This window comes from Vibrio sp. ER1A, assembly GCF_000733315.1.
GTDB classification, from domain to species: domain Bacteria; phylum Pseudomonadota; class Gammaproteobacteria; order Enterobacterales; family Vibrionaceae; genus Vibrio; species Vibrio mediterranei.
Map to the genome: position 1 here is coordinate 87,448 of NZ_JPJA01000084.1, position 57,671 is coordinate 145,118.

55 protein-coding genes are annotated in these 57,671 nt (G+C 43.8%); 32 read left to right on the top strand and 23 right to left on the bottom strand.

Annotated elements, in window-relative coordinates:
* The first annotated feature begins 330 nt into the window (after positions 1-330).
* Positions 331-504: a hypothetical protein gene (locus tag HW45_RS29530; protein ID WP_006075229.1), complete on the top strand. Its 174-nt coding sequence runs from the start codon at positions 331-333 to the stop codon at positions 502-504.
* A 32-nt stretch (positions 505-536) separates the two neighbouring features.
* Here HW45_RS29530 and cueR read toward each other — a convergent pair whose 3' ends face one another.
* Complete coding sequence (gene cueR / locus HW45_RS05315) at positions 537-947, bottom strand: Cu(I)-responsive transcriptional regulator (RefSeq protein WP_038225402.1); 411 nt, start codon at positions 945-947, stop codon at positions 537-539.
* 175 nt (positions 948-1,122) lie between these two features.
* On the opposite strand from cueR, the gene HW45_RS05320 reads away from it, so the two are divergent.
* Positions 1,123-1,752 (top strand): YccT family protein, encoded by a 630-nt coding sequence (locus tag HW45_RS05320; RefSeq protein WP_038225403.1) that lies wholly within the window; start codon positions 1,123-1,125, stop codon positions 1,750-1,752.
* Between the two features lie 198 nt (positions 1,753-1,950).
* On the opposite strand, the gene HW45_RS05325 is transcribed toward HW45_RS05320, so the two are convergent.
* The 3 genes from HW45_RS05325 to zipA form a co-directional block, all read right to left on the bottom strand.
* Positions 1,951-3,084, bottom strand: a complete 1,134-nt coding sequence (locus HW45_RS05325; protein WP_038225404.1) for a porin — start codon at positions 3,082-3,084, stop codon at positions 1,951-1,953.
* Positions 3,085-3,567: 483 nt separating this feature from the next.
* Positions 3,568-5,571: an NAD-dependent DNA ligase LigA gene (gene ligA / locus HW45_RS05330; protein WP_038225405.1), complete on the bottom strand. Its 2,004-nt coding sequence runs from the start codon at positions 5,569-5,571 to the stop codon at positions 3,568-3,570.
* A gap of 67 nt (positions 5,572-5,638) precedes the next feature.
* Positions 5,639-6,637, bottom strand: a complete 999-nt coding sequence (zipA, locus tag HW45_RS05335; protein ID WP_038225406.1) for a cell division protein ZipA — start codon at positions 6,635-6,637, stop codon at positions 5,639-5,641.
* Positions 6,638-6,819: 182 nt separating this feature from the next.
* Between zipA and cysZ the strand changes: the two genes are divergently transcribed.
* On the top strand, positions 6,820-7,557 hold the full coding sequence (gene cysZ / locus HW45_RS05340; RefSeq protein ID WP_038225407.1) for a sulfate transporter CysZ: 738 nt from the start codon (positions 6,820-6,822) through the stop codon (positions 7,555-7,557).
* Positions 7,558-7,634: 77 nt separating this feature from the next.
* Here cysZ and HW45_RS05345 read toward each other — a convergent pair whose 3' ends face one another.
* Positions 7,635-8,105 (bottom strand): zinc ribbon-containing protein, encoded by a 471-nt coding sequence (locus tag HW45_RS05345; protein ID WP_006075222.1) that lies wholly within the window; start codon positions 8,103-8,105, stop codon positions 7,635-7,637.
* Positions 8,106-8,288: 183 nt separating this feature from the next.
* On the opposite strand from HW45_RS05345, the gene leuS reads away from it, so the two are divergent.
* The 13 genes from leuS to HW45_RS05410 all read left to right on the top strand — a co-directional run bounded on the left by leuS (position 8,289) and on the right by HW45_RS05410 (position 21,246).
* On the top strand, positions 8,289-10,862 hold the full coding sequence (leuS, locus tag HW45_RS05350) for a leucine--tRNA ligase (protein ID WP_038225408.1): 2,574 nt from the start codon (positions 8,289-8,291) through the stop codon (positions 10,860-10,862).
* A gap of 135 nt (positions 10,863-10,997) precedes the next feature.
* Positions 10,998-11,570 (top strand): LPS-assembly lipoprotein LptE, encoded by a 573-nt coding sequence (locus tag HW45_RS05355; protein ID WP_038225409.1) that lies wholly within the window; start codon positions 10,998-11,000, stop codon positions 11,568-11,570.
* A gap of 12 nt (positions 11,571-11,582) precedes the next feature.
* A complete protein-coding gene (gene holA / locus HW45_RS05360; RefSeq protein WP_038225410.1) occupies positions 11,583-12,602 on the top strand; it encodes a DNA polymerase III subunit delta in 1,020 nt (339 codons plus the stop codon).
* A gap of 69 nt (positions 12,603-12,671) precedes the next feature.
* Positions 12,672-12,989 (top strand): ribosome silencing factor, encoded by a 318-nt coding sequence (gene rsfS / locus HW45_RS05365; protein WP_006075611.1) that lies wholly within the window; start codon positions 12,672-12,674, stop codon positions 12,987-12,989.
* A gap of 4 nt (positions 12,990-12,993) precedes the next feature.
* Complete coding sequence (gene rlmH / locus HW45_RS05370; protein ID WP_006075610.1) at positions 12,994-13,464, top strand: 23S rRNA (pseudouridine(1915)-N(3))-methyltransferase RlmH; 471 nt, start codon at positions 12,994-12,996, stop codon at positions 13,462-13,464.
* 11 nt (positions 13,465-13,475) lie between these two features.
* On the top strand, positions 13,476-15,359 hold the full coding sequence (gene mrdA, locus HW45_RS05375; RefSeq protein WP_038225411.1) for a penicillin-binding protein 2: 1,884 nt from the start codon (positions 13,476-13,478) through the stop codon (positions 15,357-15,359).
* The gene (gene rodA / locus HW45_RS05380; RefSeq protein WP_038225412.1) at positions 15,356-16,477 is read left to right on the top strand and encodes a rod shape-determining protein RodA; all 1,122 of its coding nucleotides are present in this window, start codon (positions 15,356-15,358) and stop codon (positions 16,475-16,477) included. The genes mrdA and rodA overlap by 4 nt, the downstream gene beginning before the upstream one ends.
* On the top strand, positions 16,477-17,277 hold the full coding sequence (locus HW45_RS05385) for a septal ring lytic transglycosylase RlpA family protein (protein ID WP_038225413.1): 801 nt from the start codon (positions 16,477-16,479) through the stop codon (positions 17,275-17,277). Before rodA ends, HW45_RS05385 begins: the two co-directional genes overlap by 1 nt.
* Before the next feature lie 100 nt (positions 17,278-17,377).
* Entirely contained in the window at positions 17,378-18,556 is a 1,179-nt protein-coding gene (locus HW45_RS05390; protein ID WP_031493182.1) for a serine hydrolase, read from the top strand.
* Between the two features lie 142 nt (positions 18,557-18,698).
* Complete coding sequence (gene ybeD, locus HW45_RS05395) at positions 18,699-18,977, top strand: DUF493 family protein YbeD (RefSeq protein ID WP_031493181.1); 279 nt, start codon at positions 18,699-18,701, stop codon at positions 18,975-18,977.
* Between the two features lie 175 nt (positions 18,978-19,152).
* The gene (gene lipB, locus HW45_RS05400) at positions 19,153-19,794 is read left to right on the top strand and encodes a lipoyl(octanoyl) transferase LipB (protein ID WP_031493180.1); all 642 of its coding nucleotides are present in this window, start codon (positions 19,153-19,155) and stop codon (positions 19,792-19,794) included.
* A 4-nt stretch (positions 19,795-19,798) separates the two neighbouring features.
* Positions 19,799-20,764 (top strand): lipoyl synthase, encoded by a 966-nt coding sequence (lipA, locus tag HW45_RS05405; RefSeq protein ID WP_038225414.1) that lies wholly within the window; start codon positions 19,799-19,801, stop codon positions 20,762-20,764.
* A gap of 152 nt (positions 20,765-20,916) precedes the next feature.
* The gene (locus HW45_RS05410) at positions 20,917-21,246 is read left to right on the top strand and encodes a hypothetical protein (RefSeq protein ID WP_038225415.1); all 330 of its coding nucleotides are present in this window, start codon (positions 20,917-20,919) and stop codon (positions 21,244-21,246) included.
* 80 nt (positions 21,247-21,326) lie between these two features.
* Here HW45_RS05410 and glyA read toward each other — a convergent pair whose 3' ends face one another.
* Entirely contained in the window at positions 21,327-22,577 is a 1,251-nt protein-coding gene (gene glyA, locus HW45_RS05415; protein WP_038225416.1) for a serine hydroxymethyltransferase, read from the bottom strand.
* 348 nt (positions 22,578-22,925) lie between these two features.
* Between glyA and HW45_RS05420 the strand changes: the two genes are divergently transcribed.
* Positions 22,926-23,525 carry a YitT family protein gene (locus HW45_RS05420; RefSeq protein WP_006075748.1) on the top strand — a complete coding sequence of 200 codons (600 nt, stop codon included), beginning with the start codon at positions 22,926-22,928 and terminating at the stop codon, positions 23,523-23,525.
* Between the two features lie 48 nt (positions 23,526-23,573).
* On the opposite strand, the gene treC is transcribed toward HW45_RS05420, so the two are convergent.
* The 5 genes from treC to gmhB form a co-directional block, all read right to left on the bottom strand.
* Complete coding sequence (treC, locus tag HW45_RS05425; RefSeq protein ID WP_038225418.1) at positions 23,574-25,256, bottom strand: alpha,alpha-phosphotrehalase; 1,683 nt, start codon at positions 25,254-25,256, stop codon at positions 23,574-23,576.
* 76 nt (positions 25,257-25,332) lie between these two features.
* On the bottom strand, positions 25,333-26,757 hold the full coding sequence (gene treB, locus HW45_RS05430; RefSeq protein WP_038225419.1) for a PTS trehalose transporter subunit IIBC: 1,425 nt from the start codon (positions 26,755-26,757) through the stop codon (positions 25,333-25,335).
* Between the two features lie 233 nt (positions 26,758-26,990).
* The gene (treR, locus tag HW45_RS05435) at positions 26,991-27,935 is read right to left on the bottom strand and encodes a trehalose operon repressor TreR (protein WP_038225420.1); all 945 of its coding nucleotides are present in this window, start codon (positions 27,933-27,935) and stop codon (positions 26,991-26,993) included.
* Positions 27,935-28,303, bottom strand: a complete 369-nt coding sequence (locus HW45_RS28320) for an MliC family protein (protein WP_051867818.1) — start codon at positions 28,301-28,303, stop codon at positions 27,935-27,937. Before HW45_RS28320 ends, treR begins: the two co-directional genes overlap by 1 nt.
* A gap of 37 nt (positions 28,304-28,340) precedes the next feature.
* Positions 28,341-28,892, bottom strand: a complete 552-nt coding sequence (gene gmhB / locus HW45_RS05445) for a D-glycero-beta-D-manno-heptose 1,7-bisphosphate 7-phosphatase (protein WP_038225421.1) — start codon at positions 28,890-28,892, stop codon at positions 28,341-28,343.
* Positions 28,893-29,091: 199 nt separating this feature from the next.
* Here gmhB and metN point away from each other — a divergent pair, with 199 nt between their 5' ends.
* The 3 genes from metN to HW45_RS05460 are packed head-to-tail and all read left to right on the top strand — an operon-like array spanning position 29,092 to position 31,636.
* Positions 29,092-30,126, top strand: a complete 1,035-nt coding sequence (gene metN, locus HW45_RS05450) for a methionine ABC transporter ATP-binding protein MetN (RefSeq protein ID WP_038225422.1) — start codon at positions 29,092-29,094, stop codon at positions 30,124-30,126.
* Positions 30,116-30,793: a methionine ABC transporter permease gene (locus HW45_RS05455; protein WP_038225423.1), complete on the top strand. Its 678-nt coding sequence runs from the start codon at positions 30,116-30,118 to the stop codon at positions 30,791-30,793. Before metN ends, HW45_RS05455 begins: the two co-directional genes overlap by 11 nt.
* Before the next feature lie 33 nt (positions 30,794-30,826).
* Positions 30,827-31,636, top strand: a complete 810-nt coding sequence (locus HW45_RS05460; RefSeq protein ID WP_038225424.1) for a MetQ/NlpA family lipoprotein — start codon at positions 30,827-30,829, stop codon at positions 31,634-31,636.
* A gap of 86 nt (positions 31,637-31,722) precedes the next feature.
* Here the strand turns inward: HW45_RS05460 and HW45_RS05465 are convergent, their stop codons facing one another.
* Entirely contained in the window at positions 31,723-32,499 is a 777-nt protein-coding gene (locus HW45_RS05465) for a Zn-ribbon-containing protein (RefSeq protein ID WP_038225425.1), read from the bottom strand.
* Between the two features lie 2 nt (positions 32,500-32,501).
* On the bottom strand, positions 32,502-33,047 hold the full coding sequence (gene syd, locus HW45_RS05470) for a SecY-interacting protein (protein WP_038225426.1): 546 nt from the start codon (positions 33,045-33,047) through the stop codon (positions 32,502-32,504).
* Positions 33,048-33,157: 110 nt separating this feature from the next.
* Between syd and queF the strand changes: the two genes are divergently transcribed.
* The 5 genes from queF (at position 33,158) to xni (ending at position 40,469) form a co-directional block, all read left to right on the top strand.
* Positions 33,158-34,003, top strand: coding sequence for an NADPH-dependent 7-cyano-7-deazaguanine reductase QueF (gene queF / locus HW45_RS05475; RefSeq protein WP_006075398.1), 846 nt, complete (start codon positions 33,158-33,160; stop codon positions 34,001-34,003).
* A 30-nt stretch (positions 34,004-34,033) separates the two neighbouring features.
* Entirely contained in the window at positions 34,034-36,298 is a 2,265-nt protein-coding gene (locus tag HW45_RS05480; RefSeq protein ID WP_038225427.1) for a tetratricopeptide repeat protein, read from the top strand.
* Positions 36,299-36,402: 104 nt separating this feature from the next.
* Entirely contained in the window at positions 36,403-37,971 is a 1,569-nt protein-coding gene (locus HW45_RS05485; RefSeq protein ID WP_038225428.1) for a GGDEF domain-containing protein, read from the top strand.
* A 290-nt stretch (positions 37,972-38,261) separates the two neighbouring features.
* Positions 38,262-39,623: a nucleotide 5'-monophosphate nucleosidase PpnN gene (gene ppnN / locus HW45_RS05490; RefSeq protein WP_038225429.1), complete on the top strand. Its 1,362-nt coding sequence runs from the start codon at positions 38,262-38,264 to the stop codon at positions 39,621-39,623.
* Between the two features lie 63 nt (positions 39,624-39,686).
* Positions 39,687-40,469, top strand: coding sequence for a flap endonuclease Xni (gene xni, locus HW45_RS05495; protein WP_038225430.1), 783 nt, complete (start codon positions 39,687-39,689; stop codon positions 40,467-40,469).
* 14 nt (positions 40,470-40,483) lie between these two features.
* On the opposite strand, the gene rlmM is transcribed toward xni, so the two are convergent.
* The 6 genes from rlmM to seqA all read right to left on the bottom strand — a co-directional run bounded on the left by rlmM (position 40,484) and on the right by seqA (position 46,174).
* Positions 40,484-41,575: a 23S rRNA (cytidine(2498)-2'-O)-methyltransferase RlmM gene (gene rlmM / locus HW45_RS05500; protein WP_038225431.1), complete on the bottom strand. Its 1,092-nt coding sequence runs from the start codon at positions 41,573-41,575 to the stop codon at positions 40,484-40,486.
* Positions 41,572-41,988, bottom strand: a complete 417-nt coding sequence (locus HW45_RS05505; RefSeq protein WP_038225432.1) for a DUF423 domain-containing protein — start codon at positions 41,986-41,988, stop codon at positions 41,572-41,574. Before HW45_RS05505 ends, rlmM begins: the two co-directional genes overlap by 4 nt.
* Positions 41,981-42,604 (bottom strand): alpha/beta family hydrolase, encoded by a 624-nt coding sequence (locus tag HW45_RS05510; protein WP_038225433.1) that lies wholly within the window; start codon positions 42,602-42,604, stop codon positions 41,981-41,983. Before HW45_RS05510 ends, HW45_RS05505 begins: the two co-directional genes overlap by 8 nt.
* Positions 42,597-43,505 carry a transcriptional regulator GcvA gene (locus tag HW45_RS05515; protein ID WP_038225434.1) on the bottom strand — a complete coding sequence of 303 codons (909 nt, stop codon included), beginning with the start codon at positions 43,503-43,505 and terminating at the stop codon, positions 42,597-42,599. The genes HW45_RS05510 and HW45_RS05515 overlap by 8 nt, the downstream gene beginning before the upstream one ends.
* A 400-nt stretch (positions 43,506-43,905) precedes the next feature.
* Entirely contained in the window at positions 43,906-45,552 is a 1,647-nt protein-coding gene (gene pgm, locus HW45_RS05520) for a phosphoglucomutase (alpha-D-glucose-1,6-bisphosphate-dependent) (RefSeq protein WP_038225435.1), read from the bottom strand.
* Positions 45,553-45,643: 91 nt separating this feature from the next.
* Positions 45,644-46,174, bottom strand: a complete 531-nt coding sequence (gene seqA / locus HW45_RS05525; protein ID WP_038225436.1) for a replication initiation negative regulator SeqA — start codon at positions 46,172-46,174, stop codon at positions 45,644-45,646.
* 93 nt (positions 46,175-46,267) lie between these two features.
* On the opposite strand from seqA, the gene HW45_RS05530 reads away from it, so the two are divergent.
* The 3 genes from HW45_RS05530 to fldA all read left to right on the top strand — a co-directional run bounded on the left by HW45_RS05530 (position 46,268) and on the right by fldA (position 47,928).
* A complete protein-coding gene (locus tag HW45_RS05530; protein ID WP_038225575.1) occupies positions 46,268-47,026 on the top strand; it encodes an alpha/beta fold hydrolase in 759 nt (252 codons plus the stop codon).
* A 98-nt stretch (positions 47,027-47,124) separates the two neighbouring features.
* Positions 47,125-47,346, top strand: coding sequence for a DUF2788 domain-containing protein (locus tag HW45_RS05535; protein ID WP_006075772.1), 222 nt, complete (start codon positions 47,125-47,127; stop codon positions 47,344-47,346).
* Between the two features lie 48 nt (positions 47,347-47,394).
* Positions 47,395-47,928: a flavodoxin FldA gene (gene fldA, locus HW45_RS05540; protein ID WP_006075773.1), complete on the top strand. Its 534-nt coding sequence runs from the start codon at positions 47,395-47,397 to the stop codon at positions 47,926-47,928.
* Between the two features lie 48 nt (positions 47,929-47,976).
* Here the strand turns inward: fldA and HW45_RS05545 are convergent, their stop codons facing one another.
* Together HW45_RS05545 and HW45_RS05550 are read right to left on the bottom strand one after the other, a co-directional pair.
* The gene (locus HW45_RS05545) at positions 47,977-48,384 is read right to left on the bottom strand and encodes a hypothetical protein (protein WP_038225437.1); all 408 of its coding nucleotides are present in this window, start codon (positions 48,382-48,384) and stop codon (positions 47,977-47,979) included.
* A 74-nt stretch (positions 48,385-48,458) separates the two neighbouring features.
* The gene (locus HW45_RS05550) at positions 48,459-48,971 is read right to left on the bottom strand and encodes a DUF4442 domain-containing protein (protein ID WP_038225438.1); all 513 of its coding nucleotides are present in this window, start codon (positions 48,969-48,971) and stop codon (positions 48,459-48,461) included.
* 191 nt (positions 48,972-49,162) lie between these two features.
* Between HW45_RS05550 and fcrX the strand changes: the two genes are divergently transcribed.
* Positions 49,163-49,609 (top strand): ferric iron uptake transcriptional regulator FcrX, encoded by a 447-nt coding sequence (fcrX, locus tag HW45_RS05555; protein WP_006071894.1) that lies wholly within the window; start codon positions 49,163-49,165, stop codon positions 49,607-49,609.
* Positions 49,610-49,700: 91 nt separating this feature from the next.
* On the opposite strand, the gene glnS is transcribed toward fcrX, so the two are convergent.
* Positions 49,701-51,368: a glutamine--tRNA ligase gene (gene glnS, locus HW45_RS05560; RefSeq protein WP_006071895.1), complete on the bottom strand. Its 1,668-nt coding sequence runs from the start codon at positions 51,366-51,368 to the stop codon at positions 49,701-49,703.
* 203 nt (positions 51,369-51,571) lie between these two features.
* Positions 51,572-53,140 (bottom strand): N-acetylglucosamine-specific PTS transporter subunit IIBC, encoded by a 1,569-nt coding sequence (nagE, locus tag HW45_RS05565; RefSeq protein ID WP_038222489.1) that lies wholly within the window; start codon positions 53,138-53,140, stop codon positions 51,572-51,574.
* Positions 53,141-53,606: 466 nt separating this feature from the next.
* Between nagE and nagA the strand changes: the two genes are divergently transcribed.
* The 3 genes from nagA (at position 53,607) to HW45_RS05580 (ending at position 57,642) form a co-directional block, all read left to right on the top strand.
* Positions 53,607-54,743 (top strand): N-acetylglucosamine-6-phosphate deacetylase, encoded by a 1,137-nt coding sequence (gene nagA, locus HW45_RS05570; protein ID WP_038225440.1) that lies wholly within the window; start codon positions 53,607-53,609, stop codon positions 54,741-54,743.
* A 2-nt stretch (positions 54,744-54,745) separates the two neighbouring features.
* A complete protein-coding gene (gene nagC / locus HW45_RS05575; RefSeq protein WP_006071900.1) occupies positions 54,746-55,960 on the top strand; it encodes a DNA-binding transcriptional regulator NagC in 1,215 nt (404 codons plus the stop codon).
* 101 nt (positions 55,961-56,061) lie between these two features.
* Positions 56,062-57,642: a cation:proton antiporter family protein gene (locus HW45_RS05580; RefSeq protein ID WP_038225443.1), complete on the top strand. Its 1,581-nt coding sequence runs from the start codon at positions 56,062-56,064 to the stop codon at positions 57,640-57,642.
* Positions 57,643-57,671 lie beyond the last annotated feature (29 nt).

The following is a 57,671-nucleotide window of genomic DNA, read 5'->3' on the forward strand; positions in this document are numbered from 1 at the left end:
GATAACACGTCACCGTAAATCAGACTCCCTTAGATCCCTTAATTACCAACTAGTTAACTGTCATTCTCATAGATTATTCTAGAAACTAAGTAAGTTATTTTAAGTAGTTGAGTGGTATTTCTCCATAATACATGACAAAGCTATAGATTATTTTTGCTTTCCAAATCATACGCTTATTAATTTAATGTAATTAATAAGTTCCACTTTTTTGGAATTAAAAATTTTTTAATTCTTACTCTTTTTTTTGATCTTTATTCTCTCTTGTTCATACTTAGGATTATCTCGAAGTGTGAGATGCCTCCAAATTTTAAATAATTGAAAGGGATCATTATGAAAATTTTCTCAGCACTAATCTTCGGCATCATGCTGACGCTTGCTCCAATCACCCATGCCTCAAACAGTTCAGCGTTAGGTCCGTATGTCGACTGCCAACTAAGTGATGGCTCTCAAACCTATACTCCTATTGAGCGTTGCGAACGTTTGGGTGGCCAAAAGCGCTTTTGATATAGCGGCCCCCTGGCTGCATAGTACAAATATTAGGTTTGGACTTTTGTATTGCAGCCTTGCATCAAATCATCGACGATTGGACATGCCGAATTAGTGTCTCCCGGGCACTGAGAAAGCCAGACTTCCAGTTGCTGTTCGATAGCTTGCAACTCTGAAATTTTACGTTTAACTTCCACAAGTTTTTCGCTGGTTCGACGTTTAACTTCAGCACTCGTCCTGTCCGTTTTGAAGGCTAGCGACACCATATCGCGACACTCATCGAGCGTGAAACCGACTCGTTTGGCCTTAGCAACGACACTTAATTCATCAACGTGCTTTGCAGAATAGATACGATAGCCATTATCGCTTCTCAACGGTGACGAGATAATTTTCTTTTCTTCATACAGCCGAATTGATTTCGTTGTTAGACCGGTCTTTTTAGCAACTTCACTGATGTTCATATCGAACTCCACTTAAGCAAACCTACACAATTATTCAAATGATAAGTGACTCGCAATTTTCTGTACAGACGCTTTCTGCTTTCATAACAACGCTATTATTCGCGATGTAAAAAAACTAAGATGAAACAGACCCTACAAGAGAATTGCCATATTGGCAAAGTACTAAGGAGTGGTAATGAGATTAACAAAAACACTACTTGCGAGTCTAATTTTGGCACCATCACTAGCCTACTCGTCAGTGACCATTGACGTGCCCTCAGGCATCCAACTGCTCACCGTTAATGGTAAAGATGCTGGCTACTCAAACTTTGGTTTCGATAGTAAAGACAACATCGTTCTGGATAACGGTGTAAACCAACTGGTTTTCAGGATTTCTAAAATAGTAATGGAAACCGGCTCGGACAAAACCAAATTTAAATCTCAACCTTTGGTCGCAACGTTTGATGCAAAGGACAAGGATATCTCGATATCCGTGCCTAACATTAAGACACTGCAACAAGGTATGGAGTTCAATAGTAAACCAACCTTTGAACTTGTTAGCGATTCAAAGGCCCTCGTTGGCGTGAAGAAAGATCAGCTAGGTTTAACGTTTAGTCTAACTGCAGATATGGCACAAGAAGTAAAAGACTACAACCAAACCAACGCCGTCGCTAGCTTGTCACACTATTCACAATCAAACACAAAAACGGTAGACATCCAACTTGATGATGATGTGTACCAATCTTTAAAACGCTCTTTCAAAAGTGCCTCATACGAAGAAAGAAAGAAGTTTCTTACTTGGGCAATCAGCAACCTCGAAGAATAATTCAACCTACTGTGCCCGCACTCGTGGGCACATTTTTACTTTATCGCTAGCTCTTCTTTCCTTAACTCAACGTTATTTAATTCCATCTTCTGTGTTTTTGTTAAAACAGTTAATTTTCAATCTTACTGTGAATTACAACAATAAAAAACGGCCCCTATTACTAGGAGCCGAAGGTATAAGGCAGTATCAGATTGTATTTTAGAAGTAGTACTCTACGCCTAGACCCCAGCCGAACTCTGCAGAAGATTCATCTTTAGAAATCATATAAGGACGTACATAAGTAATCGCTGAGTCATCCAAGAAATATAGTGCCTGAGCTGAAACGATATAATCAGCTAGGCCGGATAATGAATCACCATTAACTTCAGGATCTAAGTTGGCCGCGTAGTTGACCTTGAATTGCCAGTTTTCTACACCACTATATACAGCGCCTAAGGAGTAACTATTTTGTGAAATTTTGTCACCGAATTGAAGTAAATCGACGTCGTTGCTTCCATCGTTCCATGTTAGCTCTTTGTACTTAGCTTCTTCCATTTTAAATGCACCGTTAAATGCAAATGTGTCAAAGTTAAGCTCGAAGCCAAGTAATGCTGCATTAGTATCAGAACGCCCTGTCACATCATCTTTGTCGCCAACTAAAGGAGCTCCTGGGTTTTGCTTAAGGAAGTTTGAATATGCAGTATTTAGCGTGTCAAACTTTCTATCTTTACCATACTCATAACCACCGTGTAATGTTAAAACACCTACAGTATAATGAGCACCTAGGCCGTAAAAGTTAGAATCCGCACTGCTTTCATCGCCACGACCTGCTGCTAGGTTAAATGTAAAGCCTCCTAAGTTAGCTGAGTCATAACGAACCATATTAGATTGACGATCATAACGTGCACCACCTAGTACATCGCCACCCCAGTCAAAAATAGCACCAGCACGTTGACCTGAGTATGGCCAGTCGATGATTTCATAGAGTGGTGTCAACATACGACCAATACGTACACGACCAGCTTCTTCGAACTCAAAACCACCGTAGGTATCACGAACACCTAGACCACTAGCAGCGCCGTCATCACCAACGTTACCGCCTTCCAATTGCCAAATAAACTTAGGACCACGTGCTAGTTCATGTGAACCGCGTAAACCAAAGCGAGATTCATTTTCTAGTTTCAGTGGAGCATCACCGCCACCAATTTTATCTTCACCATATTGCCATACAGACAATGCGACTTGACCATAAAGATCAACTGTATCTGTTGCCGGTTTCGCTTGTACTGCACCCGCCATTGTTAAAGACGCCACTGCTGCACCGATAAGAGTGCGTTTAAACATTTTTTCCATGGAATAACTCCTAAAAATGGATATAGCTGTTTTTTATATTTCACTCTTAAGTTGGCCGCCGAAGGGTGAAATATTTCCTTATTTATTTAACCAAAATAGACTGGTTAATTTTCCTGTCTACACCTTGTGTATCCATATTCACAAGACTAACTTCGCAGAGAAAATTATCAACTTCAAAATCAATTAAGCTAAAAAAAATAGGACGCACAACAAACTTTTGCCTTGGTTATTGATGAAGATCTTATTTTTCAATCATCGCTACAATGAAATGCTTTACACCCTTTAATTTCAACAAGTTAAATCATTAATAACATTGCCGTTCGTGATATGGCTCGCATGGATTTTTTATTTAATTTAATTAAATAAAAAAACGCTATTTATACGATTGTTTTTTATTTATGACGTAGTAGGACTCACATTATTTGAACTCACTCGCAAAAAAAAAGAGCTCCATATTAGGAGCTCTTTTTTCTATTTCTTAAGTCAGACGATTAATTCTATTAGGTCGTCCTCAGTTCTAATCTCAATATTGAGCTCTTGTGCTTTAGCCAATTTAGAACCTGCATTCTCTCCAGCAAATAAAATATCGGTTTTCTTAGAAACACTTCCCGTTACTTTTGCCCCTAGCGCCTGAAGTGCTGCCTTGGCATCATTGCGGTTTAGCTGTGATAACGACCCGGTTAAAACCACCGTCTTGCCCGCAAGTGGTTGAGGTGTATCTTCCGCTGGTGCTTCCACTGCCGCCCAATGAATACCTGCTGCAATCAATGCCTCAATTACTTTTTGATTAGATTCAGCAGCGAAGAAGAACCGAATATGCTTAGCAACAATCTCACCGACATCAGACACTTCAATCAACTGATCATGAGTCGCGTTCATCACATTTTCTAAAGTTTCAAAATGCGTTGATAGATTCGCAGCGGTGGCTTCACCAACTTCACGAATCCCCAGTGAGTACAGGAATCTCGCTAGTGTGGTTTCTTTTGACACATTTAGAGCATTGACGACATTCTGTGCGGACTTAGGTCCCATGCGCTCTAAAATAGTGAGTTGCCCCGCGGATAACTTGAACAAATCTGCTGGTGTCTCGACCATTTCTTTGTCTACAAGCTGCTCTATTACTTTCTCCCCAAGACCATCAACGTCTAAAGCCTTACGAGAAACAAAGTGTTTTAGTGCTTCTTTACGCTGTGCTTGGCAAACTAAGCCACCTGTACAACGGGCTACCGCTTCTCCTTCAATGCGTTCAATCAGAGATGCACAAACCGGACATTCAGAAGGAAAAACGATTTCTTTTGCATCCGCAGGTCGGCGCTCTGGTACATAAGAAACAATTTGAGGAATAACATCCCCTGCGCGGCGAATAATAACACTATCACCAACTTTCACACCGAGACGCTCAATTTCATCGGCATTATGCAAGGTAGCATTGCTCACCGTCACGCCACCAACAAACACTGGCTCTAGCTTTGCAACAGGGGTAATGGCTCCGGTACGTCCAACCTGGAACTCGACAGAGTTCAGTACCGTAATTTCTTCTTGAGCGGGGAATTTATAGGCGATCGCCCAGCGAGGGGCTCGAGCCACAAAACCTAACTGCTCTTGTAGGGCAATGTCGTCAACTTTAATCACGACGCCATCTATTTCATATTCAAGCTCATCACGCTTATCTTGGATCGCTTTGTGGTAGGCTTTAACTTCTTCGATATTGTTAACGCGTTTGGTTTCAGGCCCCATTGGAAAGCCTAAAGATTTGAGTTTTAGAAAGCGATCATAATGACTTGCTGGTAACTCGGTACCTTCAACAATGCCCAGACTATAGGCATAGAAGCTTAGAGGACGAGTTGCGGTGATGCGTGAGTCTAATTGACGTAAGCTACCTGCTGCCGCATTTCTTGGGTTTACAAACACTTTCTCGCCTTTTCTTTCGGCAAGCTCATTAAGTTTTGCAAACCCAGCTTTAGGCATAAATACTTCACCGCGTACTTCAATGCGCGCTGGAATGTCGTCGCCTTGCAGCTTCAGTGGAATTGCACTAATAGTACGAACATTCTCTGTGATGTTCTCCCCCGTAGTACCATCACCACGAGTTGCAGCTTGAACAAGTACACCATTTTCATAAAGCAAACTCACTGCTAATCCATCGAGTTTTACTTCGCAACAATAAGCGCCAATATCGGTTCTATTTACTCGATCACAAATGCGCTTATTAAAACTATCTAAATCTTCATCTGAGAAAGCATTATCCAAAGACAACATCGGTATTTCATGTTTCACTTGGGTAAAACTGTCAAGTGGTAACCCTCCGACTCGTTGACTTGGCGAATCTACCGTTACCCAGTCAGGATGCTCAGCTTCAATAGCGAGCAATTCTTGCATTAGTCTGTCGTACTCGACATCCGGAATCTCTGGGCTGTCTTCTACATAGTACTTCACGCCATGATAGTGAAGTTGCTCTTTCAGTTCAATTAATCGTTGTTGCGACATGGTATACCTTGGTAGTACGGATAAAAAAGGCTCCCGAGGAGCCTTTTCTCTAGCATAAGTGGAACAATTACGCGCTTACTTTCGCTGCGTTAAAGTCTTGAATTTGTTTACGGTAGGCATCAAGTCTTGTCGGTGTCATTAAGTTACGCTTGTCGTCAAGAACGTTGCCTCCAAGATCATCAGCTATTTGCTGCGCTGTTCTTAGCATCAACTTGAAGTTCTGCTCGGCTTCGCCAAAACAAGGTAGAGTCATAAAGAACGAGATACCCTTGGTAGTAAAAGTGGCTGGATCATTATGTTGAAGCGTACCTGGCTGCATCATATTTGCCACACTAAATAATACTTTTCCTGTGCCTGATAAATCGGCATGACGGTGGAAGATATCCATTTCACCGTAAATAAGACCATTCTGGCGCATGCTATCAAACAGCTGAGTACCTACAAAATCTTCAGAACCAGCACAATGCACGTTCATCACAATCACCTGCATTTCAGGCTCTTCAGGTTCACTTTCAGCCTGTATAGGTGCACTTGTTTCCTTTGCCGACGTTAGGGTTGGTGCCTCAAGAGGCTGAGGTTTTGCTGTTAATTCCTCATCAGCATCATCGAATTTGTTCAGGTCTAGCTGAGGTTCAAGCTTTTCAAATTCTTCAGGTTCGACATCGGTTTTAGCCGAAAATGATGGTAGCTCTTCTTCAACTATCTCTTCGGACAGCGCAGAGACCGGAGCCTTTTCTGATTGCTCTTCTACAGATTCAGAGTGGACCGGTTCGTCATGCTCGAAACTCTGTTCAGAATGGCTGGCGACATCATCTAATGGATCATAATTAGTCTGTTGTTGGTTCAAACCAAAGTCAGGTTCATTACGCGTTTTTCTTACAATTTCGAAATCGTCTTCTGGCGCAACGTATTCGTCTTCTTGCTCAGCGTTGTCATCCAACTTTCCTAACGGCCTATCACCGAACTTCTTCTGTCCTTCTTTTTTGCTAGACCATAGGCCATGGAACAGCAGCGCCGCGATAGCTAGGGCACCGACAATAATGAGTACGAATCGCAATTCCTGCATTGTTTGCTCTCAACGTTAAAAAATAGTCCTTAATGAGGTGAATACACCTCAGCTCACTCTACTTTACCAAAACTCTATAGACTATTAGAACACCTTAGTATAAGAAGTTTGTGATTTCCTTAAGTCTTTTTTGATATAGTCGCTAAGAAACAACAGTAGCAAAAGGTAAAAGGAAGCATATTTTGAACAAAGCCAAAACCGGATTCGGTTACTTTCATCAAGGTTTTCAAATCGCCTTTACACCGGGTATCCGTCGTTATGTACTGCTACCATTACTTGCCAATATTTTGTTAGTTGGTTCAGCAATGTACTACCTTTTCTCCAACCTCAACGCGTGGATTGAAGGCTGGCTAGGCTATTTGCCTGAATTTCTCTCTTGGTTGAGTTATGTGCTTTGGCCGCTACTCGCCATCACTATATTGGCGACCTTTTCTTACTTCTTTAGCACATTGGCTAACTTTATCGCCGCTCCATTCAATGGCCTTTTAGCAGAGAAAGTGGAAGAAATGCTAACCGGTCAAAAAGTTTCGGAAGACGGGATCATGAGCGTTGTCAAAGACGTTCCAAGAATTATGGCTCGGGAATGGCGAAAGCTATTGTATACCTTGCCTAAAGCTATCGGCTTATTCTTACTGCTACTTATCCCTGCGCTTGGTCAAACGATAGGACCTTTTCTATGGTTCATTTTTACCGCTTGGATGTTAGCAATTCAATACTGTGATTATCCATTTGATAACCACAAGGTACCATTTAACGACATGCGAATGTCTATGAAGCAAAAACAGGGAAAAGCCTACAGCTTCGGTATGCTTGTCTCGTTATTTACAACAATCCCAATACTTAACCTGTTTATCGTTCCAGTATCAGTATGTGGCGCAACAGCTATGTGGGTGCAAGAATTCAAACAGCAATATAAGTAGCTGTTTCTCACTATCTAGAAGTATCTAAAGAGACTGTAGGCAAGCCTAAGCCATACAGTCTCTAGCACCGCTAGCTTCTATGGTTTTAGTGGTTGTCGACTAAATGTACTATGACCACATTTTGGACAATCAGAAATGGTAGTTGGGTGATTGTATTCTGTCTTATGCCCACACTGTTCACACACCAAAATACCTAATCCTATCATTTCTCCTGAGGAATAAACGCCCTGATGCTCAAGATCTTGGAACAGCTCGACCCACTCGACTTTTGTTCTATCTGTGATATCCAGCAGACCTTGCCAAATTGAATTAGCAATCATGAGATAGAAGGGCCCGCTTTTACTCTCTTCGTAGTTTTCGGCAAATTCCTTTAGATCAGACTTCACATACGCAGAAATTAACGCCATTTCGTCCTTAGTCATATCGTTGGCGGCCTCAACCACTTGTCCTGATTTTTCAAGCACGTGCTGTAACTCTTCAGGACTGTGTTTTAGGTTGTCAACCACATCTTCAATCATTTCTTCATAACTGGCTTTACGCTTAGGCATACATCCCCCTATTTTCACCAAAGTAGCAGAACACTATGTGATTACCATTAACGTGCATCACCTCTTCTCCCACGAAGGGTATATTGACTATTGTTGACCGGGCTTCCTTTAGGTATTCTATGACGATCTAATAGTTTCTGTGGTAACAGAACTCACAAATTCCAAGATAACCGGAAATCATCGATGCAAGAACAATATAACCCGCAAGATATTGAACGTAACGTTCAACAGCACTGGGACAACAATAAGACCTTTGTTGTAAGTGAAGACCCAAATAAAGAAAAATTCTACTGTCTGTCTATGTTCCCTTATCCAAGTGGACGACTGCACATGGGTCACGTGCGTAACTACACCATCGGTGATGTGGTATCTCGTTTCCAACGCCTACAAGGTAAAAACGTAATGCAACCAATTGGTTGGGACGCGTTTGGCCTACCTGCTGAAAACGCAGCAGTAAAAAACAACACAGCGCCAGCACCATGGACTTATGAAAATATTGAGTACATGAAAAACCAACTTAAGTTGCTTGGTTTTGGCTACGACTGGAACCGTGAGTTTGCTACGTGTACACCAGAGTACTACCGTTGGGAGCAAGAGTTCTTCACTAAGCTTTACGAAAAAGGCTTAGTATACAAAAAAACCTCTTCTGTTAACTGGTGCCCAAATGACTTAACTGTTCTAGCAAACGAACAGGTTGAAGATGGCTGTTGCTGGCGTTGTGATACTCCAGTTGAACAAAAAGAAATCCCACAGTGGTTTATTAAAATCACAGAATACGCCCAAGAGCTTCTTGATGATTTAGACAACCTAGAAGGTTGGCCTGAAATGGTTAAAACCATGCAGCGCAACTGGATTGGTCGCTCTGAAGGTGTTGAACTGAAGTTTGAAGTACAAGGTCATCAAGACCTTGAAGTATATACCACGCGTCCAGATACTCTTATGGGTGTTACATACGTAGGTATCGCTGCAGGCCACCCTCTTGCTGCTGTTGCGGCTGAAAACAACCCTGAGTTAGCTGCATTTATCGATGAGTGTAAGAACAACAAGGTTGCAGAAGCTGAACTAGCAACAATGGAGAAAAAAGGTATGGCAACCGGCCTTACTGCTATTCATCCATTGAATGGTCGTGAAGTGCCAGTATTCGTTGCTAACTTCGTCTTGATGGATTACGGAACAGGTGCAGTTATGGCAGTTCCTGGTCATGACCAACGTGACTTTGAGTTTGCTACTAAATACAACCTAGATATTCTTCCTGTAATCAAACCGGTTGACGGCAGCGAGCTTGATATTTCAGAAGCAGCTTACACTGAGAAAGGCATACTATTTAACTCTGGCGAGTTCGATGGACTTGAGTTCCAGGCCGCGTTCGATGCTATCTCTGCTAAGTTAGAAGCAGAAGGCAAAGGTCACAAGACCGTAAACTTCCGTCTACGTGACTGGGGTGTTTCTCGTCAACGCTATTGGGGTGCTCCAATTCCAATGGTAACGACTGAAGATGGTGAAGTTCACCCGGTTCCAGCAGAGCAACTTCCTGTAATCCTTCCGGAAGATGTTGTTATGGATGGCGTAACTAGCCCAATCAAAGCTGATAAAGAGTGGGCAAAAACGACCTTCAACGGTGAGCCAGCACTACGTGAAACAGACACCTTCGATACCTTCATGGAGTCTTCTTGGTATTATGCACGTTACTGCTCTCCGCAAGCTGATGATATTTTAGATCCAGAAAAAGCGAACTATTGGCTACCTGTAGACCAATATATCGGTGGTATCGAGCACGCATGTATGCACTTACTGTACTCTCGCTTCTTCCATAAGTTGCTTCGTGATGCGGGCTATGTGACTTCCGACGAACCATTTAAGAAACTCCTATGTCAAGGTATGGTGCTTGCTGATGCTTTCTACCACACTAACGAAAAAGGCACTAAAGAGTGGATCGCTCCTACAGACGTAAAAGTTGAGCGAGACGGTAAAGGTCGCATTTCCTCTGCAACAGACAACCAAGGTCGTGACGTAGAGCACTCAGGCATGATCAAAATGTCTAAGTCGAAGAATAACGGTATTGACCCGCAAGAAATGGTAGACAAATACGGTGCTGATACTGTACGTCTATTCATGATGTTCGCCTCACCTGCGGATATGACATTAGAGTGGCAAGAGTCTGGTGTGGAAGGTGCAAACCGCTTCCTTAAACGTGTTTGGAAGTTGGTAAAAGAACATACAGAAAAAGGTACAGCGGAAAGCGTTGACGTTTCGGCTCTATCTTCAGACCAAAAAGCACTGCGCCGTGATGTTCATAAGACCATTGCAAAAGTAACCGATGATGTTGACCGTCGCCAAACATTCAATACAGCGATTGCCGCCATTATGGAGCTAATGAACAAACTTGCTAAGGCACCTCAAGACACAGCACAAGACCGTGCGATTCTTGATGAAGCTCTACAAGCGGTCGTTGCCATGCTTTACCCTATCACTCCGCATATCTGTTTCGAGATGTGGACGGCACTGGGTAATGCAGACATCGACAATGCGGTATGGCCAACGTTTGATGAAAAAGCCCTCGTTGAAGATGAAAAACTTATCGTTGTTCAAGTTAACGGCAAGCTACGCGCTAAGCTGACAGTTGCTGCGGATGCAACTAAAGAACAAGTAGAAGAACTTGGTCTTAACGACGAGAACGTGACGAAATTCACTGATGGAAAAACCATCCGTAAAGTGATTTACGTACCGGGTAAACTACTGAATATTGTAGCTAATTAATTTAGTTGTCTTTATGATACCAAGAGTCGCGAAGAATTCTTCGCGGCTCTTTTATCAGCCACACATAAAAGTCTTATTTAAGTTCACTGCCTAATGAAACTTACATAAGCCTTTTTAACAGAGTCTGCGAGCACTATGCGCCTATTTAAAACCAAATTTTCACAAATTAGTTTCGTAATCCTACTCACTACTCTGCTCAGCGCATGTGGTTTCCAACTCAGAGGCGAATACACTGTCCCTGAAGATATAAAAGAAATGTCTGTCACCAGTTTTGACCAATACAGTAAGATCACTCGATTAGTAAAAGAGCAGTTACGCCTCAGTCAAATTGAATTGGTTGAACCTCGTAAAGACATTCCAAACTTACACATAATCAGTGAGCAAATCACCGACAGGACATTATCCCTCTATCAAAACACTCGCGCGGCCGAAAAAGAAATTGTCTATGATGTTAATTATCGAGTTTCAATTCCCGATGTCGGTAGCAAAGATTTTACTGCAACAATGACACGCAGCTACTTGGATAACCCGCTATCGGCACTAGCAAAGTCTGCCGAACGTAAGCTGCTTGAAGATGAAATGCGCGAGTTCTCAGCTCAGCAAATGATGCGTCAAATGGCACGACTCAAAGCTGAAATCGAGGAGCATGAGTTAGAAATGTTGAATACTACTGAGCCAGCATCAACTAGCCAAAACACCCAATCATAACGGCCAATTAGCGTGAGAGTATTTGCTGACCGCCTTGCAGAAACACTGAACCGTCAGTGGTATGGCTGCTATCTTATTTTTGGTAATGAACCGCTATTTGTCCAAGAAAGTCGAGACTCGATCATTCGTCATGCTCGACAATTAGGATTTGAAGAACATCACCGTTTCTCCGTGGACAGTTCACTGGATTGGAATGATGTCTATGATTGCACACAAGCACTTAGCCTGTTTTCATCTAAGCAAATTATAGAACTATCTATCCCTGAGTCTGGTATTAACGCAGCTATCGCCAAACAGCTGTTAGAAATATCGTCACACCTACATGAAGACATTATTGTTATCATCACTGGAACCAAGCTGACGCGAGCTCAAGAATCAGCAAAATGGTTCAAGGCTCTAAATGGCTGCTTGGTGAGCTGCGCCGCCCCTGATGTCAAACACCTCCCTCAATGGGTAATGAGGCGATGCAATGCCTCAGGGCTTAAGCCTGACGGTGAAGCGATACAGCTCCTATGTCAGTGGCATGAGGGAAACCTGTTTGCTCTTTCTCAAAGCTTAGAGAAGCTGTCATTGCTCTATCCTGATGGCCAACTCAACCTGCTCCGTGTTCAAGAGTCCCTAAGCCGTCATAACCATTTTACAGTGTTCCACTGGATAGACGCGATCTTAGAAGGTAAACCAAAGCGAGCGAATCGAATTCTCTTACAACTTGAAGCAGAAGGAGTAGAAGCCGTTATTTTGTTGCGTTCGATTCAAAAAGAGCTACAACAGCTCATCAAAATGCAACAGATGTTGACTCAATCTTCGCTTAACCAAGTCTTTGATAGCTTCAGAGTGTGGCAAAATAAAAAACCACTCTACAGCGCTGCTCTGCAGCGCCTTACCGCAATACGACTTAAACAAGCCATGCAACTACTCGCTTCAATCGAGGTCCAAGTAAAGACCCAATACGAGTTGAGCCCGTGGCCCTTTCTACACCAGCTAACGCTCAACCTGAGTGCTACTGACAGCAGCCTGTCTTTACATCCATAATTTCGTGGTATAATTGCGGGTCAATTGAGCCTGAGGCTCAACTTAATTAAGAACAACGAGGAAAAACTTTTGCAACGCGAAGAATTGAAACTATTTCTAGCCGACAAAGCCGACGATATGAAAGCACAAGACATCGTAACGATTGATGTTGAAGGGAAGTCTAGCGTGACTGATTTTATGATTGTCTGTACGGGTACGTCAAAAAGACATGTAATTTCAATTGCCGATCATGTTGCTTCTGAAGTGAAGAAAGCGGGTATGGAACCTCTCGGCGTTGACGGTGAACAAGAAGGTGAATGGGTAGTTCTCGATATGGGATCAACCATGCTGCATGTCATGCAGGAACAACATCGTGATCTTTACCAATTAGAAAAGCTTTGGAGCTAATACATTGAAACTCCAACTCATCGCAGTCGGTACTAAAATGCCGAAGTGGGTCGAAGAAGGCTTTCAAGAATACAAGCGTCGCTTCCCTCATGATATGCCACTTGAACTGGTGGAAATTGTCGCGGGGAAGCGAGGCAAAAATGCTGATATTGCACGTATCTTACAAAAAGAGGGCGAAGCGATGTTAGCAGCGGTTCCTAAAGGGAACCGTATTGTGACATTAGATATTCCAGGTAAGAAATGGGATACCCCTCAACTGGCTGAGCAACTCGAGAGCTGGAAGCTAGATGGGCGCGACGTCTCTATTTTGATTGGTGGCCCAGAAGGTCTAGCACCAGCTTGTAAAGCCGCTGCCGATCAAAGCTGGTCACTTTCAGCGCTAACGCTACCCCACCCTCTGGTGAGAATTGTCATGGCGGAAAGCCTCTATCGCGCTTGGTCAATTACTGCAAACCATCCTTACCATAGAGAGTAAGCCAACAAGTTATGAGACGTAAACGTAGCCAGATACGGGACCATCAGGCAGAAGCGCGGCTGTTCAAAAGCCGTGCTGTCGTTGCATTCGTATTTATCATTGCCATGATGCTAGTACTTGTTGCAAACCTTTATAATATTCAGGTTAATCAGTATCAAGACTACAAGACTCGCTCTAATGATAACCGCATTAAAGTCGTACCAATCGCGCCAAATCGCGGCCTTATCTATGACAGAAATGGCATCCTACTGGCAGAGAACCGTCCAGTCTTCAACCTAGAAATCACCCCTGAAAAGGTGAAGAACATGGATGAAACTATTGCTGGGCTGCGTAAGTTTTTAGATATCCCCGAAGAACGTATTGAAGCATTTGAACGAGACCGAAAACGTACTCGCCGATTCAAATCTATCCCTCTTCTTACTCAATTAACCGAAGAGCAAGTTGCTGTTTTCTCCGTTAATCAACATAAGTTCCCTGGCGTAGAAATAGCGGCAAACCTGAAGCGTTATTACCCATTTGGCGATGTACTGACGCATGTTATTGGCTACGTATCACGAATAAACGATCGTGATATGCGTCGTCTCGTCAGAGAAGAAAGAGACGCGAATTACCAAGCCACTCGTGACATTGGTAAGTTAGGCATCGAACGTTACTACGAAGAAATTCTACACGGCACCGCAGGTTATCAAGAAGTTGAAGTAAACAGTCGTGGTCGAGTACTGCGTACCTTAAAGTTTGTTCCGCCAATTCCGGGCAAAGATATCGTGCTGAACCTCGATATCAAACTACAACTTAAAGTTCATAAACTGTTAGCAGGAAGACGCGGCTCTGCGATTGTCCTAGATCCAAATGACAATGGCGTACTCGCAATGGTGTCTAGTCCTAGTTATGACCCTAACGCCTTTGTAAATGGTATTTCAAGTAAAGCTTATAAAGCCCTTTTGGAAGATAAAAACCGTCCACTGGTGAACCGTGCAACGCTTGGTATTTATCCACCAGCATCAACGGTAAAACCTTTTATTGCGGTTGGGGCACTCCAAGAAGGCGTCATTACGCCTCAAACCACGCGTAATGACCCTGGGTATTGGCGAATTCCAAACTCGAAAACGCGTCCCTTCCGTGATTGGTTACGTTGGGGACACGGTAAAGTCAATATCCTTAAAGCCATTGAAGAATCCGTGGATACTTTCTTCTATCAAATCGCCTATGATATGGGCATTGATAGACTATCTAAGTGGATGATGATGTTTGGTTTTGGTGACTATACCGGCATTGATATCTATGAAGAAAGTAAAGCGAATATGCCGACACGAGAATGGAAAATGGCTCGTCATCGCACGCCATGGTATCAAGGTGATACGATTCCTGTAGGCATTGGACAAGGTTATTGGACTGCAACGCCAATGCAAATAGCCAAAGCTACCTCCGTACTGGTTAATCATGGAGAAGTTTTATCTCCACACCTATTACGTGCCACTATCGATAATGGTGATAGATTTGAACACCAAACAATGGCTGAAGTTGACTCTCGCCCGCCGATTACCGGAGTGAAAGAGAGCTACTGGGACATCGCACTCGAAGGAATGCGATTGGTTAACCATGGCGTCAAAGGTACTGCTCGCCGCGCCTTTAAGAACATGCCTTATCAGTCGGGTGGTAAGTCCGGTACAGCACAGGTGTTTAGCTTGGCTCAAGACCAGGAGTACAACGCCGAGGAACTGGAAGAGCACCTAAAAGACCACGCACTATTCACGGGGTTTGCACCTTTCAAAGATCCAAAGGTAGTTGTGACTGTTGTACTAGAAAACGCCGGCGGTGGTTCTTCTAATGGCGCACCTGTAGCACGTCAGCTGTTTGATTTGGCCCTTCGAGACGAAAAGAGTGAAGAAGAATGAGATTTGATCCATCAACAGGACAAAATAGAGTTCTATTCGAACGCTTCCATATCGATTTGCCACTGCTATTAGGTATTCTGGCTTTAATGGCCTTTGGCCTAGTCGTTATGTACAGTGCAAGTGGGCAGAGTTTGGCCATGATGGACAGACAAGCCATGCGTATGGTTCTCGCCCTCGTTGTTATGATTGTGCTCGCACAATTCTCCCCGAGAACCTACGAGTCACTCGCTCCAATCATGTTCTTTGTTGGGGTACTATTGCTGCTCGGAGTATTGTTTTTTGGTGAAGCATCTAAGGGAGCGCAGAGGTGGCTCAATTTAGGTTTTGTTCGCTTTCAACCTTCAGAACTTCTGAAACTTGCCGTGCCTTTAATGGTCGCACGATACATAGGTAAGCGTTCACTTCCCATCACTTTCCAAACTTTAGTGATGTCTTTAGTAATGGTATTTGTACCAACCATTCTGATTGCGAAACAACCCGACTTAGGTACATCCATACTAATTGCCGCTTCTGGTATTTTCGTAATCTTTCTTGCCGGTATCAGTTGGAAAATCATTATTAGTGCGGTTGTAGCACTTGGAGCCTTTATCCCTGTGTTATGGTTCTTTTTGATGCGTGAGTACCAAAAAGTCCGTGTCAGAACCTTGTTCGACCCAGAATCAGATCCACTCGGTGCAGGTTATCATATTATCCAAAGTAAGACAGCCATTGGTTCCGGTGGGATTACAGGCAAAGGCTGGATGCAAGGCACTCAATCACAGCTTGAATTTATTCCAGAACGACATACTGACTTTATTTTTGCAGTTATCGCCGAAGAATGGGGCATGATAGGCATTTTATTATTGCTTGCCCTCTATCTGTTTATTATTGGCCGTGGCTTATATTTAGCCAGTTCAGCACAAACCGCATTCGGTAGAATGATGGCAGGCAGCATTGTACTTAGCTTTTTTGTTTACGTTTTCGTAAATATTGGTATGGTAAGCGGTATATTACCTGTAGTAGGCGTACCTCTACCTCTTGTCAGTTATGGCGGCACCTCCATGGTGACGTTAATGGCTGGTTTCGGCATTTTAATGTCTATCCATACGCACAGAAAGGCATTTTCAAAGGCAACGTAATGAATCGATTTTCTATCCGCCACCGTCACTACCAAACATTGCTTTGCTTTACTGTGGGATTGGTCGCTCTTGCCGGTTGTTCGTCGTCAGACAGTCGCTATGAGTTAAGCGATGATGTAGCACCTTCAAGTCCTATTTCTGTTGACCATATTGAAGGTGCTCAACCTAAATATGAACCTTATAGCTTAGGCGGTAACAAGAACTACACCTTGCGAGGAAACAGCTACAAGGTGATTAAAGACCCAACCGGATTTAAAGAGCGCGGACAGGCTTCGTGGTATGGGAAAAAATTTCATGGTCATCTGACGTCGAATGGTGAAGTGTATGACATGTATTCTATGTCGGCTGCCCATAAAACCTTGCCTTTACCAAGCTATGTTAAGGTCACCAATTTAGACAATGGCAAAGAAACCATCGTTCGCGTCAATGATCGAGGTCCTTTTCACGAAGGGCGAATCATTGACTTGAGCTATGCGGCGGCAAAGAAACTCGATGTCATTAAGACAGGTACCGCCAATGTCGAGATTGAAGTAATCATTGTCGAACGCTCCACCAGCCAACATAAAGTAGACAAACACCCAGAGTACACCATTCAAGTTGCCGCATCTCCACATAAGGATCGCGTCGAAACTTTATCGAAAGAACTCGGTCAAAAGCTATCAGTGGACACATTTCTAGCACCTGTAAATAGCAACTACCGTCTAATGCTTGGTCCTTTCAAAGACTACAAGCAGACTCAAGATGTTCTCGAACAAGTGAAAAAGATTGGCTACTCCTCAGCTTTCGTCAAAAAAATGTAAACATCATTGACATAAATAACGGTTGTTACTTAGTGTAAGCTATCTAGTTTGCCCAGACCGTTCTGTTAATATACGGACAACAAACAAAAATTGTATTCAAATGAATAAGAATAAACCTTCTATGAAACTTCTAACTTCCATTGCTCTTACCGCAACTTTAGCAGCAACTTCTGCTTCTGCGGCGCCTGTTGTTATGCCGGATGCACCTCAAATCGCAGCGAAAGGCTTCGTTTTGATGGACTACAACTCAGGCAAAGTCCTAGCTGAAAAAGAGATGAACACTCAACTTCACCCGGCTAGCCTGACAAAAATGATGACCAGCTACGTTATCGGCCAAGAACTGAAGCGTGGCAACATCACTCCAGAAGATGAAGTTACCATCAGTAAAAACGCTTGGGCAAAGAACTTCCCTGATTCATCGAAGATGTTTATCGAAGTTGGCACAAAGGTAACCGTTGAAGAGCTTAACAAAGGCATCATTATTCAATCAGGTAATGATGCATGTGTAGCAATGGCTGAGCATATCGCAGGTTCAGAAGACGCGTTTGTCGATCTAATGAATGCGTGGGCTAAGTCTATCGGTATGAACAATTCACACTTCGCCAACGTTCACGGCTTGGATAACCCGAACCTATATTCTACGCCTTACGATTTAGCGCTACTTGGTCGTGCACTGATCCGCGACGTTCCAGATGAGTACCGTATTTACTCAGAGAAAAAATTCACCTACAACGGCATTACCCAATATAACCGTAATGGCTTATTGTGGGATAAGAGCATGAACGTTGATGGCATTAAAACTGGCCACACAAGCCAAGCTGGTTATAACTTAGTAAGCTCAGCAACTGAAGGTAAGATGCGTTTAGTTGCCGTAGTTATGGGCACTAAGAGCGCCAATGCACGTAAATCTGAAAGTAAAAAGCTGTTGAGCTATGGCTTCCGTTTCTTCGAAACAGTGAATCCACATAAAGCCGACGAAACCTTCGTAGAAGAAAAAGTCTGGATGGGTGACAAAGACGCTGTAGCACTAGGTGTTGACCAAGATACCTTCGTCACACTCCCACGCGGCCAAGCGAAAAACCTAAAAGCTAGTTTCGTACTTGAAAAACAGCTTGAAGCACCAATATCTAAAGGCGATGTCGTTGGTAAGCTATACTATCAACTAGACGGCGAAGATGTTGCTGAATACCCACTACTTGCACTTGAAGATGTTCAAGAAGGTAGCCTATTCAGTCGTCTATGGGATTACATCGTATTACTTTTCAAGAGCTTGTTCTAATAATCGAACTCTAGAATTAAAAGTAATCAAGTTTCCGTAAAGCCGCACAATGCGGCTTTACTTTTTGTTGGCTTGAGATCATCCACATAAGGCATTACTATTCGCATCGTTATAACGAATTGGTATTTTTGGAGTCCCTAATATGTTGACCATCAACTCTGATGCAAAACTCAAAGACCTACTAGAGTTCCCTTGCTCTTTTACATTCAAAGTGATGGGTTACGCTAAGCCAGAACTTCCTGAAAAGGTAGTGGAAGTAATCCAGCGCCACGCGCCAGGGGATTACAGCCCAACTATCAAACCAAGTGCAAAAGGCAACTACCATGCAGTATCGATCAACATCACTGCAACGTCTATCGAGCAAGTAGAGACCTTGTATAAAGAACTTGGTGAAATCGATATTGTTCGCATGGTTCTATAAAAATTTTAAACTTTAAATTTTTTTTGAAAGCAGCTCAGGCTGCTTTCTTTTTATATTTCAAAAACCTAGCACTTAATAGTGATTCAGTCGTTAAGAATTCGTTATTTATTGGTAGTTCAAAACCACCAACATGTTTATAATGCGAATACTTTATTAAGTGGCAGCGGAGTGATTGGTGGAAAATCAACTAGTTGTAAAAAAGCTTGGTAGAAAGGACTATGAGCCTGTCTGGAAAGCGATGCATGAGTTTACTGATAATCGCACAGAACAAACGCGCGACGAAGTTTGGTTAGTTGAACACAACCCTGTGTTTACGCAAGGTCAAGCAGGCAAAGCCGAGCATCTACTTAACACTGGTGATATTCCCGTTGTACAAAGTGACCGTGGTGGCCAAGTCACCTATCATGGTCCAGGCCAGCTAGTGGCCTATTTCTTAATCAATCTCCGTCGTAAAAAACTGGGCGTTCGTGAACTGGTTACTCATATCGAAGACCTCGTTATTCAAACGCTAAAAGAATACAATATCGAATCGGCTGCGAGACCCGACGCACCTGGCGTCTATGTTGACAATAAAAAAGTATGTTCATTGGGCTTACGCATCAGAAAAGGATGCTCTTTCCATGGACTGGCGTTGAACGTCAATATGGATCTCACTCCCTTTTTAAGAATTAATCCTTGCGGCTATGCTGGAATGGAAATGGTTCAGGTCAGCCAGTTGGGCGGTCCACAGCAAGTGTCCGTCGTAGAAGACCAATTAATCAAAGCACTCATAACAATACTTGATTACGAGCAAGTAGAATTCAGCGAAGAAGCATAAGACGATGAGCAAACCTATCCAAATGGAAAAAGGCGTTAAGTACCGTGACGCTGACAAAATGGCATTGATTCCAGTTAAGAACATGCCTACCGAGCAGAAAGAGATCCTTCGTAAACCAGAGTGGATGAAGATCAAACTCCCTGCAGACAGCCAACGTATTCAAGATATCAAATCTGCAATGCGTAAAAATAACCTACACTCTGTTTGTGAAGAAGCATCCTGTCCTAACTTAGCTGAATGCTTCAACCACGGTACAGCAACATTCATGATTCTTGGCGCAATCTGTACTCGTCGTTGCCCATTCTGCGATGTTGCCCATGGTCGCCCCAACGCTCCAGAAGCCGGTGAACCTAAAAAGCTGGCGCAAACAATCAAAGACATGAAGCTGAAGTATGTTGTAGTGACTTCTGTTGACCGCGATGATCTTCGTGATGGTGGTGCGACACACTTTGCTGACTGTAACCGCGAAATCCGAGCACTTAACCCGGAAATCCGTATTGAAACCTTAGTTCCAGATTTCCGTGGCCGTATGGATGTTGCGCTTGAGGCAATGAAAGACAACCCACCAGATGTCTTCAACCACAACCTAGAGACCGCTCCTCGCCTATATCGTAAAGCTCGTCCAGGTGCAAACTACAAGTGGTCGCTACAACTGCTTAAGAAGTTTAAAGAGATGCACCCTGACGTACCAACAAAGTCGGGCTTAATGATGGGCTTGGGTGAAACGAAAGAAGAAATCGTGGAGGTATTGAAAGACCTTCGTGAGCACGGCGTTACCATGCTAACGTTAGGCCAGTACCTTGCGCCAAGCCGTCACCACTTACCTGTAGAACGCTACGTTCCGCCTTCTGAGTTTGATGAGCTAAAAGATATTGCGCTGGAACTTGGCTTTACTCACGCGGCATGTGGCCCATTTGTTCGTTCTTCTTATCATGCGGACCTACAGGCTCAAGGCGTAGAAATTAAGTAATTCCATTTGTGGTTTCTTATTAAACACGGATTCGCTCTTAGAGCCATCCGTGTTTTTTTTAAGAAAAATCGCCAAGATGACATTCTCATACTCGCATTTTCGCTATATTTAGGTAGGCTTAAAGAAAAATATTATTCAATCAAGGATGTAGCATGAAGTTATTTAAAGTTGGTCTGCCTATTTTAGCCGCTACTGTTATTGGTGGTTGTGCTCAGAATACTCAACAAGACAACTACTTAGAGGCGTCATTTGAACTGTGTAATACCGAGGTAAATCTATACTCGGTGAGCGACGACGGTCGAGTTCGTATCGTTTGTAAAGACGGCGCTAAATTCGCACTGAACAGCGAGAAAACGCTGGATATCATGCGTGACATTAATATTGATTACTGTAATGGTGAAGGCTTGGGACAATTTAGTGAAAGTCGCAAGTACTACTCGTTCAAGTGTAAATCTGGAACTTTACTGAATATCAACAAGTAGCCAGCGTTTACTTTTCAAACGAATACAAGATCAAAAAAGCGAGCACATAGCTCGCTTTTATTATTTCTTCGATAAATCTATTAAGCGTAAACAGGTAGACGCTTACAGATCTCTAGTACTTTAGCTTTTGTCGCTTCAATCACTGATTCATCATTGATGTTGTCTAAAACATCACACATCCAGTTAGCAAGCTCAGTCGCATCTGCTTCAGTAAAACCACGGCGGGTAATCGCTGGAGAACCAACACGGATACCAGACGTTACGAATGGGCTGCGTGGGTCATTAGGTACTGAGTTTTTGTTTACAGTAATGTTCGCTGCACCTAGGGCTGCATCCGCTTCTTTACCTGTAATATCTTTGTCGATTAGGTCAACAAGGAACAGGTGGTTCTCAGTTCCGTTAGACACAATCTTGTAGCCGCGCTCTTGGAACTGGGCAACCATCGCTTTTGCGTTCTTAACTACGCGAGCTTGGTACTCTTCAAACTCAGGCTCCATTGCTTCTTTGAATGCTACTGCTTTACCAGCGATAACATGCATCAAAGGACCACCTTGACCACCAGGGAAAACAGCTGAGTTTAGCTTCTTGTACATGTCTTCGCCTGCATTAGACAGGATTAGACCACCGCGAGGACCCGCTAATGTTTTGTGTGTTGTGGTCGTCACAACGTGTGCATGAGGAACAGGCGTTGGATAAACACCAGCTGCAATAAGACCTGCAACGTGCGCCATATCAACAAACAGATACGCGTCGACTTTATCCGCAATTTCACGCATACGAGCCCAGTCTACGATCTGGCTGTACGCAGAGAAACCACCAATGATCATTTTTGGCTTGTGCTCAAGTGCTAGCTGTTCCATCTCGTCATAGTTGATTTGACCAGCTTCATCGATACCGTAAGGAATTACGTTGTAGTGCTTACCAGAGAAGTTAACTGGAGAACCGTGAGTAAGGTGACCACCGTGTGCCAAGCTCATACCTAAAACTGTATCGCCCGGGTTAAGTAGAGCCATGTACACGGCACTGTTCGCTTGAGAGCCAGAGTGAGGCTGAACGTTCGCATACTCACAACCAAATAGCTCACACGCACGGTCAATCGCTAGTGCTTCCGCTTTATCGACGTATTCACAACCACCGTAGTAGCGCTTGCCCGGATAACCTTCAGCATATTTGTTTGTTAGCTGAGAGCCTTGCGCTTCCATTACGCGAGGGCTGGTGTAGTTTTCCGAAGCGATAAGCTCGATGTGCTCTTCTTGACGAAGGGTTTCTTCTTGAATAGCTGCAAATAGCTCCGCATCGTAATCAGCGATGTTCATATCACGCTTAAGCATCTGTATCTCCTGACTCAGATTGTTCTGAAAGTTTCAAAAAAACCACACAATGACCAAAAGCAAACGTTTTCGTCACCACATTTGATGACTTGCATCATACATAATTTGATCTAGGTCATAAAGAGAAAATTGGAAATTTCTCATGCAGTTTTCTCATAGTGAACCTTAGGTATCATCATGGGCGCCTGAATTAGTACGACAATGTGTACACTAAGTGTCAATAATTCCATTTACACAGTGTAAAATTTGAATTACATAGGTTTACCGCAAATTTCGCCTTCAAGCTACCGAAAAGATCATCTTTTCAATACTATTGCGGCGATTATTACTAAGAAGAATTTTGAACTGATGCAAAAACACTCACGTAGAGAAGATTGGATAGCAATACTGACTGGTACATTTATTGTTGCCCAAGGTATTTTCTTTCTTCAGTCGGCTCAACTATTAACTGGCGGTACCACAGGTCTAGCGCTTCTTGTAAGCCAGTTTGTGCCGGTTTCTTTCGGTACCTTGTATTTTGCCTTCAATAGCCCGTTCTATCTGTTAGCATGGAAACGCTTTGGTAAACGATTTGCCGCGAGTAGCGCTATTTCGGGAGCATTGGTCTCTGTTATCACAGACAACATGTACCGTGTCGTGTCACTGGATCAGATTAACGATATTTATTGTGCCATTGCTGGCGGCTTGCTGATGGGGCTCGGCATGCTGATTCTATTCAGACATCGCTCAAGTCTTGGTGGTTTCAATGTGCTTTGCCTGTTTATTCAAGATAAATTTGGTATTTCAGTTGGCAAAACTCAAATGGCAATAGATTGCTCGATCCTAGTCGCTTCGTTCTTCTTTGTCTCACCGAGCGTCATTATGATCTCCATCTTGGGTGCAGTGATGCTGAACCTTGTTCTAGCTATGAACCATAAGCCTACCCGCTACGTGGTGACCTACGGTTAATACCAATGCCCTTCGCTTTCCTCTCAGTTCGGCGAAGGGCATTGCTCGTTACTTATTAATCAAAATAGCTAACGTCTCATACGGCTTCATGACTACTTTTTTCTCAAGCGTTACTTTGCGTTCTAGCTCGTAGTTGCTCAAGACTCGTTGTCCAGTGAGCGCAACAAAAGATTCCGGTAGAGTGACCTGAGTCTCCTGCCCGAAATAGTTATTCAGGCATAGCAACATGGTTTCAGCGTTTTCTCGCAGATATCCATGCACCTGTTCATGCTCCGGGAACAAATCAGTATAACTACCATCGGTTATTACAGGCATCGTTTTGCGAAGAGCGATCAGTTCCTTGTAGAAGTAGAACACGGATTGCTCGTCTTGAAGTGCTGCCTGCGCATTGATTTGTGGGTAATTTTTAGAGACCTCGATCCAAGGTATTCCTGAAGTAAACCCTGCATTAACACTGCCATCCCATTGCATCGGCGTGCGAGAGTTATCTCGAGATTTTTGCTGCAAGATTGCCATCATCTCATCATGAGACGTTGTACCCTCTTCAACCATTAGCTGGTACATATTCAAACTTTCCACATCACGATACTGAGCAAGCTCAGTAAAGCCTGGGTTAGTCATACCAATCTCTTCGCCTTGGAATATGTATGGCGTTCCTTGCATTAAATGGACGGACGCTGCGAGCATTTTCGCCGACTTATTGTGATAGCGGGTATCATTACCCAAGCGGCTCACAATGCGTGGCTGGTCATGGTTACACCAAAACAGTGCTCCCCAACCTTTGCCATTCAGACCCGTTTGCCAATGGTTGAAAATTTGCTTGAGCTGGGCAAAGTCAAAATCCGCTTTAGTCCACTTCTCTCCATTTGGATAATCAACTTTCAAGTGATGAAAGTTAAACACCATCGACAGCTCTTTGCTATCTAACGCGCTGTATTGCAGGCAATGCTCTAGCGTTGTCGAAGACATCTCACCGACCGTCACTGAACCATACTTTTGGAATACCGCTTCGCTGATCTCTTGTAGATATTCATGCACTCTAGGGCCATCAGTGTAAAAGCGACGGCCATCACCAATATGATCATCTGCAAAATCTTGCTGCTTTGAAATCAGGTTAATGACGTCTAACCTAAATCCATCGACTCCTTTTTGCGCCCAAAACTCAATCACACGTTTCACGTCGTCTCGAACAGCAGGGTTCTCCCAGTTCAGATCGGCCTGCTCTTTGGCAAACAAATGCAAATAGTATTCGTTTGTGGCTTCATCTAGTGCCCATGCAGAGCCACCAAATTTAGATTGCCAGTTGTTTGGGGCTTGCCCATCACGACCAGGTTTCCAAATATAATAATCACGATAAGGACTTTGCTTATCACCAAGAGCGGCCTGGAACCATTCATGCTGTGTTGACGTATGGTTCACTACGATATCCATGATAATACGAATCCCCTTTTGATGAGCTTGTTCTAGTAGCTCATCAAAATCTTGCATGGTGCCAAAATCAGGGTTAATAGCGTAATAGTCAGCAATATCGTAACCGTTATCAATCATTGGAGAGGCATATACTGGTGTTAACCAGATAGCATCAACACCAAGCTGATCAAGGTAATCTAGCTTTGAGGTAATGCCTTTGATATCCCCCATACCTTTGTTGCCGCTGTCACAAAAACTCTTCGGATAGATTTGATAAATAGTGGCGGTTTTCCACCAGTCTTGTTGAGCTTGTTGACTCATCGATTTCAATCTCACTTACCATTACAAAAGAAACAAAAAGAAAACAGTGGCTCAAATTGAGCCACTAATGGGGGAGTTACGCGCTTGCAAGCTCTAGCTCGCCTTTTGACTGAGCGCGTTTATACAGGAACAGGGTTAGGATAATTGGCACCGCCATAGCTACTAGCATCGCCATTAGATATACCGTCCAGTACTGAGGTTGGATGGAAAGAATACCCGGTAGACCACCAACACCAATACCATTCGCCATTACACCAGCACTACCACAAATCGCTGCAGCAAGCGCACTACCAATCATGGCGCTCAACATCGGGAATTTGTATTTCAAGTTAATACCGTACATTGCAGGCTCTGTTACCCCTAAGTACGCAGAGATAGCAGCAGGAACTGAAATATCTCGTTCGCCTTCGCGCTTACTAATAATGATGATACCGACAACTGCAGAAGCTTGAGCAATGTTTGACAAAGCAATCAAAGGCCAGATTGGCGTACCTCCAAGGTCTTGCATAAGCTGTAAGTCAACGGCGTTAGTCGTGTGGTGGATACCCGTTATCACAAGTGGTGCGTATAGGAAGCCAAATACCATAGAACCAAGAACCGCGAAGTCACCCGTCATCGCAGCTTTCGCTGCAAATGCAACACCGTCACCCAGCACGCGACCAAAAGGACCAATAAGTGCGTGCGCCAAAATCACAGATAGAATGATTGAAACGAAAGGCACCACAACCAGATACAGGTAACTTGGAACAATACGTTTAAGGTTCGTTTCGATAAAGGCCAACGCAACACCGGCTAACATGGCTGGAATGACCTGAGCTTGATAGCCCACTTTCTCTATCACGAATAAACCAAAGTCCCAGACTTCAGGAACCTGCTTACCGATTAAGTAGGCATTCATTAGTTGTGGCGACACCAAGGTCACACCCAGAGTAATACCCAGAATAGGTGTGCCTCCCAGTTTTTTCACTGTCGACCAACACACACCAACAGGCAGGAAGAAGAAGATTGCTTCACCAATTAACCATAAGAACGAATGAACCGTGGCCCAGAACTGGCTGATTTCAACCAGCGTCTTGCCATCGAACATGCGAATGTCGCCAATGACATTTCGAAAACCAAGAATCAGACCACCAGTGATAATCGCAGGTAAAAGAGGAACAAAAATTTCGGCTAAATGCGAAATACCACGCTCGAGAATATTCATATTTTGGCGAGCAGCCAGTTTGGCATCATCTTTTGATGCAGCTTTCTTTCCCGCCATGTTAATAAGTAGCTTGTATACTTCATCGACTTCAGTACCAATTACGACTTGGAATTGGCCAGCATTGGTAAAACAGCCCTTAACAACCTTTAAGCTTTCCAGTGCTGATTTATCTGCTTTTTCTGTGTCGTTAAGAACAAATCTCAGACGAGTTAAGCAGTGACTCACACTGGCAATGTTGTCGGCTCCGCCTACCCCTTCGATGATGGCTGCAATGTCTTGCTTCGCTATCTTGCTCATCGTATGTACACCTTTTTACTGATATAGAGACGTTGGATAACAAACGTCCATGTGTCTCGTTGTATTAATAATACCGCAATGCGCCAATGGGAACATTCCCAAAAATCTAAATGCAGTGTGACACACGAGAAAGAAACGTAAATGGGAACATTCCCATTAATTGAGAGTGATCACAATAATTGTAGAGAAATGCATCAAAAGAAAAGGATGAGAAGACAGAGTAGAAGCCGTTTTTACACAGCTTCTTGTGTGAGATGAGAGACGATAGCGTCGCCTTTCAATTGCTTAATCAATAGGTTAGCTGCTTTTTCACCTGCTTGATGATAGCCAGGATCAATACTGTAGATATTCGGGAATAAAAATGACAACAATTCATTGCCACCAATACCCGTGACAATAATGTCCTCTCTTCCTAACTCTTGTAAGCGCTTAATGGTGCCCAGTGCTAGAGTATCGCTCGCGCAGACAATGGCTTGCAGGGAATCACTCACCACATCATCCACTAGTGAGTATGCACTCTCATGATGAAGTGCTCCGGTACGAAACCGAGCCGGCAATTGCTGCTCTTCACACCAAACTTGATAAGCGTTTAAACGAGCTAAGCCTGTAGTTTTATCTTCAGGATCCACACCAATAAACGCCAGATCACTCACGCCTTGATCTTTAAGCTTATTAAGAACCGCGTGGATCAAACCGGCATTGTCGTAATTGATCGACGACACTCGATCGGTATCCATCGCAATCACAACTACCTTTTCATCCCAATCTGCCACGGCATCCAGATCCAACTCGGTAAAACCAAACACTATTACCCCATCCACATTTCGCTTTCGCAACACGTTAAGATGTTCATTAGTTTTCACCGGATCGAACTGGCTTTCCATAATCACAACGTCATAGCCTGCCGCATAGAGTACATTAAGCATGCTGCTGACGGCTTTGTTTTCAGAAGGGGAATCCAGTCGAGAAATGATCACACCAATCACGTTCTGAGCTCCACCACCTCGCATAGACTGAGCCGATTTTGACGGAACATAACCATGCTCCGCGATCACCTGCTCTACCTTTTCGCGAGTCTCAGGCTTAACTTTGGGGTCATTGGTCAACACTCGAGAGACGGTCGATTTGCCGACTCCCGATAGTTTCGCGATATCAAGTATGGTCAGTTTTTTAGTCATTAGCCTTTAGGAATACTACGTGTGGTCATACGGCAGGACTTATCAGTGACACCATTCATTGTCAGCATGCCTTCTCGGCCTTTACTGAACAACTCAATATTAGAATCGGTTTGCGACTCACCATCCAAGGTATAGCGCACGCCGGATGCTGAGGGGACTCGATGCAACGGATATTCCGTCTTATCTATCAGCAAAAGGATTTGTTCACTGGAAAGTTGAGTGACCTGGAAATTTTGACTATCACACTCATATTGGAGCACATGATAATTACCAGCTGCGGATTCCGTTTGTCCGCCACTACTGCATGCCGCCAATCCACTCACCAATAAAACGGGTAACAACGTTTTTTTTGCAATTGAAAGCATCATTTCTCCTCTTTAAGGCCAACACCCATTCAGTTTGTGTCTATTTAGCAAGATACGCTGGTACGTCGCGGATGCTATCAAGAACCGTAGTCGCAATGGACTCACCGCGCTCAGTAACAGGTTTACCTGTACGAACTAAAATCTTAGTACCCACACCAGCCGCTACAGCCGCCATCATATCTTCTGCTTTGTCACCCACCATAACGGATTTAGCCATGTCTATCTTGAGAAAATCTCTTGCCGAAATGAACATCCCCGGTTTTGGCTTACGACAGTCACAATCTTGTTTGTAGTCACCAATTCCGTGCTCTGGATGATGAGGGCAGTAGTAAATACCATCAAATTCGACACCATTATCTGAGAAGTTCCAGTCCATCCATTGAGTTAGAGACAAAAAGCGGTCTTCTGAGAACATACCACGAGCGATCCCAGACTGGTTCGTTACCAATACGAGCATGTATCCCATATCTTGTAATTTCTTAGTCGCTTCAAATACACCTTCAACATATTCGAAGTCATGTTCATCGCTTACGTAGCCATGGTCGATATTGATTACGCCATCACGGTCCAAAAACACAGCTGGTTTTGCCACAGGTTACTCTCTTGCTCTAGATAAGTGCTAATGACATGAATTATTACATGCTTTTATATCCACATCACTATGAAAATGCCGTTTAGACGTCTAGACGTAAAAATATCTATTGACACAAATCGGTGAAACCCATAGCATCTTCTATCAATTGAGATGTAGTTCAAACTTTTATGCTACTCATTGGGTTTAGGTTGCTTAGATGATCGAAATTAATCAGGTAAACAAAGTGTTTTATCAAGGGACAAAGGAAATCAACGCTTTGTCTGATATTAACCTCCATATTGCTGAAGGCACCATCTTTGGTGTGATTGGCTCATCCGGTGCAGGGAAAAGTACCCTGATTCGTTGCGTTAACATGCTAGAAGCACCGACGTCTGGAGCAGTCATTGTTGATGGTATTGACCTGACTAAACTGTCCAAGTCAGAGCTCAGCGAAACGCGCCGCAATATTGGCATGATCTTCCAACATTTTAATCTGCTCTCATCTCGTACCGTATTTGAGAATGTCGCGTTACCACTTGAACTTGCAGGTAAAGCAAGTTCTGATATTGAGAACAAAGTCTCTGAACTGCTTAAATTAGTAGGCCTTGCCGACAAGCGTGACACCTATCCGGCTAACCTGAGTGGCGGACAAAAGCAGCGCGTCGCCATTGCTCGAGCCTTGGCTTCTGATCCTAAAGTTCTGCTATGCGATGAAGCGACGAGCGCACTAGACCCAGCGACGACTCAGTCTATTCTTGAACTGCTCAAAGAAATTAACCGTAAGCTTAAAATCACCATGTTACTTATTACTCATGAAATGGATGTGGTGAAAAGCATCTGCCATGAAGTGGCAATCATTGGTGATGGTCGCCTTGTAGAGAAAGGCACTGTGGGCGAAATCTTCGCTCATCCTAAAACCGAGCTCGCGCACGAATTTATTCGCTCCACACTGGATCTTTCTATTCCGGAAGATTATCAAGCTCGCTTGCAAACCGAACGAGTTGAAGGCAGTTACCCACTGGTACGCCTTGAGTTCACTGGAGCAACCGTTGACGCACCGCTAATGACGCAAGTTGCGCGCAAATACAACATTGATGTGAGCATTCTCAGCTCAGATCTTGATTATGCCGGTGGGGTTAAATTTGGCATGATGGTCGCTGAGTTATTCGGTAATGAAAGCGATGATAATGCAGCAATCCAATACCTTCGTGACCACAATGTAAAAGTAGAGGTACTTGGCTATGTCCTTTAATACTGTCTCTGAATGGCTATCACTTAATAGCAATCTACTGCTCGGCGCGACATGGGAAACGCTCTACATGGTCGCTGTTGCTGGCATTGTTGGCTTCGCCGTAGGTATTCCGCTAGGGGTGATTCTACATACAACAAAGAAAGGTGGCTTGCTGGAAAACCCACGTCTAAATAGTGTGCTAGGTGCCGTAGTCAACGTAGGCCGTTCTGTACCATTCTTAGTATTAATGGTCGCCATCATTCCAGTGACCAAAATGCTCATCGGTACCTTTATTGGTACAACAGCAGCCATCGTGCCATTAACAGTAGGGGCTATTCCATTTGTCGCTCGTTTAATTGAAGGCGCCTTGCTTGAAGTTCCAACGGGCTTAGTGGAAGCGGCGCAGTCAATGGGTGCTACCCCTTATCAAATTATTACCAAAGTGCTGCTTCCTGAAGCATTACCTACTATTGTCAATTCAGTGACAATTACATTAGTGACACTTGTAAGCTACTCAGCAATGGCTGGCACAGTCGGTGGCGGTGGTCTTGGTGATGTCGCGATACGTTACGGATTCCACCGATATGATGTGGTTATCATGGCAGTTACTGTCGTCATGCTCATCGTATTAGTACAAATTATTCAGTCTATTGGCGACGCTATTGTGCGCCGAGTAGACCACAGATAATTGAAGTTTTAGATTTATAACAAGGAGAGAGTCATGAAATTCAATGTTAAGAATTTACTCGCAATCGCAGCAGCAGCGTCTGCACTCGTTCTAGCCGGTTGTGGTGAGAAAGAAGCCGATACTAACAAAATCAAAGTTGGTGTTATGGCCGGTGCAGAAGCACAGGTAGCAGAAGTAGCAGCGAAAGTAGCAAAAGAAAAATACAACCTTGATGTTGAGTTAGTTACCTTCACAGATTACGTGACGCCAAACGCAGCGTTAGATGATGGCTCTATTGATATCAACGCATTCCAACATAAGCCATATTTGGATCAACAAATTGCAGACCGCAACTATAAGCTGACTGTTGCAGGTAACACATTTGTCTACCCTATCGCAGGCTACTCTAAGCAAGTAAAGTCTGTGGATGAAATCCAAGATGGTGCTCGCATTGCAGTACCAAACGATCCAACAAACCTAGGTCGTTCTCTGCTGCTTCTTGAGCAACAAGGTCTGATCACGCTACGTGATGGCGTTGGTCTACTGGCTACCGTTCGTGACATCGAGAGCAATCCGAAAAACATCACCATCGTTGAGCTTGACGCTGCTCAACTTCCACGTTCACTCGACGATGTTGCGCTGTCAGTCATTAACACTACGTACGCTAGCTCTATCAACCTAACACCTCAAAAAGACGGCGTATTTGTTGAAGATAAAGAGTCGCCATACGTAAACCTTATCGTAGCTCGTGAAGACAATGTAAACGCTGAAAATGTACAAAACTTCGTTAAAGCATACCAAACTGACGAAGTCTACAACGCCGCTTCTGATATCTTCCAAGGTGGTGTTGTTAAAGGCTGGTAATGACTCGCTTTTAATTCAGATACAAAAAAGGTTGAAGCATCTCGCTTCAACCTTTTTTACGTTCTAAACCCTGCGTTCAAACTGTTTTACTTCAGATGATCCCAAGAAATATTCGACACTATTCGGCAGGTATCGCATTTGAAGTAGAAAATGTCATGCAAAGGCTCATCAAGTAGCCATTCACCACCACATTTAGGGCATTTGCGAGCTTTCTCTTCTGCTAGATCCTTACCACCAACTTTGTAGAGATAGTAATAGGTTGGAATTTGTGTAATGTACTCAATGCGGCCACGAATATCCCAACCACGACGGAAAATATCACTACCAATGTCCGATAGCTCTCGTAATGCGGCATGCTCAGCTTTACATCCTCCTGCCATCTGAATCTCATCGCAAGCTTGCCATTCGGTTTGCCATTTAATGACCGACTTATGGTCTCCATTTAAAGTCGGAGGGTTTCGGTAGAGCGGAATAGGCAATAAGGTCTCACCACTTCGAAGTGGAGAACAAGTGTGCACATAGGTGGTATAAAGCACCTGCCAACTTGGTACTTCATCTTCTGCCGCTTGCTCTGAGTTAATATCGCGTCCCAATAATCTTACTTTAGGTGCGAGCAGGCATGCCTCTGATAAACGCTTGAGGCAGACTTTCACAAAATCAGAGTGATGTTTGGGATGTAGGCTTTCTTGTTCAGGACACACAGCTCGTACAAAAAACTCCCCTTCCCCCATCATTATGGGAAATTCACGCCCTAATACCTGACCGTTATATCGCAGCGCATCCATCAGGCCATTAATACCTTTTTCTACTGCGCTAATAGTGGTGTTATCAAAACACTCAAAATGAAGCTCAACAACATACATAATTAAACGTTAGGCTCCAATCCATCGAGGAAAGTGACGATATCTTCAGCAATCACATCTCTTCTATCGGTACCCAAACGCTCCAGAATGACATTTCCAGTGATGTTGCAGATTGAAATCACGTCCATATCGGCATCGGTTGCCGCGATAAATACCGTAGGCTTAAGCTTCAACCTTCTTTGTGTCACCAAGTGGCCCAAGATATTTTCTTGCAAACGAGTAAAATCATCGTCACTCCAAACTTGCAGTAAGGTCAGTTCGTTACCCTGCCAAGTTGCTTCCATATCAGCACTATATTGATGGCCGTAAAAACCTTTAATGTCATCGTGAAGGCTCAACTCAATACCTTGCTCGATGTTTTCGAGCATCTCAGGAGCATCGCGAAGACAATGTGTCCAATAAACCTGTTGCTCGTCTTTGCTATCAATACATGGGGAAACTAATCCATGCAATTCTTCACTAGCAGGAAGTGTTTGATGTTTTTCTTGCCATGCTTGTTGATAGCGTTTTGAAAACGCCTCCAAAGCTTGTTGTACACTTTGATTCATATTCTCTCCAGTTATCCTTCGCTTACAACGCGTTTTACCACGACAAAGGATGACAGCTATTCAGGGATCTCGTAAAATTCAGCTTATTCTAATCGAAATATCACACAATTATGAGCAAATATTCCAACGCTAAAGAGCTTTCAGGTCTCACCCTCGGCCAAAAAACCGAGTACGCCAATCACTACGATGCCACTTTATTGCAACCAGTGCCGAGAAGCTTAAATCGTGATGACCTTGAACTAGGGAAAACTCTGCCATTCCAAGGGTGTGATATTTGGACGCTATATGAAATCTCATGGCTCAATGCTAAAGGTTTACCTCAAGTCGCGGTCGGTGAAGTGTCCATTCCAGCTACGAGTGCAAACCTTATCGAGTCGAAGTCATTCAAACTGTATTTGAATAGCTACAATCAAACGCGATTTGCAACTTGGGAGCAAGTGCAGTCCACAATTGCAACTGATCTGTCTAACTGCGCAGGCGAAACGGTCAGTGTCAAACTGACCCCTGTCGCGGATTTCGAAAATACCAAAATCGTAGGTATGGCAGGCGAATGTATTGATGACCAGGATATTGCCATCGATAACTACGAATTTGATGCAGAGCTTCTTAAAGACGCTGCGGGTGATGAAATCGTTGAGGAAGCGCTTCATAGCCATCTGCTAAAATCAAATTGCTTGATCACTAATCAGCCAGATTGGGGCAGCGTGGAAATACAATATCAAGGCGCAAAGATAGATCGAGAAGCGTTACTGCGCTACTTAGTGTCCTTCCGCGAACACAACGAATTCCACGAACAGTGTGTCGAACGTATTTTCACTGATTTGATGCAATACTGTAATCCAACTAAGTTAACTGTGTATGCAAGATACACTCGTCGCGGTGGTTTAGACATCAACCCATACCGTTCTAATCAATATCAAGCACCTGAGCATAATGCTCGTATGGCAAGACAGTAACCTTTTAAACTTCAGGAAATGGACACTTTCATGGGCTCTAAATTTTGGGTTGTATTAGGGATTTTTGCAGCGCTTCTAAGTAGTGTGGCGAATGCAACGTCGTCTTTTACTTCTCCCCTCTTGGTTGAGGCGGATAAGTTGGTCGAAATTGAGCCCAGCAAAGCGCTAGAAATCGCGACCGACTACCTGACAAACCGCAGTTTTGCAGAGCCCAATGATGATCGCCTTCCAAACCTATCTCGTGACGATACCGACCAACGCATTCGAACGCCATTAAGTACGGTGAATGCGTTAATCATCGCTTCTCAAGCCCAGTTTAACTTGGGACGAGTCCGCGAGGCGTTGCAAGGCTTAGATAAAGCCGAGTCAATGACCAAGCAATATCACTTGCTGTTCTTAGAGTTGGATGTACGTATTCTCAAGACACGTTTACTATGGCTGACAGACAGCGAAGGGGCAAAGGCGTTAGATGCGCTCAAGACTATAGAAAAAGACCTTGAGGCGATTCGTAAAGGCCAAAGCATTGCTAACCGCACCAGCTACCGCATCAAAATCTTACAAGCAGAGATAGCTTCGGCGAAAAATGAATACGATCTCGCGAATCATATGTATCAAAAGGCGAATGAATTCGTACCGCAAGATAAACTTTCGAAATGGGAAGTTGAATATCATACCGCTTATGGTACCCACTTCCTCCGCTACCGACGCTACAACGAAGCGCTATCTGAGCTCTTGCTCGCTTATTGGACCGCAATCGAGCTGAACAGTAGCGATCAGCTGGCACATATTAACCAATTGCTAGCGCAGTTATTCATGCAGCGTCAGGTACTGGATAAAGCGCTTGAACACTTGTCACAAGCCGCCGATTTTTATGGCAATTACCCTGAGTCCCCTATCCTCGCGGATGTGTTAAAGCTCATGGGGGATATTTATTTCCTTCAAGGGAAATACAACTTGGCTTTAGTGCATTACTTTAATGTTATCGACCACCAAGCAACCGATAAAAATATCGAAAAAGTCATCGATATTCGAATTAGTTTGGCATCCACGTATTTGCAACTCTACAACTATCCGCTTGCCGAGCAGTATCTTACCCGAGCAGAAAACCTATTAAGTTATGCCGATTACCCGGCGCTTAAGGCGCGTGCATCACTATTGTACGCAGGACTAGCTTACCACCAGCAAGAAAATGACAAAGTCATTGAACATGCCACCAAGGCACTTGAGCTGAGTAAATCCCTGAATCAAACATCGCTAGAACAGCAAGCATACCAGTTATTAGCGTTAGGCCATGAACAGCAAGGCCACTACCAACAAGCACTCGATGAAATTAAGAAAGCTAATTCGCTGCGCATTTACCAGCAAGATCAGCTTAATCAAATAAGTGAAGACGCCTTCAGGCAACAAAAACAGTTTGTTGAACAGGGCCTACACTACGAAACGCAAAAACAAGAGCTCAAAGATGCACTGCTGCAACAGAAAAAGTTCCAGAAAGTCGCTTTTGGTCTGTTCTGTGCCCTCTCTGTCATGGCACTGATGGGGCTGAGATTGTTCTATGTTTATCGACGTAACAAAACCGAGTTAAAAGAACTTAATGACACGTTATTTACCCATGCTCGCTCTGGTTTGCCGAACCTACGTTTATTAAACGCTAACTTACCAAGTTCGTTGCAGCGCACCCAAAGCTACTTTGAACAGTGGCAGGTTGGTGAGCTTATTAACGAGCCTTTAAGCGATCGTCTTCGTTTTGTCATGATCGATGTACCGTTCCTAAGAAATATGTACCTTCAAAACGGTTATAAATCGGGTCTCGAACTAGAACGTGCATTTGGTGAATTTATCCGCAGCAAAATAGAAAGCCCTGCTCGTATCTATCATTTCTCAGACGCGAACTTACTCTATATTGAACCGAGCATTAAGCCACGAACTGCAGAGAGCTTATTCGAAGAAATTCAAAGTTGGGTGGACGAATTTGAGCCAAATCGAAACATCAATCGTATCGTCCGTGTCGGCATGGCCAACTACCCATTCTTGCCGCGAGCCTACACCGCCATCAATGATAAAGAGCTGCTTGACATATTACTCATCGCTACACATATGGCGCGAGATGTCAGTATGAAAGAAAGTAAAAGTCATTGGGTTTATTTGAAGGCAATAGATAATGCACCTGCCGCAAGTTTAGCGACTGAAGATATCCGACAAGCATGCCGAACCGCTATAAAACAAGGACTAATAAAAGTGCACTCATCCTCTCAGAATGAGGACGGGTTCAAAAAAATACTGACTAGTGAGTAAAAATACGGCACTTGAACGCAAGATTACGTGACGTTGTGATGTTTTTTGATATTATCAATCAATACATCAATAAGTTTGACAACTAGTTTGTTTTTATAGGATTTATGGGCTCACAGGATAGCGAGACAATGGAGAATCTCCATCAGCTTAGAATGCAGTTGGAGCAATTACGCGTTGCTCAACGAGATGCATCGCTGAAATCTCGTCGTGAGCAAACTATTCTAAAACGCTTTATTGGTACCTTAAGTCACGCCCATATTGGTTCGCACTCGCGAATTGATGACAAACTGATTGAATTACGCCATGAGTTAGAGCATAACAAAGACATCAGTAGTTTGGTGCCAAAGTTTGCTATTTTGGAGCGCCTTATCGGTCAAAAGGCAGTTGCCATGGAAAAACAACAAAGCTCATTGGAAGAGCAGACTCGACGCAGTGGCGAAACATTGCAGCGCGTTGCCGGCCTACCCGCTCAAATCAAGCGTGACCTGCGCTCTATTCTTGCTTACAACGACAACAATTCGCTAAAACTTACCGACAACGCGGTGAAGCTACTGGCGATTTATGAACGTGCCATCAAGATTATTACCTCAAACTCTGCGTTAACCTCCAAAGAACCAGAAATCAGTGCGGATTCCGCTTTACTGTTAACCTTAGGTGACGAGCTTCAGAACCTGATTACAGAACTTGATTTTGACGGTGAGCCTGGGGAGCAGCTGTTTGAAATTCGCTCTAAGCTGCTTACTGACGCCTCCGGCAATAACTTGCTCGAGCTGACCTTACAAGTACTACGTTTGGTTATTGATGCCACCAAATATGAGCGTCGCACCTCAGAGCAATTTTTAGAACGAGTAAATACGTCACTTTCGTCCTCACTAAAAAGCAATGCTCAAAACCTCGATCAGAATCAAATCTACTTTGAGCAGCGACAAATCATGAGTAAAGAACTCAGTGATTTAGTGACTACGGGACAAAACAGTATCGCCAACTTGCAAGACTTAGAAGATGCTAAGCGAACCATGAATCCATTGTTTGCTCAACTAGCTTCCCTAACCGAGCGCCTGCAACATGCCGAAGCTCGTGAACAAGCCTTGTTAGAAAGAATGACGCATAGCAATAATCAACTTGAGTCACTCTACGATGTCACTCAAGACTATCGACGCCGCCTAGAGGATCAATCCAAACGCATGCTGTTAGACCCTCTTACTAAGGTCTACAATCGTACCGCTTTGCTGGATAAACTTGAGATCGAATATCGTCGCTGGCTTAAAAATCAGCATCCGCTCTGGGTTATCATCTTTGATATTGATAAGTTCAAGAGCATAAACCACAACTTTGGCTATAGCGCTGGAGACAAGGCTCTTAAAATCATTGCCAAAACCATTTCAAGTTCAGTTTCAAATACTGATACCGTTGCTCGCTTCTCTGGCGAAGAGTTTGTACTGATTATGCCTGAACAAAATGAAGCTCACTGCCAAGCTAAAGTTAGAGAAATACAAACTAAAATCAGCAACTTACCATTCAAATTCCGTGACCAACTGATTACAATCACTCTATCAGCAGCAAGCACAGCCTTTAGCCACAATGACACCCCCGATGAAGTGCTTGAGCGTTTGCACAAAACGATCGCCCACACTCAAAAACTCGGTCCTAACCAATTGGCTTGGAAGCCCTAGTCCTCTTTTATTTTTCAAATAGTTATAGAAACTTGTGTCACATTTGCTAATCTAATAGTTATCTGTGTACTTAACCGTAGCTACTGCTGGAGCTAAGTCCACAGCCAATAACTAAAACTACGCGACCAACTGCAAAGCGCGAGTAACTATAGCAACACAAATAACTATAACAACACGAATGACTAAGGCGATTGGTCCACTGTCTGATATTTGACTCTTAAGCTTTCAATCAATAAATACAGACAGTAGCGAGACACGAATCGCTTTCGGTTCTAGAAAAGGAAATGCTTATGATCACGCATATTAGCCCAGCAGGGAGTATGGACCTGCTGTCTCAGCTAGAAGTAGAGCGTCTTAAAAAAACCGCATCTAGTGACCTTTATCAACTGTATCGCAATTGTACCTTAGCGGTACTCAATTCCGGCAGCCACACCGACAACTCAAAAGAGCTGCTCGACAAATATAAGACTTTTGATGTTAATGTCATGCGCCGTGAACGCGGCATCAAACTTGAACTAGCCAATCCACCAGAACATGCATTCGTGGATAGCCATATTATCAAAAGTATCCAAGAACACCTCTTCTCTGTGTTACGTGACATCGTATACGTCAACATGCACTTGGCCGATAGTCAGCGACTTAACCTGACCAACTCTACCCATATCACTAACTTAGTGTTTGGTATCTTACGTAATGCGGGCACATTGATTCCGGGTATCGAACCTAATTTGATTGTCTGTTGGGGCGGACACTCCATAAACCCAACAGAATACCAGTACACTCGAGAAGTCGGTAACGAACTTGGTCTACGAGAGCTTAATATCTGCACTGGTTGTGGTCCAGGCGCAATGGAAGGACCAATGAAAGGAGCCGCGATTGGTCACGCCAAACAGCGTTATACTGAGCAGCGTTATCTAGGTTTAACCGAACCATCAATTATTGCGGCCGAGCCACCAAACCCAATCGTCAATGAGCTGGTTATCATGCCCGACATTGAAAAGCGCTTGGAAGCGTTTGTTCGAATTGCCCACGGCATTATTATTTTCCCAGGTGGTCCAGGGACAGCAGAAGAACTGCTATATATCCTTGGCATCATGATGCATCCGAATAATGCCGACCAGCCAATGCCAATCGTCCTGACAGGTCCGAAAGAGAGCGAAGCCTACTTCCGCTCCATTGACGAGTTTGTCCGTTCGACCCTTGGCGAAGAAGCGACGAAGTATTATCAGATCATTATTGATAATCCAGAGAAAGCTGCACAAATCATGAAGCAGGCGATGCCAACGGTAAAAGAACATCGTAAAAAAACGGGCGATGCATACAGCTACAACTGGTCACTGCATATTGAACCTGAGTTCCAACTTCCGTTCGACCCTACTCATGAAAATATGGCAGGGTTAGATTTACATCTTAACCAAAGACCTGAAAACCTAGCAGCCGCCCTGCGCCAAGCGTTTTCCGGCATCGTGGCTGGTAACGTTAAAGCTGAAGGCATCAAAGAGATAGAGAAACATGGACCATTTATCATTGACGGTGATAAATCATTAATGAAGAAAATGGACCGATTGTTAGGTGATTTCGTGGCGCAACAACGCATGAAATTACCGGGTTCTGAGTATGTTCCATGTTATCGAATCGCCAACGGCGAATAAAACACTGAAACTCAACTGAAGATTATTTACAATAAGGCCACGTTCTCAAGTGGCCTTAAATTTATGTCAATTCATCTCGTTATCATCGATGCACTCAATCTCATCCGCCGAGTACATGCGGTTCAACCCGACCCAACAGATATCGACAGAACCATTCAAACCACGTCGAGAACCTTACATCGCATTTTAGACGAGTCCAAACCCACGCATATCATTGCCGTGTTTGACCATCATGAACAGGATCGAGGTTGGCGCGCTGACATCCTTCCTGAATACAAGCAAAACCGTAAACCCATGCCTGAGCCTTTATTCAATGGGTTGGAAAAAATACAAGATGCTTGGTGGCAATTAGGCATCGATTCCTTGCTTTCTGAAGGTGATGAAGCTGATGACTTGGTCGCGACCTTGGCGGTAAAAGTAGCCAGTCACAACGAGAAAGTCACCATTATTTCTACCGATAAAGGCTATTGCCAGATACTTTCGCCAACATTACAAATTCGCGATTATTTCCAACACCGTTGGCTAGACGCACCATTTGTTGAGCAAGAATTTGGGGTCAAAGCGGAGCAACTTGCCGACTACTGGGGGTTAACCGGAATCAGCTCATCACAAGTACCCGGGGTTGCCGGGGTAGGACCTAAAGCGGCCAAGGAAATCCTTAATCAGTTCGACGATATCGAGTCGGCTTATGCCTCAGAGGACCTCGCAGCTAAATACCGTAAGAAGTTAGATGAGCATATTGAAATGGCGAGAAAGTGTAAGCAGGTTGCCGCACTCAAAACCGACATTGAGTTAGGCTTTAATTTACAAGATATCAGATTCGAGGACTCAAGCGCTCAGTCTTAAGCCCCCAATACGCTTTAATGAGGTGAGATGTTGGATAGCACTTGGATGTGCACTGTGATTTCTTCACGGTCGTGATACAAGTGCTTAGCTTGAAGCTTAAACTTCACCTTGTTCTCGATTAAGAATACCTTAAGGTTTTCAATATCCTGAAGAACTTCGTCATAGCGACCTTTCATTGGCAACTTCAGGTTAAAGATAGTCTCTTTCGCCCAACCACGAATCAACCACTCGCCCATCAGATGGGCAACACGAGCTGGTTTCTCAACCATATCACACACCAACCAAGTAACGTTTTTACGTGGTGGCTCAAACTTAAAACCATCGACTTGATGATGCTTAACTTGACCAGTATTCATTAAGCTGTCTGCCATCATGCCATTATCGATAGCATGAACAAACATCGAACGACGCACTAATTGATACGTCCAACCGCCTGGACAAGCACCTAAATCAACGCCCCACATGCCTGATGCTAATCGAGTATCCCACTCTTCTTTAGGGATAAAGACATGGAATGCTTCCTCAAGCTTTAATGTTGAGCGACTTGGCGCATCCGCCGGGAACTTAAGACGAGGGATACCCATGAAAAACGCTGAGCTATTTTCTGGATAGGAGTAACCAACAAAGCAGTGTCCTGAACGAATAAAGCAAATATGCAGCACTGGCTTCTTACTATGCTCTTTATTGAACAGATAACCTTTACCACGCATCGCTTGGCGAACCGGCACCGTGAACTTACGACAGAACTTAAGAAGCTCTTTCGCTTCATTAGTATCAGGAGTTTCAATACGTAAATCCCCACAGCGAGGAAATTGCTCAATGGACTCCAATGATTCAAGTAGCGGCGTAATACGGTCTTCTGCTGGGAGTGACTCTAGTTCACTCGCGATGGCAAACATTTGACGAGCAAAAATCAGTGATTGGAAATCGATCTCACGAATCAATCTATCTGCATCGCCTGCTTGGTAACATTCAAATATCACATAGCCAGAGTTATTCTTCACTCTAGGGAAGCCGAATACTTCAATGGCATTCGCTTTGTCTTGAATCTCACCTGCACACTCTTTCTCGAATCCAGAGCGGCAATAAAGCATTACTTGTTTCACTGATTGACTCCATCTTTGGTTGTTTCGTCAGTCATCTGATATCCAGCGTAGGCGAGAAATACCCAACCTACCATAAACATCACGCCGCCCATTGGAGTGATAGGTCCAAACCACTTCACCCCTGTTAGCGCTATGGCGTATAGACTACCGCTAAAGAAAAGGATGCCGATGATAAAGCAAATCGCAGCACGATGAAATGCCTTTCGAGAATTAGGGTTGCTAACGATCGTTGCCAACAAAGCACACAGTAGGATCGCTAAAGTATGAATAAACTGATAAGTCACGCCCGTTTCGAAAACGCCAATAAGATAAGGCGACAGTATCTTTTTCAAACCGTGGGCAGCAAACGCCCCAAGCGCAACACTCAACAGCCCTGAGATGGAAGCGACTATGACAAGAAAGCGGCTAGACATCAGAGATCCCTTTGATAAACAACGCGAGACGATCTACGGCTAACTGTCTATTTTGGGCTTCCGTGAACCCCGAAGACTTGCGAGGCTTAAAGCTATGATCACCATCGGGGATAAAGCTGGTTGAGACTTGGTCTGAAAACTCGAACTGTTCGAATTCTTCAAATTTCCCAAACGTATCTCGCTCTCCTTGGATAATAAGAATCGGTTTATCAATCGTCGCTAAATGTGCACCTTTATAATTCTCTGGTTTACCAGGGGGATGGAATGGGAAACCTAAACAAGCAATGGATTGAACCATGGGATGTTTAGATAGCATGGATGCCATACGTCCTCCCATCGACTTACCACCAATCACTATCGGCTGACCATCAGCAACTTCCTCGATGACTGCTGTCATCGCCTCTAACAGTTTAGGCGCTCGATCAGGTGGGCGTTTTTTGCCATCTATTGCACGTTTTTCCATATAAGGAAAATTGAAACGAGCAACGCGAACCCCTTTTTCAGCCAAACGCGTGGTGACATCTTGCATGAACTCGTGATCCATTCCAGCACCCGCACCGTGAGCAAATAAGAACAGTGGTCCATTTTCTGGGCCATCAAACGCAACATTATTCATCCAGAAGTTCCTCTTGCTCACTCTGTGCCTTAGCTAACATCCAATCTCTAAAGGTCGCGATACGTCCCATATCTGCTTGTTTATCATGGCACACGACGTAAAACGCATTCTTGGTGACCAGCACTTCATCAAACGGAGCAATCAATCGCCCAGCATCAAGCTCGGGTTGAGCTAATACGTTATTCCCTAAAGCAATCCCTTGCCCATGTGCCGCGGCTTGCAGCACCATAGTCGAGTGACTGAATATCGGGCCATGATTCACATTTACGCCATCAATCTCGTTTTGTTTCGCAAACTGCTTCCAGTCTTTACGAGAGGTATCATGCAATAAGGTGTGTTTTGACAAATCAGATAGCGCATCTAAAGGCTTATTGCCAAGTAACAATGCTGGAGAGCAGAGTGGTACCAAAAACTCCTGATAGAGCTTATCAGCACGTAAACCAGGCCAATTACCTCGGCCGTAGTAAATCGCTACGTCAACGTCATCCGTTAGCGAACCCTCATCCATGTCCACCGCTTTTATGCGCACATCAATGTCAGGTTCTTGCTCATTAAAGTCAGCAAGCCTAGGAACCAACCATTGAATCGCAAAGCTCGGCGGTAAGCTGATGGTCAACGCACCTTTTTCGCTTCGCTCTAATACCTTATCTGTCGCTTCAGCTAAAGAGGTAAATATATCTTTGATATCAAGAAAATAGCCTTGCCCTTCTTCGGTAAGCAATAATGAACGATTACGGCGACGAAACAGTTTTAATCCCAAGAATTCTTCAAGGGCTTTAATCTGATGACTGACCGCAGCTTGGGTCACAAACAGTTCTTCCGCTGCGCGAGTAAAACTCAAATGGCGCGCTGCAGCTTCAAAAACTTTTAGCGAGTTAAGTGGAGGCAAACGTCTAGACATAGCGACTCTCTAAAGCATTAGTTTTTTTAATCTGAAACATTATAAATTGTCCATTGCCGAACAGCCAGAGAAATTCTATATTTCATCCCGCAAACGCGAGTCTGAACGGCTTGATTCTCTGTAGAATCAATTGACTTGCGCTTGCGATGTTGTGTTTGCAATCTCGATTTTCGAGTTAGGTAGATTCTACCACCACACTTTGGCTAGTTATCCCCTAGTCGATGTGTGTACTTCCTGTATTTTTGACCTGTCTGTCAAATTTTCTTACACCGCCTAAATGGCGGTGTTTTTTTATCTGCGTTTTATTCGAAACTATTGCATAAAAAAACGGCCGCAATTTGCGACCGCTTATTACAATATTATTAATAGTAGAACTAATCGTTAATCTGTCAGATTAAGATTACAGACCTGCCGCGGCAAACACCTGATTGACGATTTCTTGCGCTTCTGCCTCGATCAGTTTTAAGTGCTCTTCACCTTTGAAGCTTTCACAATAAATCTTATAGATGTCCTCTGTACCTGACGGACGAGCCGCAAACCAGCCATTTTCTGTCGTCACTTTCAGACCGCCGATTGCAGCACCGTTACCTGGTGCGTGCGTCAAACGAGCTGTGATGGCGTCACCTGCTAACGTTTCTGCCGCTACCATTTCTGGAGACAGTTTCTTAAGTACATTCTTTTGCTCGGTGTTGGCAACGGCTTGAATACGGTTGTACTTAGATTCACCATGCTTCGCTGCCAGCTCTTCGTAGTACTCTTGTGGATTCTTACCCGTTACTGCGGTAATTTCAGCAGCTAGCAAGCAAAGGATGATACCGTCTTTGTCCGTTGACCATGGCGTTCCGTCTTTACGTAAGAAGGACGCACCAGCACTTTCTTCACCACCGAAGCCAAACTCGCCGTTATACAGACCATCTACAAACCACTTAAAGCCCACAGGTACTTCACACAGTGTGCGGCCAAGGTCGGCAACCACACGGTCAATTAGCGCACTCGATACTAGCGTCTTACCTACTGCCACATCGTCACGCCACTGGTTACGATGACGGTACAGATAGTCGATACAAACAGCCAAATAGTGGTTCGGGTTCATTAGGCCTTTTGGCGTCACAATACCGTGACGGTCATAATCTGGGTCATTACCAAATGCTAAATCGTAGTCATCTTTAAGCGCCAGTAATCCAGCCATCGCATAAGGTGATGAGCAGTCCATGCGAACCACGCCGTCTTTATCTAAAGACATAAACTGGAATGATGGGTCTACCGCTTCGCTGACTAACGTCAGATCCAAGTTGTAAGCGCTGGCAATTTGACGCCAGTAATCGATACCTGAACCACCTAATGGATCAACGCCGATTTTCAGGTTTGACTTCTGAATCGCTTCCATATCAATCACATTTACCAAGTCATCGATGTACGGCTTAACAAGGTCACGCTCTTGGAATAAAGGCTGAGATTTTGCTACTGCAATAGGAAGACGTTTCACGTCTTTCATTTCATTAGTAATGATGTCGTTAGCACGATCCTCAATAGCCTGAGTAAGTTCTGCTTCTGCTGGACCGCCATGCGCTGGGTTGTACTTGATGCCACCATCTTGTGGTGGGTTATGCGATGGTGTGATAACAATACCATCCGCTTTATCCGCATTTGCTAAGTTATGAGTAAGAATAGCGTGAGAAATACCCGGTGTTGGGGTGTAACCATTGTTCTCTTGAGCGATAACAGTAACGCCGTTTGCTACAAGCACTTCAACGACAGTTGAGAATGCAGGCTCTGACAATGCGTGAGTATCTTTACCTACGAAAAGTGGTCCTGTAGTGCCCTTTTCTGCACGAACTTCAGCAACAGCTTGCGCTATTGCTAAAATGTGATTTTCATTGAAGGTTGCTTTATCAGCGCAACCACGGTGGCCGGAAGTACCAAATTGCACACTTTGTGCTTGGTTGCCAGCTTCAGGTTGAATTAAAAAGTAATTAGCAACAAGCGCAGGAATATTATGCAGGTCTTCTTGCTGAGCCTTTTGGCCCGCGCGTGGGTGTATAGCCATAACAGACGTCCTTTCAAAATTAAGCTTAAAAATAAAAAAAACCTCATAATACTCGTTTCAATATGAACATTATGAGGTTTGAATCGAAATCTTAGATGGATGCCGTCACTTTTTCGATGAGTTCGGCGGGATAATCCATCATGGTCATCACCTGCTCCACCATTTGCCTTTTACGACTGGTATTAGTGTTGGTGATAACCCAGAAAGGGGTATTAGGAATTGCTTTCGGCTTAGTCGTATTGCCGCTTTCTAGCAAAGCCGCTTCATTATTTGCGAAATAAACGCGTTTGCGACCTTTAACTTGTGAAGCTTCAGAGAAGCCTTCTGGATTTAAGCGATGCAGAGTTGATAGTACCAACATAAATCTATCGATAGCTTTTTTCAATCCAGCAAACTCGTCAGAAATCAGCAATGAGCGCATTTCTTTTACTGAATCTACCGCCTCTACCTGAGGGATCTCTTTACTAACGACGATAGTTTTAGCGGCAGCTGGTTTCTGTTCCGTTTCGGCTGCATCTACCTTTAATAAACGTCGTAAGATATCTGAAGCACTTTCGCCAATGTGGTGGGTCTGGCTTGCAATATAACGGTATAGATCCTCATCAACCTCAATTGTTTTCATTCGCTTTTCACAGTCTCTATGTTTAAACTCTGGGTGATTATAACGAGTTCCGCGATGAACCTCTACGTTAAACACATCACGAATAACAGAAAAATGTCAGCTTTATTGAACTATAAAAGAGAAGGTCAAGGCTTACCTGTCGTCCTCATCCACGGTCTGTTCGGAGACTTGAACAACCTTGGTGTTTTGGCCAGAGACCTAAAACAAGACTTTGATGTCATCAGTATCGACCTACGCAACCATGGTCGTTCTTTCCATAGTGATGATCATAACTACACCTTAATGGCTCAAGATGTGGTGCAACTGCTTGAATCATTGGATATCACCAAGCCAATCGTCATCGGTCATTCAATGGGTGGCAAAGTTGCTATGCGTTTGTGTGATTTTGACTACCCACTTTCAAAACTGATTGTGATGGACATGTCTCCTGTCGAGTACACTGTGCGCAGACATGACAATGTTTTGTCTGGACTAGACGCAGTAATTGCCAGTAAGCCAACGTCGCGCGCTGATGCTATGGCGCTAATGAGTCAACACATCGAAATGGAAGGGGTTCGCCAATTTCTTGGTAAATCTTTGTATAAACACGATGACTATCTTGCTTGGCGTTTTAATGTTGAGAGCTTGAAACGTAACTACTTAGCTATCTTGAGCTGGCAACCAATTGAGAAAAGTAATGTTCCGATTTTATTTATTAAAGGCGGAGACTCAGATTACCTCACGGCCGAACATCAACCTTTGATACAAGCTCAATTTTCAAATGCCAAAGCGCATGTTATTGCCAATACTGGGCATTGGCTTCATGCAGAAAAACCAGCAGAAGTACTAAGAGCTATACGCAAATTTATCTAAATTTGACGTCAAACCATTACTCGACTGCGAGCACGCATTAACTTTATCGAACAACAGTGGTATAGTTCCGCGCAAGCATATTGGCATAAAGGAATACCATGCTTTACGACTACATAAACAAACTGGAATCTATTGGTTTGGATCTACTGTTTGCAGCGATCTTCTTTTTGATCGGTATGGCAATCAAAGATGTCCTCAAACAAGGTAATGTTCCTGTTTTTGGTCGACGTATTGTATGGCTTGTGCTGTTCTTAGGGTGTGCAGGTTTTGTCGCAAAAGGCATTATTCAGCTCAGCTGGGAAGGCACAGGACTCGGCTAACGTTCCGGTTCCTTAATCCAACACAGACAATGAAAAGGTACTGAATCTATGGCAAGTGTAGGTCTATTCTTTGGTAGCGATACTGGCAACACAGAAGCTATTGCAAAGATGATCCAAAAACAATTGGGTAAACAGCTCGTTCACGTTCAAGACATTGCAAAAAGCAGCAAAGAAGATATCGACAACTTCGATTTACTGCTTTTAGGTATCCCAACTTGGTATTACGGCGAAGCTCAAGCAGATTGGGATGATTTCTTCCCAGAGCTAGAAGGCATTGACTTCTCAACTAAGCTTGTTGCTATCTTTGGCTGTGGTGACCAAGAAGACTACGCAGAGTACTTCTGTGATGCTATGGGTACAGTACGTGACATCGTTGAAGCAAAAGGCGGTACTATCATTGGTTACACACCAACTGAAGGGTACGAGTTTGAAGCTTCTAAAGCACTTGTTGAAGGCGATGAGTCACAATTCGTTGGCCTGTGTATCGACGAAGACCGCCAGCCAGAACTAACTGATGAGCGCGTATCTAACTGGACTAAGCAACTTTATGAAGAAATGTGCTTAGCTGAGCTAGAAGATTAATTCACTCTTCAACGTGAGTGCAAAAAAACCTCCAATTAGGAGGTTTTTTTATTTTGATTGTGTATCAGAAGCACTACAAATTCGGGTTTTGGATGCAATTTGGCCTGTTTCAAACTCAATCGACTCTGTTGCAGCAATTTGGCTAACATTACTAAACCGTCCATTAAGTATAGGCATCAGCTGCTGACAGACTTGCTGAGTCATCGCCTCTAGCATCCAGGTAGTCATTGATTCTGTTTCTGGGTCTCCCGCATATCGATATGTGGTCGTTCTAAACAAAATCCCATCATTGAGCGCAAGGTGCATATCAGAGATTGTGATTTTAGGGTCAACTTGCTTAAATTGAGTATGAGCAAGATCGTCGTTGAGCTGTCTCAAAATTTCAGGTGTTAAGGTTTCTGAAAATACAGTACCGCTAAAGAGCACTGTTAAACCCAAAATGATTAAACGCTTCACTGTCACCTCACTACATCATTAATTCAGTTAATAATAAACCAAACCATAACCGTGTTGTGTACTACTGGTAAAAACTAAGCTTGCACCGACGTCGTTTCATTTTCCGTTTCTGCGCGATATTTAGGCTTCTTACGAATATAAAGTTTACGTTGGATGGTGGCGACGACCTCACCATGCTGGTTGTGAATGTGAGTGACAAACTCTGGAAAGCACTTATCCCCTGTTGCCGTGCTGTGTAGAATGCCGTCCAACATATCTTGGCTCACGACAAACTCAGCATTTAAGTCAGAAAAACCTGGCTTGATAAAATCGATATTGGCTTCTTTATCCCAAACATAATATTGCTCGCGAAGAATTCCCATCAACATCAACGAATAGATAGGATCAGTCATGGCGAAAATACTGCCGCCAAACTGGGAACGATTGGCATTTTTGTTCCACCACTTCAGTTTTAACCGCACTTTAACTGAACGAAAATCCTCACTGATCTCCGTGATTTTTATCCCGGCTCCCCAAAAGGGTGGCCAGATGTTCAATGCAAACTTCACGTATTTGGGTTTATAAATTTTCGCTAATCGTTTATCCATAACTCGCAATCCAACTTGATATGTAAACGAATTGTAACTAGTCAGATGTGTTTGTAAAGTGACATTGTTCGCCTTCTATGTTAATACTTAGTAACCCTTTGAAGTTCGAGGTTTATTGTTACGCTGTAGTACCCTATAATGAATAGATTACTGAAATCTGTTTATTGCTGCAGATCATTACAGGAAAGTTTATGTCAGACAACAATAAGGCACTTAAAGACGCGGGACTGAAAGTCACGCTGCCGCGACTAAAAATTTTAGAAGTACTGCAGAAGCCAGAGTACCAACATATCAGTGCAGAAGATCTGTACAAGAAGCTCATCGATCTTGGAGAAGAGATCGGTTTAGCAACGGTTTACCGTGTTCTAAACCAATTTGATGATGCGGGTATTGTTACACGCCATCACTTCGAAGGTGGTAAATCGGTATTTGAGCTTTCTACTCAGCACCATCATGATCACCTTGTGTGCCTAGATTGTGGTGAGGTTATCGAGTTCTCTGACGATGTGATTGAAACTCGTCAAAAAGAGATTGCAGCTCGTTATAATATCGAACTCACCAACCACAGCCTTTACCTCTATGGTAAGTGCATTGGTGGTGCATGCAAAGATAACCCTAAAGCGCACGAACCTCGTTAACACGCTAAATGGGTAGAATTAAAAAAACCAGCCATTGTGGCTGGTTTTTTAGTATCTAAAGCCCCTCTCAGAAAAGAGAGGCTTAAAGTGATTATTTTGCTTCGACCTTAGCCCAAGTGTCACGTAGACCAACGGTACGGTTGAAAACCAAAGATTCAGCACTAGAGTCTTTGATGTCCGCACAGAAGTAACCCATACGCTCAAATTGGTAACCTTGAGAAGCATCTGCTGCTGCCAAACTTGGCTCTACAAAGCCCTTTGACACAACTAGAGACTCTGGATTGATAGTTTCAGCAAAGTTATCCGCCGCCGCAGGGTTAGCAACAGTAAACAAGCGATCATACAGGCGAATCTCAGCAGGTAGACCTTTATCCGCTGATACCCAGTGAATAACGCCTTTCACTTTACGACCGTCAGCTGGATTTTTACCTAGCGTATCAGCATCGTAACTACAGAAAATCGTAGTAATATTGCCAGCTTCGTCTTTCTCAATGCGCTCTGCTTTGATGACATAGGCACCACGTAAACGAACTTCTTTACCTAAAACAAGACGCTTATACTTCTTGTTGGCTTCTTCGCGGAAATCTTCACGTTCAATCCAAACTTCACGAGTAAATGGTACTTCACGTGTACCCATTTCTGGTTTATTCGGGTGATTTGCAATTGATAAGGTTTCACCTTCACCTTGGTAGTTTTCGATCACAATTTTCACCGGATCTAAAACAGCCATTGCACGAGGAGCGTTCTCATTCAAATCATCGCGAACGCATGACTCTAGAGAACCAAACTCGATCATATTCTCTTGTTTTGTCACACCGATACGTTTGCAGAATTCACGAATTGAAGCAGGCGTAAATCCACGACGACGCAGACCAGAAATCGTTGGCATACGCGGGTCATCCCAGCCGTTAACCAGTTTCTCAGTCACCAGTTGGTTAAGCTTACGCTTTGACATCACTGTGTATTCCAAGTTCAGACGACTGAACTCATACTGATGCGGTTGGCAATCGATAGTGATGTTTTCAAGAACCCAGTCGTACAAACGACGGTTATCTTGGAACTCCAGCGTACATAGCGAGTGAGTAATGCCCTCAAGCGCATCTGAAATACAGTGAGTAAAGTCATACATCGGATAAATGCACCACTTGTCACCTGTTTGATGGTGATGAGCGAAACGAACACGATAAAGCACAGGATCGCGCATAACCATAAATGATGAACTCATGTCGATCTTGGCACGAAGACAAGCTGTACCCTCTTCGAAGCCGCCATCACGCATTTTTTCGAATAGCGCCAAGTTCTCTTCAACTGAACGATCACGATATGGGCTTGGTTTACCAGGTGCGGTAAGCGTTCCACGATACTCGCGGATCTGCTCTGGACTTAGCTCGTCAACATACGCTAAGCCTTTATTAATCAATTCAACCGCATACTCGTAAAGCTTATCGAAGTAGTTTGATGAATAACACACGTCACCAGACCACTCAAAGCCTAACCAGCTTACATCATTCTTAATCGACTCAACGTATTCAACGTCTTCTTTTTCAGGGTTTGTATCATCAAAACGAAGATTACATTGTCCCTGATAGTCCTGAGCAATACCGAAGTTTAAACAAATAGATTTTGCGTGACCGATATGCAGGTAACCATTTGGCTCCGGCGGAAAACGAGTATGCACGCTAGTATGCTTGCCATCCGCTAAATCTTTATCAATGATTTGGCGAATAAAGTTCGATGGACGAGCCTCAGCTTCACTCATCTATAACACCTCTATGTTTTAAGTATTGTCAGATATATAAACGCTAATGATCCACAATTCCTTGCGAAACCTCAACAAGAACTCGCATTTTCACAAGATTATTTTAGTACTGAAACTTGAACGGTGAAAAAGCAGAAGAAAAGAAGCATAAAAAAAGCCTCTCAAATGAGAGGCTTTACTATGGAAATCAATGAGTAGCTAGACTATGGAAGTTTTACTTCTGATAAGTCTTCACCAGCACCGATAGACTTCATTTCACCGGCAATGATTTCAGCTAGAGGGCCTAGGATAACTTGTAGGTTATTTTCACCTAGTTTCACTACACCTTTCGCACCTAGCTTTTTAAGTACAGCTTCGTCAGCAACAGAGCGGTCTTTAAGCGTTAGACGTAGACGTGTGATACAAGCATCGATTGAAGTTAGGTTATCGTGACCACCTAGGGCTTTTAGGTATTGGCGAGCTAGGTCACCGTTTTTCACGTCACCGTCAACTTCTACTTCTACGTCATCGTCTTCACGACCAGGCGACTTCAGGTTGAAAGCGCGGATTGCGAAGCTGAATGTGAAGAAGTATAGAGCACCGAAGCCTAGACCGATTAGTAGTAGTGTGAATGGTTTCGTCGCTAGACCCCAGTTCAATACGAAGTCGATTAGACCAGCAGAGAAGCCGAAGCCGTGTAGCGTACCAAACATGTTAGCAACAACTAGAGCTAGACCAGTAAATACTGCGTGCATTGCATATAGTGCAGGTGCTAGGAATACAAACATGAACTCTAGAGGCTCTGTGATACCAGTTAGGAATGAACAGAATGCTACAGAGAATAGTGCACCACCAACTTGGCTGCGTTTCTCAGCAGGTGCTGCTAGGTACATTGCTAGTGCTGCACCTGGTAGACCAAACATCATTACAGGGAAGAAGCCGTTCATGAATACACCAGCGCTCTTATCGCCGCCGAAGAAGCGGTGTAGGTCACCAGTTTTCACTGTTTCAGTAACTTCTTTAACTGTTGCTGTGATTTCAGGAGTTACAGAGTTAGCAAACTCGAATGTATGAGCTTGACCAGCTACTAGAGTCTTAGCAAGAGCTGGGTCTACACAAAGCTGTTGTAGAGAAGGAAGCGCTTGACCAGCAGCTTGAGCACCAGTAACTAGAACTTCTTGACACGTACCCATACCGAACCAGAAGTATGAGTTAAGAACGTGGTGAAGACCTACAGGGATAAGTGCACGGTTAAGCGTACCATAAACGAACTGACCAATTGCGCCAGAAGTTGATACTGCGTGTGCTAGAGCGTCAAGACCACCTTGGATGCTAGGCCAAACCACACCTGAGATCGCACCTGCTACTAGAGCAAATAGACCAGCCATGATAGGAACTAGACGCTTACCTGCGAAGAATGCCAACCATTCTGGAAGACGAGTCGCATGGAATGCGTTGTAAGAGTGACCTGCAATGATACCTGCGAAGATACCACCGAAGAATGACATGTTAACGTCAGCGTTGATTGTTGTTGCTGTCGCAGTTAGAACGAAGTAAGCAACTGCACCAGCAAGACCTGCTGCACCGTTACCGTCTTTAGAAAGACCAATCGCAATACCTAGACCGAATAGCAGAGGTAGTTGACCGAAAATCGCTCCACCAGCTTGCGCCATAAATGGAATGTCTAAAAGGTCGCCTTGACCCAAACGTAGTAGAAGCGCCGCAATCGGAAGCGTTGCGATAGGTAGCATTAACGCTTTACCTAGCTTCTGTGCATATCCTAGCATATTCACCTTAAGTTCCCCCTATAGGATTTGAATTTTGTTGGACGACTTATTTTAGCCGTTCAATTTAGTCCTATTCAGTTTATGAAATTAATTTTGCTCCGCAAATTAAAACCTCACCATTTGTGATCATAATCACCAGTTTTTGCCAAAACAGAGGCTTTTTGCTAGCTAGATCATAAAACTTATTTTATCATACGAAAAAATAGCAAAATCTAAGTAGGATTTTGCCTGAGAGAGTTGCACTAAGTAGCGATTATTTTGCGATTGGAATCAACTTTTCCAATGTAATGACTACACATAAAATAACAATAACTCCCTCATTATCATTAAGTTACTTTGACTGTTTTATCTAATTAAAACTTGCTGACTACTAAATCCGTCTCATTGCTACAAGCAGAAAACTAAGTCGAATCTTCACTGTTTCGATAACCGCAATGAGCTAAAGAGAATACAACACAAGGATTCGCTAACTATGTATGCATTAACTAACTGTAAGATCTTCACGGGTAGTGACGTTCTCACCAATCATGCGGTGCTAATCAATGGTGACCAAATCGAGTCAGTTCTGCCTAGCGCAGAGCTTCCAAGTGACATTAAGTGCTTGGATTTAAACGGCGCAAACCTAAGCCCGGGTTTTATTGATTTGCAGCTAAACGGCTGTGGCGGTGTGATGTTCAATGACGAAATAACCGCTGACACTATCCATACCATGCATAGAGCTAACCTTAAGTCAGGCTGTACTAGCTTCTTACCTACGCTGATTACTTCATCTGATGACAATATGCGTCAGGCATTGATCGCTGCTCGCGAATACCACAGCCAGTACCAAAACCACTCTCTTGGCCTACACCTAGAAGGTCCTTACCTAAACGTTGCGAAAAAAGGCATTCATAGCCCTGACTTCATTCGTCAATCTGACGATGCAATGATCGACCTTATCTGTGAAAACCGCGACCTCGTCGCAAAAGTGACCTTAGCTCCGGAACAAAACGCACCAGAGCATATCGAAAAGCTACGTAAAGCAGGTATTGTGGTCTCAATTGGCCACACTAATGCCACTTACGAAGAAGCCCGTAAAGGTTTTGAATCTGGCATTACATTCGCAACGCATTTATTTAATGCGATGACGCCAATGACAGGTCGTGAGCCAGGCGTTGTTGGTGCTATCTACGATACGCCAGATGTCTACGCCGGTGTGATTGCCGATGGTTTCCATGTTGACTATGCGAACATTCGTATCGCGCATAAAGTGAAAGGTGAAAAGTTAGTATTAGTGACGGACGCCACAGCTCCAGCGGGTGCTGACATGGATTACTTTATTTTTGTCGGTAAGAAAGTATATTACAAGGATGGTAAGTGCGTGGATGAAAACGGCACGCTAGGTGGCAGCGCACTTACAATGATTGAGGCGGTTCAGAACACAGTTGAACACGCTGGTATCGCTTTGGACGAAGCTCTACGAATGGCGACGCTTTACCCTGCTAAAGCAATGGGTTTAGAAGACAAGCTTGGCCGTATTAAGAAAGGCATGATTGCTAACTTGACCGTATTCGATAGAGATTATAATGTCCAAGGCACAATTGTTAACGGACAATACGAGCAAAATTGAGCATGAATGGCGGACAAATAGGTAACGTAGATTTAGTAAAACAACTTAACAGTGCAGCGGTTTACCGTTTAATAGACCAACAAGGGCCTATTTCTCGCATTCAAGTTGCTGATGTTAGCCAGCTGGCACCTGCAAGCGTTACCAAGATTACCCGCCAATTATTGGAGCGCGGCCTTATCAAAGAGGTCGCTCAACAAGCCTCAACAGGTGGACGCAGAGCCATCTCTCTAACGACAGCAGTGGAGCCTTTCCACTCTGTCGCTGTGCGTCTCGGTCGAGATTATGTGCAGTTCTCTCTTTACGATTTGGGTGGCCGTGAAATGGCCTTCTCCCATAATGATTTTTACTACACCAATCAAAGTGAACTTAGCGAAGGCTTGGTGACATCGCTTCGCGAATTTCTAAAAGAACACAGTCCTAAAATCGAACAGCTTATTGCTATTGGCATTACCCTACCCGGTCTGGTTAACCCGACTACGGGTGTTGTTGAATACATGCCAAATACCGACATCGACAAACTCGAGCTCGCTGATCTAGTTCGTGCTCAATTCAAAGTAGAGTGTTTTGTAGGTAACGATATTCGTGGTTTAGCTCTGGCAGAACATTACTTTGGCGCAAGCCGTGACTGCCAAGATTCCATATTGGTCAGTGTTCACCGTGGTACTGGTGCTGGTATTATCGTCAATGGCCAAGTGTTCTTAGGGCACAACCGCAATGTGGGTGAAATTGGCCACATCCAAATCGATCCGCTAGGTGAACAATGCCAATGTGGCAACTTTGGCTGCTTGGAAACGGTTGCGGCTAACCCAGCAATTGTCAAACGCGTTAAAAAGCTGATTGAACAAGGGTATGAGTCAACACTTGCTCTAAAAGAGCACATCACCATTGAAGATGTTTGCTCACACGCATTAAATGGCGACGAGTTAGCCAAACAGAGCTTGGTTCGAGTAGGCAACCAACTCGGCAAAGCCATCGCAATCACTATTAACCTGTTCAACCCGCAAAAAATTATTATTGCTGGTGACATTACCATGGCAAAAGAGATTGTCTTCCCAGCGATTCGTCGTAATGTCGAAAACCAGTCATTAACGACATTCCATACAGAACTACCGATTGTTGCTTCAGAAATCGATAAGCAACCAACAATGGGCGCATTCGCTATGATCAAACGCGCCATGTTAAATGGGGTTTTGTTACAAAAACTACTCGAAGATTGAGAAAATGTTTTGAAATAACAAACAAACCCTTACATAAATTATGTAGAATATGTGACCACACTTCGGTGTGGTCTTTTTGTCTTCAGATAATAAAAAATACTATGGAACTGATCCTTATAACCGTCGCCTTCATCGCGGGTTTCCTCGCATTGAAATGTCAACTACCACCCTTAGTAGGTTTTCTACTTGCTGGGTTTATTCTGCATCACTTTGGTTTTGAATCGACCGATACCATTACCACTCTTGCAGACCTTGGTGTGACACTTCTACTGTTTACTATTGGCTTAAAGCTCGACATTAAAACTTTGTTGTCCAAAGAAATTTGGGCCGGCGCAACCATTCATAATCTGCTTTCGACACTTTTGTTCGCCGTTTTGTTACTTGGTTTGAAAATTCTGGGTGTTTCTAGCCTTGCTACGCTCGACGTTGAGCAACTTATTCTGTTGGGCTTTGCTCTTTCCTTCTCAAGTACTGTATTTGCAGTAAAAACCTTACAAGAAAAAGGTGAGATGAATGCTACCTATGGCACTCTCGCCATTGGTATCCTGGTTATGCAGGATATCTTCGCGGTCATCTTTTTAACAGCATCAACAGGCAAGTTTCCAGAATGGTATGCCATCGGACTATTTGCTCTTCCTCTCCTTCGTCCCATCATGTTCAAGCTATTAAATAAAGCCGGACATGGCGAAATGCTCGTATTAAGTGGCATTTTCTTCGCACTCGTCATGGGTGCAGGGTTATTTGAATTGGTTGGAATGAAGCCGGATTTGGGTGCGCTTATCTTGGGTATGCTGTTAGCTTCACATTCTAAAGCTTCTGAGCTGTCAAAATCACTTTTCAATTTAAAAGAGCTGTTCTTAGTCTGCTTTTTCCTCAATATTGGTCTTGCTGATCAGCCGACAATCGAAGGTTTTGTGCTCGGTGCATTGCTCCTCTTGTTACTGCCACTAAAAGGCATTCTGTACTTCGTGGTCATCAACGCATTTAAATTCCGTGTCCGTACATGTCTTTTGACTACACTAACTCTGTTTAACTTCAGTGAGTTCGGTCTCATTGTCGGTGGCTTGGCTTACAAACTGGGTTGGATTTCCGGTGACATCTTAGTCGCGTTAGCCATTGCCGTATCGTTGTCCTTTATCGTTTCTGCCCCTCTAAACCGAATTGGGCACAGCATTTACTTGCGCAGTGCGAAGTGGCTAAAGGAACAAGCAGCAGAGAAGATCAATACCCGCGATCAATTCATCAATCCAGGCGAAGCTCAAGTTCTGATTCTTGGCATGGGACGAATCGGCACTGGTGCTTATGACGAGCTCTACCAACGATATGGAAAAGTTAGCCTAGGTGTTGAAGTGCGCGAAGAAGCCGCTAAGCAACATCGAGAGGAAGGCAGAAATGTTATAGCCGGCGACGCCACCGACCCTGATTTCTGGGAACGTATTCTCGACACAGCTCATGTAAAGTTGGTATTGCTGGCAATGCCCCACCATCAAGGTAATCAAACTGCGTTAGACCTACTTCACCAAAAGCAGTTTAAAGGGCAAATTGCTGCTATCGCCGCTTACCCAGATCAATTGGATGAGTTGGAGCAAATGGGTGTTAATGCGGCATTTAATATCTACAGCGAAGCAGGTAGTGGTTTCGCACGCCATGTGTGCGATCAGCTGCAACCTAACCTCAAATAACAACCTCTACAAACATATTTAGAAGCCGG

Bases quoted from the DNA above. Each gene is read 5' to 3' on its own strand.
- fldA (WP_006075773.1), top strand. From the start codon at position 47,395: ATGGCAAGTGTAGGTCTATTCTTTGGTAGCGATACTGGCAACACAGAA.
- fcrX (WP_006071894.1), top strand. From the start codon at position 49,163: ATGTCAGACAACAATAAGGCACTTAAAGACGCGGGACTGAAAGTCACG.
- HW45_RS29530 (WP_006075229.1), top strand. From the start codon at position 331: ATGAAAATTTTCTCAGCACTAATCTTCGGCATCATGCTGACGCTTGCT.
- HW45_RS05385 (WP_038225413.1), top strand. From the start codon at position 16,477: ATGAATCGATTTTCTATCCGCCACCGTCACTACCAAACATTGCTTTGC.
- HW45_RS05410 (WP_038225415.1), top strand. From the start codon at position 20,917: ATGAAGTTATTTAAAGTTGGTCTGCCTATTTTAGCCGCTACTGTTATT.
- queF (WP_006075398.1), top strand. From the start codon at position 33,158: ATGAGCAAATATTCCAACGCTAAAGAGCTTTCAGGTCTCACCCTCGGC.
- rodA (WP_038225412.1), top strand. From the start codon at position 15,356: ATGAGATTTGATCCATCAACAGGACAAAATAGAGTTCTATTCGAACGC.
- ybeD (WP_031493181.1), top strand. From the start codon at position 18,699: ATGTTGACCATCAACTCTGATGCAAAACTCAAAGACCTACTAGAGTTC.
- HW45_RS05530 (WP_038225575.1), top strand. From the start codon at position 46,268: ATGTCAGCTTTATTGAACTATAAAAGAGAAGGTCAAGGCTTACCTGTC.
- xni (WP_038225430.1), top strand. From the start codon at position 39,687: ATGTCAATTCATCTCGTTATCATCGATGCACTCAATCTCATCCGCCGA.
- glnS (WP_006071895.1), bottom strand. From the start codon at position 51,368: ATGAGTGAAGCTGAGGCTCGTCCATCGAACTTTATTCGCCAAATCATT.
- HW45_RS05455 (WP_038225423.1), top strand. From the start codon at position 30,116: ATGTCCTTTAATACTGTCTCTGAATGGCTATCACTTAATAGCAATCTA.
- treR (WP_038225420.1), bottom strand. From the start codon at position 27,935: ATGACTAAAAAACTGACCATACTTGATATCGCGAAACTATCGGGAGTC.
- HW45_RS28320 (WP_051867818.1), bottom strand. From the start codon at position 28,303: ATGATGCTTTCAATTGCAAAAAAAACGTTGTTACCCGTTTTATTGGTG.
- HW45_RS05325 (WP_038225404.1), bottom strand. From the start codon at position 3,084: ATGGAAAAAATGTTTAAACGCACTCTTATCGGTGCAGCAGTGGCGTCT.
- HW45_RS05345 (WP_006075222.1), bottom strand. From the start codon at position 8,105: ATGCCTAAGCGTAAAGCCAGTTATGAAGAAATGATTGAAGATGTGGTT.
- lipA (WP_038225414.1), top strand. From the start codon at position 19,799: ATGAGCAAACCTATCCAAATGGAAAAAGGCGTTAAGTACCGTGACGCT.
- nagA (WP_038225440.1), top strand. From the start codon at position 53,607: ATGTATGCATTAACTAACTGTAAGATCTTCACGGGTAGTGACGTTCTC.
- seqA (WP_038225436.1), bottom strand. From the start codon at position 46,174: ATGAAAACAATTGAGGTTGATGAGGATCTATACCGTTATATTGCAAGC.
- cueR (WP_038225402.1), bottom strand. From the start codon at position 947: ATGAACATCAGTGAAGTTGCTAAAAAGACCGGTCTAACAACGAAATCA.
- leuS (WP_038225408.1), top strand. From the start codon at position 8,289: ATGCAAGAACAATATAACCCGCAAGATATTGAACGTAACGTTCAACAG.
- syd (WP_038225426.1), bottom strand. From the start codon at position 33,047: ATGAATCAAAGTGTACAACAAGCTTTGGAGGCGTTTTCAAAACGCTAT.
- HW45_RS05550 (WP_038225438.1), bottom strand. From the start codon at position 48,971: ATGGATAAACGATTAGCGAAAATTTATAAACCCAAATACGTGAAGTTT.
- ppnN (WP_038225429.1), top strand. From the start codon at position 38,262: ATGATCACGCATATTAGCCCAGCAGGGAGTATGGACCTGCTGTCTCAG.
- ligA (WP_038225405.1), bottom strand. From the start codon at position 5,571: ATGTCGCAACAACGATTAATTGAACTGAAAGAGCAACTTCACTATCAT.
- nagC (WP_006071900.1), top strand. From the start codon at position 54,746: ATGAATGGCGGACAAATAGGTAACGTAGATTTAGTAAAACAACTTAAC.
- pgm (WP_038225435.1), bottom strand. From the start codon at position 45,552: ATGGCTATACACCCACGCGCGGGCCAAAAGGCTCAGCAAGAAGACCTG.
- HW45_RS05535 (WP_006075772.1), top strand. From the start codon at position 47,125: ATGCTTTACGACTACATAAACAAACTGGAATCTATTGGTTTGGATCTA.
- HW45_RS05485 (WP_038225428.1), top strand. From the start codon at position 36,403: ATGGGCTCACAGGATAGCGAGACAATGGAGAATCTCCATCAGCTTAGA.
- treB (WP_038225419.1), bottom strand. From the start codon at position 26,757: ATGAGCAAGATAGCGAAGCAAGACATTGCAGCCATCATCGAAGGGGTA.
- HW45_RS05355 (WP_038225409.1), top strand. From the start codon at position 10,998: ATGCGCCTATTTAAAACCAAATTTTCACAAATTAGTTTCGTAATCCTA.
- zipA (WP_038225406.1), bottom strand. From the start codon at position 6,637: ATGCAGGAATTGCGATTCGTACTCATTATTGTCGGTGCCCTAGCTATC.
- HW45_RS05460 (WP_038225424.1), top strand. From the start codon at position 30,827: ATGAAATTCAATGTTAAGAATTTACTCGCAATCGCAGCAGCAGCGTCT.
- mrdA (WP_038225411.1), top strand. From the start codon at position 13,476: ATGAGACGTAAACGTAGCCAGATACGGGACCATCAGGCAGAAGCGCGG.
- HW45_RS05515 (WP_038225434.1), bottom strand. From the start codon at position 43,505: ATGTCTAGACGTTTGCCTCCACTTAACTCGCTAAAAGTTTTTGAAGCT.
- treC (WP_038225418.1), bottom strand. From the start codon at position 25,256: ATGAGTCAACAAGCTCAACAAGACTGGTGGAAAACCGCCACTATTTAT.
- HW45_RS05320 (WP_038225403.1), top strand. From the start codon at position 1,123: ATGAGATTAACAAAAACACTACTTGCGAGTCTAATTTTGGCACCATCA.
- glyA (WP_038225416.1), bottom strand. From the start codon at position 22,577: ATGCTTAAGCGTGATATGAACATCGCTGATTACGATGCGGAGCTATTT.
- HW45_RS05580 (WP_038225443.1), top strand. From the start codon at position 56,062: ATGGAACTGATCCTTATAACCGTCGCCTTCATCGCGGGTTTCCTCGCA.
- HW45_RS05510 (WP_038225433.1), bottom strand. From the start codon at position 42,604: ATGAATAATGTTGCGTTTGATGGCCCAGAAAATGGACCACTGTTCTTA.
- HW45_RS05465 (WP_038225425.1), bottom strand. From the start codon at position 32,499: ATGTATGTTGTTGAGCTTCATTTTGAGTGTTTTGATAACACCACTATT.
- HW45_RS05505 (WP_038225432.1), bottom strand. From the start codon at position 41,988: ATGTCTAGCCGCTTTCTTGTCATAGTCGCTTCCATCTCAGGGCTGTTG.
- HW45_RS05390 (WP_031493182.1), top strand. From the start codon at position 17,378: ATGAATAAGAATAAACCTTCTATGAAACTTCTAACTTCCATTGCTCTT.
- HW45_RS05420 (WP_006075748.1), top strand. From the start codon at position 22,926: ATGCAAAAACACTCACGTAGAGAAGATTGGATAGCAATACTGACTGGT.
- HW45_RS05480 (WP_038225427.1), top strand. From the start codon at position 34,034: ATGGGCTCTAAATTTTGGGTTGTATTAGGGATTTTTGCAGCGCTTCTA.
- metN (WP_038225422.1), top strand. From the start codon at position 29,092: ATGATCGAAATTAATCAGGTAAACAAAGTGTTTTATCAAGGGACAAAG.